47 protein-coding genes and 1 tRNA gene (2 of these 48 cut by a window edge) are annotated in these 57,671 nt (G+C 37.3%); 28 read left to right on the top strand and 20 right to left on the bottom strand.

Annotated features, from left to right (window positions below):
* On the top strand, positions 1–472 hold the 3' portion of the coding sequence (locus tag NDQ75_RS04170; protein WP_202028122.1) for a DUF3078 domain-containing protein. It extends 455 nt beyond the left edge of the window; only the last 472 of its 927 coding nucleotides appear in the window; its start codon lies off the left edge, out of view; the stop codon is at positions 470–472.
* 63 nt (positions 473–535) lie between these two features.
* Here NDQ75_RS04170 and hflX read toward each other — a convergent pair whose 3' ends face one another.
* Positions 536–1,747 carry a GTPase HflX gene (hflX, locus tag NDQ75_RS04165; RefSeq protein WP_202028120.1) on the bottom strand — a complete coding sequence of 404 codons (1,212 nt, stop codon included), beginning with the start codon at positions 1,745–1,747 and terminating at the stop codon, positions 536–538.
* A gap of 155 nt (positions 1,748–1,902) precedes the next feature.
* On the opposite strand from hflX, the gene NDQ75_RS04160 reads away from it, so the two are divergent.
* A complete protein-coding gene (locus NDQ75_RS04160) occupies positions 1,903–2,853 on the top strand; it encodes an endonuclease/exonuclease/phosphatase family protein (protein WP_202028118.1) in 951 nt (316 codons plus the stop codon).
* Positions 2,854–3,106: 253 nt separating this feature from the next.
* A complete protein-coding gene (locus NDQ75_RS04155) occupies positions 3,107–6,094 on the top strand; it encodes a S8 family serine peptidase (protein ID WP_202028117.1) in 2,988 nt (995 codons plus the stop codon).
* A 205-nt stretch (positions 6,095–6,299) separates the two neighbouring features.
* On the opposite strand, the gene NDQ75_RS04150 is transcribed toward NDQ75_RS04155, so the two are convergent.
* On the bottom strand, positions 6,300–6,944 hold the full coding sequence (locus tag NDQ75_RS04150; RefSeq protein ID WP_202028115.1) for a 2OG-Fe(II) oxygenase: 645 nt from the start codon (positions 6,942–6,944) through the stop codon (positions 6,300–6,302).
* A gap of 130 nt (positions 6,945–7,074) precedes the next feature.
* Positions 7,075–7,443 (bottom strand): YegP family protein, encoded by a 369-nt coding sequence (locus NDQ75_RS04145; RefSeq protein WP_202028112.1) that lies wholly within the window; start codon positions 7,441–7,443, stop codon positions 7,075–7,077.
* 321 nt (positions 7,444–7,764) lie between these two features.
* Between NDQ75_RS04145 and NDQ75_RS04140 the strand changes: the two genes are divergently transcribed.
* Together NDQ75_RS04140 and pckA are read left to right on the top strand one after the other, a co-directional pair.
* On the top strand, positions 7,765–9,675 hold the full coding sequence (locus tag NDQ75_RS04140) for an OmpA family protein (protein ID WP_202028111.1): 1,911 nt from the start codon (positions 7,765–7,767) through the stop codon (positions 9,673–9,675).
* A gap of 201 nt (positions 9,676–9,876) precedes the next feature.
* Positions 9,877–11,484, top strand: coding sequence for a phosphoenolpyruvate carboxykinase (ATP) (gene pckA, locus NDQ75_RS04135; RefSeq protein ID WP_202028109.1), 1,608 nt, complete (start codon positions 9,877–9,879; stop codon positions 11,482–11,484).
* A gap of 99 nt (positions 11,485–11,583) precedes the next feature.
* Here the strand turns inward: pckA and NDQ75_RS04130 are convergent, their stop codons facing one another.
* From NDQ75_RS04130 to NDQ75_RS04120, 3 genes are read right to left on the bottom strand one after another with little or no spacing between them, the layout of a single operon-like run.
* Entirely contained in the window at positions 11,584–12,330 is a 747-nt protein-coding gene (locus tag NDQ75_RS04130; protein WP_202028107.1) for a uroporphyrinogen-III synthase, read from the bottom strand.
* 9 nt (positions 12,331–12,339) lie between these two features.
* Positions 12,340–13,002 carry a DUF4271 domain-containing protein gene (locus tag NDQ75_RS04125; RefSeq protein ID WP_202028106.1) on the bottom strand — a complete coding sequence of 221 codons (663 nt, stop codon included), beginning with the start codon at positions 13,000–13,002 and terminating at the stop codon, positions 12,340–12,342.
* A 2-nt stretch (positions 13,003–13,004) separates the two neighbouring features.
* Complete coding sequence (locus NDQ75_RS04120) at positions 13,005–14,684, bottom strand: ArnT family glycosyltransferase (protein WP_202028105.1); 1,680 nt, start codon at positions 14,682–14,684, stop codon at positions 13,005–13,007.
* 131 nt (positions 14,685–14,815) lie between these two features.
* Between NDQ75_RS04120 and NDQ75_RS04115 the strand changes: the two genes are divergently transcribed.
* The 3 genes from NDQ75_RS04115 to NDQ75_RS04105 are packed head-to-tail and all read left to right on the top strand — an operon-like array spanning position 14,816 to position 17,294.
* Positions 14,816–15,544 carry a polyprenol monophosphomannose synthase gene (locus NDQ75_RS04115; protein WP_202028104.1) on the top strand — a complete coding sequence of 243 codons (729 nt, stop codon included), beginning with the start codon at positions 14,816–14,818 and terminating at the stop codon, positions 15,542–15,544.
* Positions 15,545–15,566: 22 nt separating this feature from the next.
* Entirely contained in the window at positions 15,567–16,901 is a 1,335-nt protein-coding gene (locus NDQ75_RS04110) for a dihydroorotase (RefSeq protein WP_202028103.1), read from the top strand.
* Positions 16,902–16,904: 3 nt separating this feature from the next.
* Positions 16,905–17,294 (top strand): DUF4296 domain-containing protein, encoded by a 390-nt coding sequence (locus NDQ75_RS04105; RefSeq protein WP_202028102.1) that lies wholly within the window; start codon positions 16,905–16,907, stop codon positions 17,292–17,294.
* 12 nt (positions 17,295–17,306) lie between these two features.
* Here NDQ75_RS04105 and NDQ75_RS04100 read toward each other — a convergent pair whose 3' ends face one another.
* The 6 genes from NDQ75_RS04100 to NDQ75_RS04075 form a co-directional block, all read right to left on the bottom strand.
* Positions 17,307–18,299 carry an NAD-dependent epimerase/dehydratase family protein gene (locus NDQ75_RS04100; protein WP_202028101.1) on the bottom strand — a complete coding sequence of 331 codons (993 nt, stop codon included), beginning with the start codon at positions 18,297–18,299 and terminating at the stop codon, positions 17,307–17,309.
* Positions 18,300–18,356: 57 nt separating this feature from the next.
* Entirely contained in the window at positions 18,357–19,973 is a 1,617-nt protein-coding gene (locus NDQ75_RS04095) for a S41 family peptidase (RefSeq protein WP_202028100.1), read from the bottom strand.
* Between the two features lie 471 nt (positions 19,974–20,444).
* Positions 20,445–20,819, bottom strand: coding sequence for a ribonuclease P protein component (gene rnpA, locus NDQ75_RS04090; protein ID WP_202028099.1), 375 nt, complete (start codon positions 20,817–20,819; stop codon positions 20,445–20,447).
* 101 nt (positions 20,820–20,920) lie between these two features.
* Complete coding sequence (locus NDQ75_RS04085; RefSeq protein WP_202028098.1) at positions 20,921–22,804, bottom strand: M1 family metallopeptidase; 1,884 nt, start codon at positions 22,802–22,804, stop codon at positions 20,921–20,923.
* A 57-nt stretch (positions 22,805–22,861) separates the two neighbouring features.
* On the bottom strand, positions 22,862–24,493 hold the full coding sequence (locus NDQ75_RS04080) for a S8 family peptidase (RefSeq protein WP_202028097.1): 1,632 nt from the start codon (positions 24,491–24,493) through the stop codon (positions 22,862–22,864).
* A 10-nt stretch (positions 24,494–24,503) separates the two neighbouring features.
* On the bottom strand, positions 24,504–25,361 hold the full coding sequence (locus tag NDQ75_RS04075) for an MBL fold metallo-hydrolase (RefSeq protein ID WP_202028096.1): 858 nt from the start codon (positions 25,359–25,361) through the stop codon (positions 24,504–24,506).
* Between the two features lie 136 nt (positions 25,362–25,497).
* Here NDQ75_RS04075 and NDQ75_RS04070 point away from each other — a divergent pair, with 136 nt between their 5' ends.
* The 8 genes from NDQ75_RS04070 to NDQ75_RS04035 all read left to right on the top strand — a co-directional run bounded on the left by NDQ75_RS04070 (position 25,498) and on the right by NDQ75_RS04035 (position 32,424).
* A complete protein-coding gene (locus tag NDQ75_RS04070; RefSeq protein WP_202028095.1) occupies positions 25,498–27,384 on the top strand; it encodes a cation:proton antiporter in 1,887 nt (628 codons plus the stop codon).
* Positions 27,385–27,387: 3 nt separating this feature from the next.
* On the top strand, positions 27,388–27,948 hold the full coding sequence (locus NDQ75_RS04065; RefSeq protein ID WP_202028094.1) for a hypothetical protein: 561 nt from the start codon (positions 27,388–27,390) through the stop codon (positions 27,946–27,948).
* A 341-nt stretch (positions 27,949–28,289) separates the two neighbouring features.
* Positions 28,290–28,688, top strand: a complete 399-nt coding sequence (locus NDQ75_RS04060; RefSeq protein ID WP_202028093.1) for a hypothetical protein — start codon at positions 28,290–28,292, stop codon at positions 28,686–28,688.
* Positions 28,689–28,843: 155 nt separating this feature from the next.
* Positions 28,844–29,341: a GNAT family N-acetyltransferase gene (locus NDQ75_RS04055; protein ID WP_202028092.1), complete on the top strand. Its 498-nt coding sequence runs from the start codon at positions 28,844–28,846 to the stop codon at positions 29,339–29,341.
* A 458-nt stretch (positions 29,342–29,799) separates the two neighbouring features.
* Entirely contained in the window at positions 29,800–30,600 is an 801-nt protein-coding gene (locus NDQ75_RS04050; protein WP_242513654.1) for a hypothetical protein, read from the top strand.
* Positions 30,601–30,787: 187 nt separating this feature from the next.
* Positions 30,788–31,351, top strand: coding sequence for a Crp/Fnr family transcriptional regulator (locus tag NDQ75_RS04045; protein ID WP_202028090.1), 564 nt, complete (start codon positions 30,788–30,790; stop codon positions 31,349–31,351).
* 60 nt (positions 31,352–31,411) lie between these two features.
* On the top strand, positions 31,412–31,990 hold the full coding sequence (locus NDQ75_RS04040) for an NAD(P)H-dependent oxidoreductase (RefSeq protein ID WP_202028089.1): 579 nt from the start codon (positions 31,412–31,414) through the stop codon (positions 31,988–31,990).
* A 155-nt stretch (positions 31,991–32,145) separates the two neighbouring features.
* Positions 32,146–32,424: a hypothetical protein gene (locus NDQ75_RS04035; protein ID WP_202028088.1), complete on the top strand. Its 279-nt coding sequence runs from the start codon at positions 32,146–32,148 to the stop codon at positions 32,422–32,424.
* 101 nt (positions 32,425–32,525) lie between these two features.
* Here NDQ75_RS04035 and lepA read toward each other — a convergent pair whose 3' ends face one another.
* Positions 32,526–34,322, bottom strand: coding sequence for a translation elongation factor 4 (lepA, locus tag NDQ75_RS04030; RefSeq protein ID WP_202028087.1), 1,797 nt, complete (start codon positions 34,320–34,322; stop codon positions 32,526–32,528).
* 342 nt (positions 34,323–34,664) lie between these two features.
* Here lepA and NDQ75_RS04025 point away from each other — a divergent pair, with 342 nt between their 5' ends.
* Positions 34,665–35,858, top strand: coding sequence for a C40 family peptidase (locus tag NDQ75_RS04025; RefSeq protein WP_202028086.1), 1,194 nt, complete (start codon positions 34,665–34,667; stop codon positions 35,856–35,858).
* Positions 35,859–35,993: 135 nt separating this feature from the next.
* On the top strand, positions 35,994–36,986 hold the full coding sequence (gene dusB, locus NDQ75_RS04020) for a tRNA dihydrouridine synthase DusB (RefSeq protein WP_202028085.1): 993 nt from the start codon (positions 35,994–35,996) through the stop codon (positions 36,984–36,986).
* A gap of 72 nt (positions 36,987–37,058) precedes the next feature.
* Here dusB and NDQ75_RS04015 read toward each other — a convergent pair whose 3' ends face one another.
* The gene (locus NDQ75_RS04015; protein ID WP_202028084.1) at positions 37,059–37,772 is read right to left on the bottom strand and encodes an SDR family oxidoreductase; all 714 of its coding nucleotides are present in this window, start codon (positions 37,770–37,772) and stop codon (positions 37,059–37,061) included.
* Between the two features lie 200 nt (positions 37,773–37,972).
* On the opposite strand from NDQ75_RS04015, the gene NDQ75_RS04010 reads away from it, so the two are divergent.
* From NDQ75_RS04010 to NDQ75_RS04000, 3 genes are all read left to right on the top strand, one after another.
* A tRNA-Ala gene (locus NDQ75_RS04010) sits at positions 37,973–38,046 on the top strand.
* A 134-nt stretch (positions 38,047–38,180) separates the two neighbouring features.
* Complete coding sequence (locus NDQ75_RS04005; protein ID WP_202028083.1) at positions 38,181–39,509, top strand: MATE family efflux transporter; 1,329 nt, start codon at positions 38,181–38,183, stop codon at positions 39,507–39,509.
* A 280-nt stretch (positions 39,510–39,789) separates the two neighbouring features.
* Positions 39,790–40,557 (top strand): enoyl-CoA hydratase/isomerase family protein, encoded by a 768-nt coding sequence (locus NDQ75_RS04000; protein ID WP_202028082.1) that lies wholly within the window; start codon positions 39,790–39,792, stop codon positions 40,555–40,557.
* Here the strand turns inward: NDQ75_RS04000 and NDQ75_RS03995 are convergent.
* Positions 40,547–40,894: a hypothetical protein gene (locus tag NDQ75_RS03995; RefSeq protein WP_202028081.1), complete on the bottom strand. Its 348-nt coding sequence runs from the start codon at positions 40,892–40,894 to the stop codon at positions 40,547–40,549. The two genes, NDQ75_RS04000 and NDQ75_RS03995, sit on opposite strands and share 11 nt — an antisense overlap.
* Positions 40,895–41,023: 129 nt before the next feature.
* Positions 41,024–42,202, bottom strand: coding sequence for an acyl-CoA dehydrogenase family protein (locus NDQ75_RS03990; RefSeq protein WP_202028080.1), 1,179 nt, complete (start codon positions 42,200–42,202; stop codon positions 41,024–41,026).
* 253 nt (positions 42,203–42,455) lie between these two features.
* On the opposite strand from NDQ75_RS03990, the gene NDQ75_RS03985 reads away from it, so the two are divergent.
* Positions 42,456–42,875: a hypothetical protein gene (locus NDQ75_RS03985; protein WP_202028079.1), complete on the top strand. Its 420-nt coding sequence runs from the start codon at positions 42,456–42,458 to the stop codon at positions 42,873–42,875.
* A 43-nt stretch (positions 42,876–42,918) separates the two neighbouring features.
* Here the strand turns inward: NDQ75_RS03985 and NDQ75_RS03980 are convergent, their stop codons facing one another.
* The 4 genes from NDQ75_RS03980 to NDQ75_RS03965 all read right to left on the bottom strand — a co-directional run bounded on the left by NDQ75_RS03980 (position 42,919) and on the right by NDQ75_RS03965 (position 47,467).
* On the bottom strand, positions 42,919–45,201 hold the full coding sequence (locus NDQ75_RS03980) for a GH92 family glycosyl hydrolase (protein WP_202028078.1): 2,283 nt from the start codon (positions 45,199–45,201) through the stop codon (positions 42,919–42,921).
* A gap of 436 nt (positions 45,202–45,637) precedes the next feature.
* Positions 45,638–46,354 carry a tRNA1(Val) (adenine(37)-N6)-methyltransferase gene (locus NDQ75_RS03975; RefSeq protein ID WP_202028077.1) on the bottom strand — a complete coding sequence of 239 codons (717 nt, stop codon included), beginning with the start codon at positions 46,352–46,354 and terminating at the stop codon, positions 45,638–45,640.
* A gap of 10 nt (positions 46,355–46,364) precedes the next feature.
* On the bottom strand, positions 46,365–46,889 hold the full coding sequence (gene rimM / locus NDQ75_RS03970) for a ribosome maturation factor RimM (RefSeq protein ID WP_202028076.1): 525 nt from the start codon (positions 46,887–46,889) through the stop codon (positions 46,365–46,367).
* 8 nt (positions 46,890–46,897) lie between these two features.
* On the bottom strand, positions 46,898–47,467 hold the full coding sequence (locus NDQ75_RS03965) for a 30S ribosomal protein S16 (RefSeq protein WP_202028075.1): 570 nt from the start codon (positions 47,465–47,467) through the stop codon (positions 46,898–46,900).
* A gap of 443 nt (positions 47,468–47,910) precedes the next feature.
* On the opposite strand from NDQ75_RS03965, the gene NDQ75_RS03960 reads away from it, so the two are divergent.
* From NDQ75_RS03960 to NDQ75_RS03935, 6 genes are all read left to right on the top strand, one after another.
* Positions 47,911–48,936 carry a ligase-associated DNA damage response exonuclease gene (locus tag NDQ75_RS03960; protein ID WP_202028683.1) on the top strand — a complete coding sequence of 342 codons (1,026 nt, stop codon included), beginning with the start codon at positions 47,911–47,913 and terminating at the stop codon, positions 48,934–48,936.
* A 161-nt stretch (positions 48,937–49,097) separates the two neighbouring features.
* Positions 49,098–50,684: an ATP-dependent DNA ligase gene (locus tag NDQ75_RS03955; protein WP_202028074.1), complete on the top strand. Its 1,587-nt coding sequence runs from the start codon at positions 49,098–49,100 to the stop codon at positions 50,682–50,684.
* Positions 50,685–50,872: 188 nt separating this feature from the next.
* A complete protein-coding gene (locus NDQ75_RS03950) occupies positions 50,873–53,344 on the top strand; it encodes a ligase-associated DNA damage response DEXH box helicase (protein WP_202028073.1) in 2,472 nt (823 codons plus the stop codon).
* Positions 53,345–53,433: 89 nt separating this feature from the next.
* The gene (locus tag NDQ75_RS03945; protein ID WP_202028072.1) at positions 53,434–53,991 is read left to right on the top strand and encodes a hypothetical protein; all 558 of its coding nucleotides are present in this window, start codon (positions 53,434–53,436) and stop codon (positions 53,989–53,991) included.
* A gap of 379 nt (positions 53,992–54,370) precedes the next feature.
* On the top strand, positions 54,371–55,756 hold the full coding sequence (locus tag NDQ75_RS03940) for an alpha/beta hydrolase (protein WP_202028071.1): 1,386 nt from the start codon (positions 54,371–54,373) through the stop codon (positions 55,754–55,756).
* Between the two features lie 62 nt (positions 55,757–55,818).
* Positions 55,819–57,671: the 5' portion of an FdhF/YdeP family oxidoreductase gene (locus NDQ75_RS03935; protein ID WP_202028070.1), read on the top strand. It continues 454 nt past the right edge of the window; the window shows 1,853 of its 2,307 coding nt (coding positions 1–1,853); the start codon lies at positions 55,819–55,821; its stop codon lies beyond the right edge, outside the window.

Raw genomic sequence — 57,671 nt, 5'->3', positions numbered from 1 at the left:
CCTAACATTCGGTCCAGGTATGGAATGGAAGAAAAGTGAAAACCTTAAATTTAATATCGCGCCAGCTACTTCAAAAATGACTTTCATCAGTGACGATGTTTATATCTATGATGAAAGCGATGCTGATGGAGATGGAAATCCGTTTATTAGACACAACAATCCTTTAAACACAAAGCAGGCATACGGAATAGATCCAGGAGAAACGTTTCGTTATGAGTTAGGTTTTTATGCGTCTGGATATTACAAGTTCAAAGCAATGGAAAACGTAACCATTGAAAACACTTTGAATTTGTATTCAAATTATCTTGAAGATCCACAAAATGTAGATTTTGACTACACCCTAAATGCGGTAATGAAAATTAACGAGTACCTTTCTACTAATTTCACCCTGCAATTGGTATATGATGATAACGCAGTTACAGCGTTGCAGTTGCGTGAGGTATTTGGATTAGGCGTTAATTTTGGATTCTAAAAACGAATAAAACTAAATCATAAAACCCCAAAGATTTCTAAAGTCTTTGGGGTTTTATTTTAACTAAAGTCCTTCTTCGTATTCGGGATAAAGGAAGTTGTTATAAGGGAACCTGGTAATATGAATTTTCCTTACTTCTTCATAAACTTTCTTCCTGAATTCATCCAGATTTTCTTTGTTTAAAGCAGAAATAAAGAGTACATCTTCACCGGCGCGGTTCATCCAAGTTTGCTTCCATTCTTCCAAAGTAAAGTGTTTGGTCGTTTTTTCGGTTACCAAATCGTCTTCATCAATGGTTTCGTGCTCGTAATTATCAATTTTATTAAAAACCATTATGGTTGGTTTCTCTAAGCTCTTGATATCCTCCAAAATCTGATTTACCGAAGCAATGTGTTCTTCAAAATTAGGATGCGAAATATCAACCACGTGAAGCAGCAAATCGGCTTCTCGAACTTCATCTAAAGTACTTTTAAAAGATTCTACCAATTGCGTTGGGAGTTTACGTATAAAACCAACCGTATCACTCAATAAAAAGGGAAGATTACCAATAACTACCTTGCGCACTGTAGTGTCCAAAGTAGCAAAAAGTTTATTTTCAGCAAACACATCACTTTTGCTAATCACGTTCATTAAAGTAGACTTCCCCACATTGGTGTATCCAATTAAAGCAACGCGCACCAACGCACCACGATTTCCACGCTGCGTTTCCATTTGCTTGTCAATTTTCTCCAACTTTTTCTTCAGTAAGGAAATTCGGTCACGAACTATACGTCTATCCGTTTCAATCTCTGTTTCACCCGGACCACGCATTCCAATACCCCCTCTTTGACGCTCTAAGTGAGTCCATAACCCTGCCAATCGTGGTAATAGATATTGATATTGCGCCAATTCCACCTGTGTTCTCGCATAACTTGTTTGCGCACGCTGGGCAAAAATGTCTAAAATAAGACTTGTCCTATCAAGGATTTTGGCCTTTAAGAGTTTTTCAATGTTCTTTTGCTGAGCTGGTGTTAGCTCATCATCAAAAATAACCGTACCGATGTCATTTTCATTAACAAATTCACGAATCTCCTCCATCTTACCGCTACCGATAAAGGTTTTGGGATTAGGGGTATCTATTTTTTGTGTAAACCTTGCTTTAACTTCGCCACCGGCGGTATATGCCAAAAACTCCAATTCGTCTAGGTATTCCTTCGACTTTTCTTCATCTTGCTCCTGGTTAATAATACCGATAAGCACCGCTTTTTCAAAATCTAATGTTTTCTTTTCTAGCATAGAATTAAATGTAAAGCACAAAGGTACGCAATTGATTTTTTCGTTGTAAACTAACCTACCTCATTTTCTTTGGCTTAATCATTTTAAGGTTAAAGTAAGTTTAAATTCGCTTTTAGTAATTTTGATGACTATCAATAGTCAATTTAATATTTAGCATGAACCAGCGAAACGCATATACCGTTGCCTTTTATAATTTGGAGAATTTATTTGACACTGTAAATGATCCCAACATTTTGGATGATGATTTTACTGCTGAAGGTCGGTTGATGTGGACTCGTGAGCGGTACGAAAACAAAATCCATAAATTGGGAATGGCGATTTCCCAAATTGGTGAAAAGGATGCTGCTCATCCGCCAGCCTTTATAGGCGTAGCAGAAGTAGAGAACAAAGCAGTTCTTAACGACCTTGTGGCATCGGCTGACTTAAAAAAATACAACTATAAATATGTTCATTTTAATTCACCGGATGAACGAGGAATAGATACTGCTTTACTTTATTGCTCCGATCTGGTTGAGGTGCTAGAGGCCAAACCCATAACATTATTGGTGTATAACCAACCAAATATACGTGATTTCACAAGGGATATTTTGTATGTGCGGGCAGAAATGGGTGGGGAGGAAATCCATGTCTTTGTAAATCATTGGCCGTCTCGAAGGCAAGGTGCTGGTGAAACGGCCCATAAAAGAATTGCGGCGGCCAAACTGATTCATGAGCATATTGATGAAATTCGCTTAAAACATGCAAGCCCTAAATTTATAATAATGGGCGACTTCAACGATGATCCTAATTCTACGAGTATTAAAGATTATTTGGTGAAGGACAGACTTTATAATCCGATGTTAACACTTTTAAATCCTACCGAGCGAGGCAGTCTAACCCATAAAGCGGCTTGGAACCTCTTTGACCAAATTATTATTTCAACCAATTTTTTCGATGTTTCCGAAGGTAAATTAAGATTTAAGAAAGCGGATATTTTAGACGAGCGATTTTTGGAAGAATGGGACAAAAAATATGAAGGGTTTCCTTTTAGAACCTATGTTGGAAAAAAATATTTAGGTGGTTATAGCGATCATTTTCCTGTCTATCTAATTTTTAGTGCGAAGTAATATAAGGATTTATGGTTCTGAGGCAATATTTGGTGAGTTTACAGGCTAAAAAATCTTTTAAAAACAAAAAACATCGATGAAATGCACTTTTTACTACAAATAAATCGTACATTAAAAGTAATCCAATACGTACAAATTTACTGATTTTAAGCATTTCATCGAAAACCACATTGCATTTCATCGAATAAATCGTGCATTTTATCGAGTAAGCTTGGTGATTCTCCTACTTTAGTATCACCAAATCACAGATACTATGAAAACGATTTTACAACCTCAGAATTTTCTTTTTGCTATTCTTACAGCAATCTTGTTTTTCAATAGTCAGTTTGTAACAGCTCAGCACACCTTTCAAAAGGTGCAAGAGATTGAAGGGCATCATAGCAATGCTTTATTGTCGATTTCAAAAAAATTAAAATCCAAAGCCGTACTTCAAAAAAAGGAGGCGCAACAAATAGCGCTTTCAAAAGGATGGGAAGTATCTAAAAAACTTCCTAATGGAGGATATATGGAATTAGAGAAAATTGGACCAGATGGTGCCCCAATATACTTTACCACGTTCAACGACAATGTAGTATATACATCTAGGTCCAATTCTCTATACCGTACAGGTGATTTGCAATTGGATGTAGATGGTTTAGGAATGTATGTTGGTGTTTGGGACAGTGGAAATGCTTTGCTATCTCACCAAGAATTTTCAGGAAGAATAAAATCTGGAGACGATTCTAAAAGAACAAGCGGTCACGCAACCCACGTTTTGGGAACGATTATAGCTTCTGGAGTAGATGCAAAAGCAAAGGGTGTGGCTTACAATGCAGAAGGAGTTACTTTTGATTGGTCTAACGACGAAGCGGAGGTGGCTGAAGCAGCTGCTAACGGAATGTTACTTTCCAACCACTCTTACGGAATTAGCGGTAGAACAATTCCAGATTGGTACTTTGGAGCTTACATTTACCAAGCACAGGAATGGGACGAAATTATGTACAATGCGCCTTACTATTTAATGGTAACTGCCGCGGGAAACACACAACAATATCAATACAACGAAGCGCCTAACGTAGGAACAGCTGCAGATGCGTACGACCTTTTATTGGGTTATGCAGTTGCCAAAAACGGATTGACAGTTGCGGCCGCCGATAATGTGGTTTTAGATGAAAATGAGAATCTGTTAAATGCAGATATAGCTTCTTTTAGCAACTTTGGTCCTACGGATGACGGTAGAATTAAGCCAGATATTACTGGAGAAGGTGTAGATGTATATTCTGCTTACGACGATAGCAATGCAAGTTACATTGCACAGTCTGGAACATCTATGGCAGCTCCTGGTGTAACGGGGTCACTTTTGTTACTTCAGCAATACTATAAAGAAACACACAATACTTTTATGAAAGCGGCTACTTTGAAAGGTTTAGCTTTACATACCGCTGATGAAGCTGGAGATTTTCCAGGTCCAGATTATCGATTTGGATGGGGAATCATCAATACTAAAAAAGCTGCTGAAACTATTTCCAATGCCGGTTTTGAGTCGGAAATTATTGAAGAATCCCTTCAAAATGGAAACACTTTCTCTATGGAAGTAGAAGTGGAAAAAGGACAAACCTTAATGGCTTCCATTTCTTGGACTGATTTAGCCAACCCAAATAAAAATGAAGGAAACCTTAATGATGCTACGGCTGTTTTGGTAAACGATTTAGATATCGTAATTACCAAAGAAGGAGAAGACGGGGTGTTTTATCCTTGGAAATTATCGGTAAGCGATGTAAATGCTGGTGCTAAAAAAGGAGTGAACAATGTAGATCCTTTTGAAAAAATTGAAATTCCGAATGCGACTGGAACTTATAAAATCACTGTTACTCACAAAGGAAACTTGGCAACGGCCGCTCAAGATTTTTCATTGATTGTTACAGGTGTAAAAGGAAGCGATTGTGTGCTTGATACACCAAAGAATTTAATTGCTACAGAAGCTGGTGAAAACGAGGCTACTTTAGGATGGGATTTTGTACAGGATGCTATTTACGAAGTTGCGTATAGAGCACAAAGCAACAATAAATCTGCAGAAAACAACTGGAATACGGTTTTAACTTCTGAAAACACTACTGAATTAAACGAATTATCGCAAAATACCGTTTATGAGTGGAAAGTAAGAACTTTGTGTTCTGCATTGGCAGAATCTGACTACAGTGAGGTGAAAAACTTCAAAACTAAGTTTGTTGATGTTGAAGCTCCAAATATGGTTGAAAAAATTGAAGCTAGTGCAATTACACAATCTTCTTTTCAGTTAAGTTGGGATGCTGCCAAAGACAATGTGGCAACAACTTTATACAATGTTTATCTCGACGGAATTAAATTGAATAGCGTTGCTGGTACTTCGGTTGAAGTAACTTCATTACAATCAAATACATTGTACACTTTAGAAGTAGAAGCGGTTGATGCGGCTGGGAATACTTCAGAAAAAAATACATTTCAAGTAAAAACTTTATCCGAAGAAAACCTTTCAGAAGTTTTAGTAGCCAACGATTTTGAAAATGGGATCGGTAACTGGAGTGCTGCTGGAATTTGGGGAGCAAGCAAAGGAAAATACAGCTTGGATAATAGCATTGCAGCAAGCAGCCGTGAAACTGGAAATGCATCGATTGTTTCTCCAAGTATGAATTTACTTCCTTTTGAAAGAATAATAATCGATTTTCATGTATTAGCGACTTCAGATAAAAACAATGACAAAATCGTAGTTTCTATTAATAATGGAAATGGTTGGGATGCGGTTGAAAGCTATATCATCAATCAAGATATTGAAGATGGTTATTTCTATCAAGCTACATTGGCTTTCACCAACAAAGAATTAAAATTTTCTAGCAACACCAAAGTAAAAGTAGAAACGCAAATATTAAATCATACAACAAGTGTTTATTTGGATAACATTTCAGTAAGAGGGTTTACAAAAGCGGAAAGCAAGAAAAGCTCTTTGGATAGATTGGCAGCTATGGACGCTAGCGAATTGTTGGAAGCAAAGGAGGATATTAGAAGAATTAATGTGTATCCAAATCCTACTGTAAATTCTATCAAGATTAATGGACTTACAGCCACAAACGATGCATATCAAATTTACAATTCTGCGGGAACATTGGTTAACAGCGGAAACGGTTTCAATAAAATGATTGATGTTTCTAGACTTCCAGCGGGAATGTACATTGTTACTGTTCAACAAGATGGGACAATGAGTGGAACTAAGTTCGTGAAGAACTAATTTGACGCAGAAATAGTCAAACACGACATTTAGTGTTCGCGAATGGCTTGTTTTGTTTATAGTTATTTCTTAATTGGATTCGGCGTAAATGGACAAAGTGGGCAGTTGGCAGTCTATTTGGTTACTGAAAATTTCTGCAAACTGACCACTGGCCACTGTGAAAATTTCACCACCCAAAACCTAACGCCCAAGAGCTAACAAGAACTTACCTTGTTTTCAGCCAACCTGTAATGCTCAACCTTTCGGATGCCAAAACAGGTTTAACCTCATGTTCTAGCACTTGACTTTCAAAAATTACCACACGGCCGGGAAGCGGATAAAGACTTTTAACTTCTTCAACACCATTTTTTTGTTGGTAAATAGTCAATTCACCGCCGTTTTCATTTTTCCAATTGGTGTCATTTAGATAACAAACAAAAGAAAGCTTCCTTCGATCGTCGTTTTGAAAAGTGTCTAAATGCCTTTTGTAAAAAGTCCCTTTTGGGTACAAAGCGTAATGAAACTCTTTGTGTAAAATTCCCAAAAAACAAGTTTTATTTAGGTAATGCACCAAATGATTGATTTTAGAAAAGAACAGTTGCTCGGCAGGATTGGTGGATTGTTCGTCCATCCATAAAACAAAATCCCCTCGGATAGAACGTTCAATTTGTTCTTCGAATTTGTTTCCGATGGCTGCTTTTTTGAAACGGTCTTCTTCGTACTTTTCCAGTAAAGAATTTCGTAATCGCTCTACTTCTTCCGAAGAAAAAAAAGCATCAACTACACTGTATTGTTGCTCCAGTAAATCGTTGATTATAGTTTCGTAAAGTGGATTTTCAACAAAATCCAATTGATCGAATAACTCGTCCATTGCCATCCAATTAAAAAGTGGGCAAATATAACTTTAAAACGTATTCGTCAATTATTTATTTTTCTGAAGTCATATTCACTTAATTTTTACATTGTATTTAGGGATTTGGAGGGAGGTAGAAAAGAGTTCTTTATAAAGATTCTGAAGCTTCTTCTTCGGCAAAAACATCTTCATTTTCAGAAAAATCAAGGGTTTCCGCAGCAGCCACATATTTTACAATTTCATCAATACCTTTTTCAAGCATTCTCGGGGTGGAGTATTTACGGCTTGTGGCGAGTACCAAACCTCCTTTAGACAATCTAAAAAAATGCTTCCCAGAAGGCGTGCTTTTTCTAGTAAAAGTAAACATTTCGGGCTGTTGTCTGATAGCGTTTATAATTACTTTGCAATCTGATTTTTGCTGACAACCAATACTTGTAAAAATGGTTTTCCCTTTTCGGGAGGTAAATACAAATTTAAAATGCCCGTTTTTTCGTTTGCTGATAACAAACATTCCCATACCGATGTACTTATTTAAAATTGATGTGTTTTGGAAAACTGCAAAGCTAAATTTTTATAGGTAAAACGAATCTTTTTTTCCATAAGAATTGTTTTGGTTAAGCAATTGAATATGTTTAGATGAGAATTAAAATTGCATTTCAACTATGTTAAACTACGGTACATCTATAATTTTACGAATTCTTAAAATTTTGTTAAACATTTATACGATAAATTCTCAAAATAGACCGTAAAGGTTTATGAATGAATTAGGTTCCCCATAGCCTGCTTAAAAAAAATTGAATTATAGAAGTTTAGATTTCATATAATTATTGAAAAGAAAATGCTCCAAAATATTTCCCTGCAAAAAAAATCGGGTGCCAGAGCTTTCTGCTTGGTACTATTCTCATTGAGTTTCATTTCACTCTCGATTGCACAGGATAAAAAATTAAAGCGCGCAAACCGTGCTTACAATAAGTTTGATTATGTTAAAGCCATTAATATGTACGAAGGAATCGCAGATAATGGTTACCAATCTGCAGAACTTTACGAGAAATTAGGGAACGCCTACTACTTTACGGCAGAACCCGAAAAAGCTGTTGATTGGTACGGGAAATTAATGGATTCTGATGCGAGTTTAACAGCAGACGATTATTACAGGTATGCTCAATCGTTAAAGGCTAGAGGGGACTATACTAGAGCGAATAGTGTTCTCGAAAAGCTGGCAAGTGTGTTTCCTCAAGACAACAGGGCGGCTTTATTTCGCGACAATCCAAATTATCTGGAAGATATTTATAGGGATTCCGTTAAATTAGAAGTTTCTCCCGTTATATTTAATTCTCCTTATTCTGATTTTTCTCCGGTTATTAGTAATGCTAAGGTTTACTTTACTTCAGCAAGGGATACCGGTTTTTTAGCCAAAAACATGCAAAGTTGGAATCAGAAGAGGTTTACAGACATTTACGAGGTTAATCTAAAAGGAGAGAACAAAGTAAATAAGCTTTCTAAAAAAATAAATTCAAGATATAACGAGTCGACGGCTATTTTTCTTCAAAACGGCAACAAAATTTACTTTACCAGAAATAATGCGGATAATAAAAAGTTATTAAGAGGTAAAGAAGAAGTGAATAGTCTTCAAATTTATGAAGCTGAACTAAATGAAGAAGGTGTTTGGGAAAGTATAAATAAGTTGCCTTTTGGTGATTTAGAATATTCCATCGCGCACCCAGCGTTTAGTAAGGATGGAGAGACAATGGTTTTTGCTTCCGATATGCCAGGAGGTAAAGGCAAATCTGATTTATACATGGTTTCCATAAATTCCGACGGTGCTTTTTCTAATCCAGTAAGTTTGGGAGACAAAATTAATACCGAGTCCCGTGAAACTTTCCCTTATTTGTCTGAAGGAAAATTATATTTTTCCAGTGATGGACATCCTGGGTTGGGCGGTTTAGACCTTTTTGTGGCAGATTTGGATGAAAGCTTTAACGTGTTAAGTGTTAAAAACCTTGGATTCGGAATCAATTCCCCTCAAGATGATTTCAGTATAACCACCTTTCCAAAAGATACCGTAGGTTATTTTGCTTCCAACAGAGATGGAGGTAAAGGAAGTGACGATATTTACGCTTTCAGCAAAAATTGTCTTAATTCCATCAGTGGAAACATAAAAAATAAGGAAGGTGAAGCTATTTCCGATGTTGAAGTAACATTCACTTTTGAAGATGGAACGCAGCAAACTCAGCTTACCAATAGCGAAGGGGATTACGTGTTGAGCAATTATTTCCCGTGTGGTGAAAAAGTCAGCGTAAGTTTAGAAAAAGATGGGTATGTGTCTATTGAAGAAACCATTAAGGTTGAAGAAGAAGAGCAATATTCTTTTACATTGGAATTAGAAGATTTGCACGAGCACATTACCTTTAATGAAATATACTTTGCTTTTGATAAGTCATATATAAAAAGCAGTGCTAAAGAAGAATTGAACAAAGTCGCTCAATTTCTAATTGAAAATCCGAAGTACAACTTAGAGATTGCATCTTTTACCGATAGCATAGGAGACGAAAATTACAACCTTGGCCTTTCACAGCGGCGTGCGAATGCCACGGTGAAATACCTAATTTCCCAAGGGGTGGAAGAAAACAGGGTAAAAGGAATAGGAAAAGGAGAGGCACAGTTGGCAGAATGCTTCAGTGAAGAACCTTGTGATAAGTCGGAAAAAGAACTTAATAGAAGATCAGAATTTAAGTTACTGAGAAATTAACATCTACAGCATATCATGAAGAACCCTCAAGATTTTTTGAGGGTTTTTTAGTTAAAAAAGGTTATTCAAACCGAAAAGGTATCCTGGTGAATAGTAATTTGTAATTTATTCAATTTCAGTTTAAAAAAACGAAACTCAAACGTTGTAGTAGCATAATTTTATTACATTTGCAGTAATTAATAACATCAACTCAGCAAAAACATGATGGATAAAACACTTGTTACGCAAACGATTTCGTTAAAAAAATATGGAATAACGAAAGCAAAGGTTAATTATCAACTAAATCCTGAGGAATTACACAAAATTACCATTGAAAAAAATATGGGAAAAGAAACCACCTCAGGTGCTTTGGCCATAAATACAGGTGAATTTACAGGAAGATCTCCCAAAGACCGTTTTATTGTAAAGGACGAAATAACCAAAGATAAAGTTTGGTGGGGGGATATCAATTTGCCTTTCGCAGAAGACAAGTTTGATGGTCTTTACGACAAAATGGTAGATTACTTATCCGAAAAGGAATTGTATGTAAGGGATTGTTACGCGTGTGCGGATAAAAATTATAAGCTAAACATCCGTGTTGTTAATGAATATCCGTGGAGTAATTTATTTGCTTATAATATGTTCCTACGCCCATCGGAAGATGCTTTACAGAACTTCGAGGAAGATTGGTTGGTGTTGAACGCGCCGGGGTTTAAAGCAGATCCATCGGTTGATGGTACACGGCAGCATAATTTTGCCATTTTAAATTTCAGCAAGAAAATTGTTCTCATTGGAGGAACGGGTTACACAGGAGAGATTAAAAAGGGGATTTTTTCTGCTTTAAACTTTCTTTTGCCGGTGTATGCCAATACTTTACCTATGCATTGTAGCGCAAATGTTGGAGAGAAAGATGATACCTCTATTTTCTTCGGATTATCTGGGACTGGGAAAACCACGTTGTCTGCAGATCCTAACCGCAAACTGATTGGAGATGACGAGCATGGCTGGACAAAAGAGGACACAGTTTTTAATTTTGAAGGTGGATGTTACGCTAAAGTGATTAATCTTTCTAAGGAGAATGAGCCAGATATATTTGGTGCTATTAAAGAAGGTGCCTTGTTGGAAAACGTAGTGCTTGATGACAAAGGAAATGTAGATTTCAGTGATATTTCGATTACTCAAAACACAAGAGTGAGTTATCCTATTTATCACATTAAAAACATTCAACAGCCTTCCATAGGATATACGCCAAAAAATATATTCTTTTTAACAGCAGACGCCTTTGGTGTTTTGCCTCCAGTATCTAAGTTGACTCCGGGGCAGGCTGCATATCATTTTATTTCTGGGTATACAGCAAAGGTTGCGGGAACAGAGGCTGGTGTAGATGAGCCCATACCTTCTTTCTCAGCTTGTTTTGGAGCTCCATTTATGCCATTGCACCCAACGAAATACGCAGAAATGCTTAGTCAAAAAATGAAGGATACCAAAGTGAATGTTTGGTTGGTTAATACGGGATGGACTGGTGGTCCTTACGGTGTTGGAAAGCGCATGGCGTTAAAATACACACGAGCAATGATTTCTGCCGCGATGAATGACGAACTGGGAGAGGTGAACCATAAAAACTATCATGTGCATTCGGTTTTCGGATTGGCACAACCTAGAAAATGCCCAGGGGTTCCAGAAGAAATACTAAATTCCAGAATGACTTGGAATAACGATGAAGCCTACTACAAGCAGGCTCATAAACTTGCCGATGCTTTCAAGGAAAACTTTAAAAAGTTTGATTCCTATGCCAGTGAAGAGACGAAAGAAGGCGGGCCTTTAGTGTGAATTAAGATAAGGGAGGGTGAAGTTTCCCGAGTTTACAAATAGTTAGTAAAAAGAAAAGCCTCTGGACTTCCAGAGGCTTTTTAATTCTATTTGAAATTTTTATTTCTTGTTCACCTGTGCAATGTACTTTTCTAAAGCCATCGTCATGGAAGGAGTTTCTGGAGTTGGTGCTTCAATATCAATTCGAAGACCAGCTTCCGTAGCCGCTTTAACTGTGGTATTACCAAATACAGCAATACGAGTGTCATTTTGCTCAAAGTCTGGGAAATTCTTCAATAAAGATTCGATTCCAGAAGGGCTAAAGAACACCAAAATATCATAATAAACATCCCTAAGGTCAGAAAGGTCACTAATTACCGTTTTGTACAAAATAGCACGCTTCCAGTCCACTTTAAGATCGTTCAATGTTTCAGGGATAAGTGGTTTTAAAACATCTGAAGAAGGTAATAAAAACTTCTCGTCTTTGTATTTTTTAATAAGAGGAGCCAATTCTTGGAAGGTTCTTTTACCAACATAGATTTTTCGCTTTCTGTACACCACATATTTTTGCAAATAATAAGCTACAGCTTCCGATTGGCAGAAATACTTCATTGAGTCTGGAACTTTAAAGCGCATTTCTTCAGCAATTCTAAAGAAATGATCCACAGCATTCCTACTCGTAAGAATGATCGCTGTAAATTGTGTTAAGTCAACTTTTTGCTGTCTTACATCTCTTGCATTTACTCCTTCAACATGAATAAAAGGTCTAAAATCCACCTTTATTTTTTGCTTTTCAACCAACCTCAAATAAGGAGAATTTTCCACCTTTGGTTCAGGCTGTGAAACTAAGATTGTCTTAACTTTCATAAATATCCGTTAGTTTGAAACCTTATCAATAAAATAAAATTTTATTACTATCAAATAAGGGGCTATTTCTAGCGCGCAAAGATACAAAATAAAATAAAATAAATATTTTCCTATTAATTTTTGATGATTCCTTAATGTTAGGATCATCGCAATAAGATTTAATGAAGCAAATGTGAAAATTAATAGATAAAATATAATTTTATGGCTTAAATTACTGTAAATGAATAAACTAATAAAAGGAAGTAAAATTATAGCAGCTAAGTTACGGTAGGTAACTTTATGAAAGTGGAAGCTTTCAGCAAACCCATTTATATCAAAAATAGTGGCGATTATTTTTTCCAAATAAAACTTGAAAAGGATGAAGAGGAACAGGAAAGGAAGAATTAAGTAAAGTTCAATGTCATGAGGCAGTTTAAAATATTCCAAAGTAATCCAAACAACCAAGGAAAATACAATCAACTGCGGCAGAAATAGGAAAAAATTAAATACACTGGTCGCCTGATTAGGCTCTTTACTATAGATTTTTAAGTACTTGTAGTTTACGAAAAGGGAAATAAAGGCATTGAATTTTTGTTCGTTCACCAATTTTGCAGCGGTCAAACTCACCAAAGAAGCGAGTAACAAAAGTGTTTCAATGGTTTGAAAATTAGTATTTCTTAAAACTTCGTTCACCTTTATTTCAATTTAATTTTTTCGCCTTGAAAACCGGGATATGTGCCATTATTAATAATTCCCATTCTAAAATAAGTAGCATCAGGAATGATAACGGTATCGGGTATTTTTACGTTAAGCGTAACCGTTTCGTTTGGTTCAATATTCACTGATTTACTTTCTACAATTAATGGGAATTTTTTCAAATGTTGTCGGTCCTCATCATATAAAAGTGCTCCAAAGTTAAGTGAATCTAAAACAATCCTTTCGGAATATGGGTTTTTTAAACGCGCGGCAAACTTAGCTGGAATAGAATTTTTAAAGTTTTCAGGGTCAATTTCTATTTTCATCCGTTTATAGGTGACCAATGAGTCTATGTAAATCCCCTTTAGTTTACGAGTCCGAAACTCTTGAATCACTGAGAAATTATATTCGGTCATATAATTTTCATCGGCAGTAAAATAAGCTACTTTTTTCCCCCTAACCTTAAATTCAGAATTATCCAATGAGAATTGATTCTGTCTATCGTGAAGGTCATTTATCGAAAAAACCGTTGCCCCTCCGGAATAGAAATGATACATGGATGCGTCCCGATACGAGTTATGAAAAACAACAGGAACGTCTCCAACTTGTGCCTGCAGTTCTTTAACCCATTTTTTGTTTCCATAGGCTTCATATTTTAAAGGTGAAATGGGTTGATAAATGAGTGCAACCCTTAAAAAAAGAATTAATATCACGGAGAAAATACTTATGCCGAAAAGCCATGTTCGATACTTTTTATTTTCGTAAGCATACCGTAAGGAGAAAAGGGTGAGCGGGATTGCCATCAAAATGACCCATTGCGCTTGAGTTTTTCTAGTAAAACTATAGTACAGAAAAAATAGAAAAACACCAACACCTAAGTATTTTAAGGCCTTATCGAATTTGCTCTTGGAAGACACCTTAAAAAAAGCATAATACATTAATGGAAATGCAAGTCCGGCAACGGCTATACAATTAAGTAAATAATGTGTTGTGAATTTTATTTTATACGAGTCGTTTGAGCGTTCAAAGAGGTGATATTCCAATGGAACAAAATCTACAGTGGATAACCACCATAAATGTGGGATATACAATAATAGTCCGAAAACGGAAGCGAGCCAAAACTTACCATTTTTCAAAAGTGGTAGATTAGAAAGAACAACAAAACCGATTAATAAAATTCCGTGATATTTACTGTACATAACAGCTGCCATGCTAAACCCGAGTAGAAAAACGGAAAGCCAATCTTTCTTATCTAAAAAACGTTTGTAAGCCCATAAAAATAGCAGACTAAAGGTAACCAATGGTGTGTCTGGGACCATCATAAAACCGTAGGCTACCAAAAGCCCTATGCTGCTTACAAAGGCAATAAATAGCCAAGTATATTTATATTTTTTGTCGTGATCTATGAGTTGCCACAGCAGCCACATATTTAAAGCGTAGAGTATGGGAGCCATAAAGCGGACACCCAATTCGCCATTAAAAAAAGTGATTCCTATTTTCACCATTAAAGCAACCATGGGAGGGTGATCGAAGTAGCCCCAATTGAGGTTTTCAGCAAAATAATTGTAATAGGCTTCATCAAATATTAATCCTGTATACGCGCTTTGTATTAAGTTTATTACAATGGTTGCGAGCAAAAATATCAGAATTAATTTTTGGGAATAGGCCTTGTTAATCATAGTTTAAGTGCTGCTAAGTAAAAATACATAAATTCTACACGGCAAAATTCCTTAAAAACTATCTAAAAAACCAGAAGATAACGTAAATACTTTTTATTTAATGTTATTTTTGTCATTTCAAGACAATCCGCATGCAATCAGACAGCTTAGTAATTATCCCTACTTACAATGAGATTGAAAATATCGAGGCTATAATTTCCGCGGTGTTTGAACTTAATAAAACCTTTCACGTACTCATTGTAGATGATAATTCTCCAGACGGAACCGCACAGAAGGTCGTTTCTTTAAAAGAACAGTACCCTGAAAGGTTGCACTTGGAAGTAAGAAAAGAAAAATCAGGATTGGGTACTGCCTATATCCATGGTTTTAAATGGGCGTTGAAACATGATTACGATTTTGTCTTTGAAATGGATGCAGATTTTTCCCACAATCCAAGGGATCTCATTCGGCTTTATAACGCTTGTGTCAACGAAGATGCTAGTGTAGCCGTTGGATCAAGATATGTAAAAGGAGTAAATGTAGTTAATTGGCCTTTACAAAGAATTTTGCTTTCTTATGGAGCTTCGGTATATGTAAAGCTGATAACAGGAATGAAAATTCACGATCCGACTGCTGGTTTTATGTGTTATCGAAGAGCGGTTATAGAAAGCATCGATTTAGATTCCATCAAATTTATAGGGTACGCTTTTCAGATAGAAATGAAGTTTAAAGCTCATTTAAAAAAATTCAAAATTATAGAAGTCCCCATTATTTTTAAAGACCGAACACTAGGAAAATCCAAAATGAATGGTAGAATTATAAATGAAGCAATTTTTGGGGTGATAAAACTGAAGTGGGAGAGTTTGTTTAGCAAAGCTTAAAAAATTAGAAAAACAGTTACGAATGGAAAGAACGATTATAAAAAATGCAACTATTGTCAATGAATTTCAAACCTTCGAAGGTGATGTGTTGATTGAAGGCGAACTGATAAAAAAAATTGGGAAAGACCTTTCCGAGGCAAACGCTACCGTAATTGACGCCAAAGGCAAGCTTTTGATGCCAGGAATTATAGACGATCAAGTTCATTTTAGGGAGCCGGGTCTTACACATAAAGGAGCCATTGCTACGGAAAGTAGAGCAGCCGTTGTCGGTGGGGTTACTTCATTTATTGAACAACCAAATACCATTCCCCAAACCGTTACTGTTGAGAAACTGGAAGAGAAAATGGAGATGGCGCGGCAGACCGCATTTGCTAATTACTCTTTTAATTTTGGTGGGACAAATGATAATATCGAGGAGCTAAAAAGGCTGGATAAAAAAGCATGTGCGGGGGTAAAATTGTTTTTGGGTTCTTCTACAGGAAATATGCTGGTGGATGATGAAAAGGTAATAGAAGAAATATTTTCCAATACCGAACTGGTTATTTCTGCTCATTGCGAAGATGAAACGACCATTAAAAACAACTTTGAAAAGTATAAGGCGCAATTTGGGGATGATATTCCCATTGCATATCACCCAATTATTAGAAGTGAAGAAGCGTGCTATCTATCTTCCTCCAAGGCTATAGAACTGGCAAAAAAAACCAATGCACGTTTGCATGTGTTTCACCTTTCTACTGCCAAGGAAACCCATTCGTTTAGGAATGATATTCCGCTTGAACAAAAAAGAATTACTTCGGAAGTTTGTACACACCACCTTTGGTTTTCAGATGAAGACTACAAAACCAAAGGAACGCTTATAAAATGGAACCCAGCGGTAAAAACAGCAGAGGACCGCGAAGGTCTTTGGGAAGCACTGCTAGACGACCGAATTGATGTTTTGGCTACAGACCACGCACCACACACTTGGGATGAAAAACAAAACGTTTATACCAAGGCGCCTTCTGGCGGACCGCTGGTACAGCATACTTTGGCGGCTCTGTTGGAAAAACAAAAACAGGGTGTTATTTCACTTGAAAAACTAATTCAGAAGATGTGTCATAACCCAGCAATCCTTTTTGATATTGAAAAGAGAGGATTTATACGGGAAGGTTATTTTGCAGATTTAGTGCTGGTAGATTTAGAACATACTTGGACGGTGGATAAAAAGAATATTGTTTACCATTGCGGATGGTCACCTTTCGAAGGATCAACCTTTTCGTCTAAAGTCACCCACACTTTTGTAAATGGCCATTTAGCGTATGAGAATGGTATAATTTCTGAAAAGAAAAACGCAAAACGACTTACTTTCAATAGATAAATTATGAGGCAGGTTTTATTATTACTGACTGTTGTATTGGTTGTATTCTCCTGCAATGAAGACATTGTGGAAAAACCGGAAAATTTAATTCCGAAGAAAACCATGGTCGATATTTATTACGATATTTCTATGTTGAATGCCACGAAGGCAACTGCTATTAATAAGTTGGAGGAATACGAAATTGACCCTCAAGAATTTTTGTTTGAAAAATACAATATAGACAGTACTCAATTATCCAAAAGCAGTATTTATTACACGTCTAACCCGGCAATTCAATTGGAAATGTTTGAAGAGGTTGAAAAACGTTTGCAAAAACTTAAAGATACCTTAGACGTAAAACTGCAAAAACAACGGGAGGAAAAGGAAACGGCGCCAAGTAAAATTGAAAAGTAGCAGGGAAGTCTATTAAGAATTTTTAGCGACAATCCGTTTAATGGTATCTTCTATTTTAGTGAAAGTTATTCCTAACGTGTCTTTCGCTTTATTGTGACTGTAAAAGGTTTGGGAAGTTAAGGAGTTGGCAGCGGTTTTGGTAAGCTTTCTTTTTCTTCCCGGAAACAAAGCCAAAAACCAATCCAACCGCCAGAGAATGGACAATTGCCAAGCAGGAAGCTTTTTAGTTGGCTTTTTTGTATTTAAAGCGTCTGCAATGCCTTCTAAAACAGATTGATAGGTTTTGTTTTCGCCTACTATTATAAATCGCTCGTTGGTAACGGGTAAATTCATGGCATTTACCATTGCTTTCACTACATCTTTAACATCTACAAAAGCTGTTCCGCCAGTTGGATAAAACGATAGTCCGTTTTTTATTTTTGAAAAGAACGCATTGCTTGGTGCGTCGTTAAAGCCTTCCCCAAAAACCACTCCGGGATTTAAAATTACGGCATCGACTCCTTCTTGAGTGCCACGCCATACTTCCATTTCTGCACCGTATTTGGTGATGGCGTAAACATTATTTTCAGCCTCAGGGTTCCAATAAACCGTTTCATCGATATCCTCATTAGTGGGTTTGGTTCCTAAGGTGGCGATGGAACTTAAATGGCATAGTTTTTTAATTTTATGCGTAATGCAGAGATTAACAATGTTCGCGGTACCTTCGATATTGGTTTGCCTCAGAATTTTATAATCAGATGGGTCGAAAGATATCAAACCGGCGCAATGATAAACATGGGTAACGCCCTCAAATACCTTTTCCAAAGCAGGGATATTGGTAACATCGGCTTCTTGCCATTCAATATTTTGAAAATAGTGAGAGTATCCTTCCGAAGAAAAAAAATCTTTGACCAAAGCAATTTTATCTTGAGTTCGATATGTTGCTTTCATCGCACGCTCTTCTTTTGCCAAATGTAGCAGCAAATGAGCGCCAATAAGACCTGTTCCCCCTGTGACTAATATCATGGAGCTAAAATACGATTCTCATTTTAATTGAAAGGAAACTTTTAGTAAAGCAAAGCACTACTTTAAAATACTCGAATACTTTGATGGATTATTTAAAATCTCGCTAGCCGTTTTAATAGCATCATCATTTTGTAAATAGTAATCGTAAAGTCCGTCTCTGTAAAAGTAACGCACAATCAACTCGTCTTCGATGTTTTTCATAATGCTTTGTTGATAAGCATCTAATGAGGCGAGTTTACTTTGGTTAATATCCGTTAACAATTTTTCGTAATCTTTTTTCACAGATTCCCCAAATTCGTCTATCTCTTCACTTTTCATCACCTTTTTTAAGGCCTGTTCCGTTTTAGTTTCGTAGGTAAAGCCACTTTCTTTCACGTAGTTTTTAAAGTCTTGGTAGTCGCTTGATGTGAAATTAAATTGAGACATGTCATTTATAGGGTGCTTGTAGTAATATTCCGTAGCATAATCAAAAAGAACATTGTTCATTTGTAAAGCTTTCGTAAGACTGTTGTCTTTGAGCTTGCTAACTTCTACATCTGGTTTTACGCCGCCCCCGTCATAAACTTTTCGCCCGTTTCGGGTGGTAAACTCGTTAAAATTTTTGTTTACAACCGCTTTTCCGTCTTCGTCCCTATTCCAATAATCCATAGATTGGATGCAACGTCCGCTTGGTGTGTAATATCTTGAAATGGTAACCTTCAGTTGTGTTCCGTAGTTAAGTTTAATGGGACGCTGTACTAAACCCTTACCAAAACTTCGAGCACCCACCACAACCGCGCGGTCGAGATCCTGTAAAGCGCCACTTACAATTTCACTTGCTGAAGCACTTCGGCCGTTAATTAAAACCACTAGCGGTATTTCGGTGTCCACCGGATTTTTTCTTGTATAATATTCTTGATTGAATTTTTTTACTTTGGATTTCGTACTTACAATAAGTTCCTTTTTTGGCACAAAGAGATTGCAAACGTTTATGGCTTCCGTTAATAGGCCGCCGGGATTCCCTCTTAAATCCAACACAATTTTTTTGGCACCATTATTTTTTAACTCCTGCAAAGCATCTTCCGTTTGTTTAGAAGCCTTGCTGTTAAATTTAGAGAGCACGATATAGCCGGTTTCAGGGTCAATCATGTTAAAGTAAGGAACTGCATCAATTTCAATTTCTTCCCTCGAAACCGATGTTGTCATAGTTTTCCCTTGCCTTTTAAAAGTTATTTCAACATCGCTTCTTTTAGCTCCTTTTAAAAGTTCGGTAGCATCCTCTTTAAAATCAGAAACGTTTATATCTCCAATTTTTATTATTTCATCCCCGGCTTTAAGTCCGGCTTTGTCCGCAGGATAGCCTTCATAAGGTTCAATAATAAGTAATTTGTCATCGTAGCTTCTTACAACAGCGCCTATTCCCGAATATTCACCGGCATTGCTTATTTTAAAACCTTCCACATCCTGTTCGTTCATAAAGTTGGTGTAAGGATCTAAATCTTCTAGCATGCTTTTAATTGCCGTATCCATCAATTCTGCGGGATTGGTTTCATCCACATAATTCATGTTAAGTTCTTTAAAAAGTGTGGTGAATATCTCTACTTGTTTAGCGATTTCAAAGAAATCGTTTTTAAAACTGGTGCCAACAAATAGAACGATAATGGCAAGTGCTGGAATTATTATTTTCTTCTTCATAAGGCCTTCAAGTTATCTTTTAAATTGTATGGGGCTGATTTCGTGCGTACAAGTTACTGGATTCAGAATTATTTAGCAAGTTGATTTTTCTCTACTGAAACTGGACTCATTTAAGTTAAAATTCAATCTTCTTTTGTGAGGATAAATGATTTGGGTTTCAGATGTTCCGCAATAGAATATGTAAAAATATGTGCGATTTTAAAAGAATCAAAAATCCTTTCATTTTTGTCTTGACACAAAAACGAAACAAAAAAGTCAAGACTGATTTAAAAAGTATGAAAAAATCTACGGAAACATCCCCCACAGATAAAAAGAACTCGCTACGCTCAAACAGCTTTTTATCTTTAGGCCAACGCCGCTTCCTTGATTTTTAATACTTTTTAAATAGGTCGGCTCTTAACAACATTCATCATTTTCACTCATGATTAAGCCTTGTTAGAGTCATTTGAATTGTTATGAGAATCTATTGATTTATTTCAAAATAGATTCTTCAAATTTCTGATGAATCCTTTTTACGGAAGTTTGCAACTTTTCAAATGACGGCATTTCTTTTCCCGTGTAGAGAAACATAAAGGCGTATGATTTATTGTCAGGGACACAATCAAAAAACAAGTTTTTATTTAGACGATAGGCTTCCCGCATGAGGCGTTTAATTCTATTTCTATCCACCGCTTTTTTAAAGGACCTTTTGGAAACGGAAACCGCCGTCATAATTTTTTCTTCGCTTTCAATTTCCATGAAAACAAGGCGTAATGGATATTTGGACACCGAATTTCCTTCCGCAAACAATTTCCCAATTAATTGGGCGCTCTTAAGTTTTTCTCTTTTTGGGAAAGATTGATTCATGTATTAAATATAAATGCCCAAAAATAAGAAAAGACTTTTGTAAAAAAGCCTTTTCTAATAATGGATGTCAGTCTGAGCCTGCTCAGTTTGACTAAAATTTGTTATTCTGGTTGAAAGGTATTATTGCTTCTATCCACATCGGCCATTAATTCCGATGGGTCGATAACAATCGCTTGAATATCGCTTAATTTACCTTCAAAAGAAAAATCATAGGTTGGGAAAGCCCAAGGCCAATCTGGCAAAACGGTTCTTTCCACTTCAAACGGATTCCCTTTCTCCCCATGCATCATTCTGAGTGGTGCATAAAAATACTTCATGGAACCATCGTTGTAAAAAACCATTACATCTATAGGCATTGGCATGAGGCCAATTCGTTCCATTTCAACTTTTATAGTGCCATCTTCTTCAGTAACATTTTTAAATCCGTAATCAATCGTGTTCGTTGTTTTTGTCCAATCGGTTAAATACCAATCCAATTGCATTCCCGAAACTTTTTCAGCGGTACGCTTAAAATCGTTAGGGGTAGGGTGCTTAAATTTAAAATCCTGATAGTAGCGTTGAATAGTTTCTAGCAATTTATCCTGCCCGATTACATACCCCAATTGTGCCAAAAACACTTCTCCTTTGCTGTATGCAGAAATCCCATAAGCTTGATTATAAATATATCGGTCGGCATGTGTGGTCTGTGGTTGTTCCTTTCCGGAATTTGCCAAGTAAATGTAGTTTTTATAAGCCCCTTCAAATGGATTTGGTTTGTTTTCATCCATTATTTTATTCATGCACAAATCAGAAATAAAAGAAGTGAAACCTTCATCCATCCATTCGTGTTTCGATTCGTTGGTGGCCAACAAATGCTGAAACCAAGAGTGTGCAAACTCATGTGCGGTAACCCCCACCAGACTGCCGAATTTTCGCTCTCCAGTAATAAGGGTACACATGGCGTATTCCATACCACCGTCACCACCTTGAATCACCGAGTATTGTTTGTATGGATATTTTCCAATATACTGGTTGTAAAACGCAAGCATTTCAGCTGTTTTAGGCTGTAAATTCTTCCAGTTTTCCTTTATTTCATCGTTGTCTTTATAAAAGAAATGAAGCGTAGTTCCGCTTGGGGTTTCTAAAGTATCGTGGATAAAATCAGGGTCTGCTCCCCATGCAAAATCGTGCACTTTTGGCGCTACAAAATGCCAAGTAAGCGTTTTTCCTTTCATCTTTTTCGGTTCCTTGCCAGCTGGTAAATAGCCGTGTCCTATTTCTTCAGGGTTTTGTAAATACCCGGTTCCACCTACGACATAATCCTTATCGATGGTCAATTTTACGTCAAAATCGCCCCAAACACCTTGAAATTCACGCCCAATATATGGGTCTGGATGCCAACCTTCAAAGTCGTATTCTGCCATTTTTGGGTACCACTGCGTCATGGAAAGCGCAACACCTTCCGCATTATTTCTTCCGCTACGTCTAATTTGCTGTGGCACTTGTCCTGCAAACTCCATATCGAAGTTTACGGTTTGTCCAGGCAAAATAGGTTTGTTAAGTCTAACTTCTAAAATAGTCCCTTCTTCATTATACTGAATTGCAGTACCATCTTGCTTAAGACTATTTACTTTTAAGTAACCTATTTCTGAAGGAGATAATTTGCTGATGCGGTCGCCAACCCTTTTATCGGGGTCTGCAATCGTTCTGCTTCTTACGTCCATTTCGCTCCCCGGTTGAAAAGCGTTGAAGAACAAATGATAAAAAACGGTCTGTAAAGTATCAGGAGAATTGTTAGTGTATTTCAATTCCTGTGTTCCTGTATATTGAAAGTTTTTCACATTCATCTCCACCTCCATTTTGTAATCTACATGCTGTTGCCAGTACGTAGTTGAATTTGGAGCGGCTTCATTACCTTCTTCTGAAGAATTTCTTGGCGTAGTTGCAAATACTTGCGAAAGCATTACTACACTAAGGCCAATTGAAGTTAAAAAAGTTCGTTTCATAAGGTTTAATTTTTAGCTAAAAACCCCAAAGGTTTTCAAAACCTTTGGGGTTTTAGATTATAATTTCGCTTTACCGTTGGCAACTTTATCGGCAAGGATCATGGCGTTATATAAATTCACCATTTTACCCGATTTTGAAGCTTCCTTAAACGGTTTTTTGTAATTAGGGTTTCCACCCAAAATAACATTAGCCGATGAGGTAAGTCCAGACTGCATGATAATTTTCTTTACCTGTCCCGCTTTAAGTTTTGGGAAATAAGCTCTTATCAATGCCGCTACACCAGCTACACCAGGTGCTGCCATAGAAGTTCCTTGTAAATACTCATATTCGTTATTAGGAACGGTAGAATAAATTTTAGTTCCAGGTGCAAATACATCTACGTTATTCTTTCCGAAGTTAGAAAAAGTAGCCACCATTTCTGGTCCGTATTTATAGTTTAGAGCACCAACAGTTAAAAAGTTATCTGCTACCTCTGGGCTGTTATTTTCACTGTCGTTTGGATAAACGTTGTTTTCATCAATGTCGAAAGACTCATTTCCAGCCGCTTTAATGATAAGCACATCTTTAGAAGCTGCATATTTTATAGCTTCCCAAACCCATTCTTTGTGTGGAGAATAATATTTACCAAAACTTCCGTTGATAACTTTAGCGCCGTTGTCTACTGCGTAGCGAATAGCCAATGCCACATCTTTATCATACTCATCTCCGTTTGGTACTGTTCTTACTGCCATAATTTCAACATGGTCTGCAACACCGTCCATGCCAATTCCGTTGTTACGCTGTGCAGCGATAATTCCAGCTACGTGAGTACCGTGCTTTGCATGGTCTTTATCACCAATTACATCATTGTTTCCGTAATCTAGGTCAGTAATATCGTCTGGATTGTCACCAACAATGCTTCTTCCGTCGAAATCTTTGTTCAAGTTGTAATTAAGCTGATCTGTAAAGTGCTCAATTCCTCCTTTAAGTTCTTTTTTAAGTCCTTCAACAGAGTCTTCAAAAGTGAACATTCTAGCCATGGCAGCGGCTGCTTGCTGTACCATTGGATCTTCCGAAGAAATATTGTTTAAATCTTCCGCAGTATAAGTTTCTTTACCCAACTCTTCCTGAAGTAATTTGTCAGCCTGCGTTACATTTTGAAGTAATTGCTCGTATCTTGTTTTGTTCTGTACGGCTTCTTCATATTTTTTGTCGTATTCTGCTTTCGCTCTTTGGTACATTTCAGAACCATCGTCTCCTTTTGCTAAAATACGTACAAACTCCAATTGCTCGTTGTTAGCCTCTCCTAAGAAGTTCCAACCGTGAATATCATCAACATATCCATTTTTATCATCATCGATTCCGTTTCCAGGAATTTCATCTTCGTTTGTCCAAAGTACGTTTTTAAGATCTGGGTGTTCAATATCTATCCCCGAATCCAATACTCCAACAATAACGGTAGTAGGTTGGAGCGCATCTATTTTATTGAATATTTCAGCATAGGCTTTATCTACACTCATACCCGGGATGGTATCTTGTAGGAGGTCATCGTGTCCCCAATGTTTCAGTTGCTCATCAGTAAGTTCCTCAACTTTAAGATGTACCGTATCTATATTTTCTTCTGGTGTTAATAAGATGGCAGGAGATCCACAACCTGCAAAAAGGGTTGTTGCGATCGCGCAGGATGCAACAGATTTTCTAATGTTCATTTTTCAGTATTTAGTTATATAATTCTTTAAATTTGAGGGTTTCTTTCAATCGTGCGCCTTTTTCGGTTTGTTGAAGCGTGCATATTTCATTATGGGCGTCGTGCTCTAAAAATAGATAGTAATTATTATCAACAGCGGTATCCAAAAACTGCTTTTTCTCTTCCAAAGTTAGCAAAGGTCTGGTGTCGTATCCCATTACAAATGGCAGTGGAATGTGCCCTACCGTGGGTAGCAAATCTGCCATAAAAACCAATGTTTTGCCTTGATAGGTTATGTGCGGAATCATTTGCTTATCGGTATGGCCGTTTACAAACAGGACATCAAAACCAAGAGACGAGTCTTTTAGGAAATTGTTTTCCGGCACCGGTAAAAAATGGAGTTGACCACTTTCTTGAATAGGAAGAATATTCTCTTTTAAAAACGAAGCTTTTTCCCTAGCATTGGGTTTTGTTGCCCATTCCCAGTGATCCTCGTTGCTCCAATAGCGCGCATTTTTAAATGCGGGTTCTAAAGTTCCTTTTTGATTTATCTGAATACTTCCACCACAATGGTCAAAATGAAGGTGGGTTAAAAATACATCGGTAATATCGTCTCGATGAAAGCCGTGAGCTGTCAACGATTTATCAATATTATCGTCTCCCCATAGATAGTAATACCCGAAAAATTTATCGGATTGTTTATTGCCCATCCCAGTGTCTATAAGGATTAGCCGATCGCCATCTTCAATTAAAAGGGATCTAGCCGCAATATCAATCATATTATTTTTATCCGCCGGATTTGTTTTATTCCAAATAGATTTTGGAACCACGCCAAACATGGCTCCACCGTCTAATTTAAAATTTCCGGTTTCAATGGTGTATAACTTCATTAAAGTTCTTTAGATTATAAAGCAACGCAAATTAAGAAAAGGGAATAACAATCGAGATAAACACTTGTTTTATTAAATGTTTTTTAACATTTTTATACTTTATAGAAGTTATATTCGCTAATCATTCAAGAAATATATGTTAGAGCTTGCTGGAATTGTAATTTTGGGGATTGTTGCACAATGGGTGGCATGGAGGTTTAAAATCCCTGCAATTTTACCTTTAATTTTAATTGGGATTTTTGTTGGGCCTATTTCTACGCTTTTTACAGAAGACGGCACAAAGCTTATAGAACCTATTTGGAATCCGCAATTGGATAAAGGACTGTTCCCTGGAGAAGGACTTTTCCACTTTGTTTCTTTGGCCATTAGTGTTATTCTTTTTGAGGGCGGATTGACCCTAAAGCGAAACGAAGTACTAAATGTTGGCCCTGTAATTTTTAAGTTAATTACTGTGGGAACCATCATTACTTTTTTAGGAGCCGGACTCGCCTCACATTTCTTATTCGATCTAAGTTGGCCTGTTTCTTTCTTGTTTGCCGCTTTAATTATTGTTACCGGGCCTACCGTAATTACGCCTATTTTAAGAAATATTCCATTGAAAAAGGATGTCTCGGCAGTGCTTAAATGGGAAGGTATTCTTATTGACCCGATCGGAGCCGTAGCCGCCGTATTGGTATTTGAGTTTATTTCTGTAGGAAAAGGTTCTGAGTATACGCAACAGGCTTTTATAGAATTCGGTAAAACGGTGGTGGTTGGTTTTTCCATTGGTTTTTCTTTTGCTTATGCGCTTTATTTCGCATTAAAAAAGAAAGCCATTCCCCATTTTTTAATGAATGTGGTTTCCCTGTCTTTTGTATTGGGAGTGTATGTGCTTTCAGAACAATTTGCTCATGAATCGGGTTTACTTTCCGTAGTGGTTATGGGGATGGTGTTAGGAAATATAGATTTACCAAATATTAAAGAACTCCTTTATTTTAAGGAATCCCTAAGTGTTCTTCTCATTTCCATCCTGTTTATTCTGCTTTCAGCAAATATAAATATGCAGGATCTGTACTTAATTTATAATTGGAACACGCTTATTCTCTTCGGATGTGTTGTGTTTTTAATACGGCCACTTGGTGTTATGATGAGTACCATTCACTCCGGACTCAAATTCAATGAAAAAGCATTTATCAGTTGGGTAGGGCCGCGAGGTATTGTGGCTGCCGGTATTGCATCTCTTTTTGGTAACCGACTGGTGCTGGAAGGTGAGCCCGGTGCAGAATACATTACACCGTTGGTGTTTATGATTGTGTTGGGAACGGTGCTTTTAAACGCTACTACCGCCCGTTTGTTTGCTAAAATATCGGGTGTTTTCTTAAAAGAATCTACTGGGATTTTAATTGTAGGTGCTTCGGAAGTGTCTAGGATTATCGCTAAATATTTACAAAAAAGCGGCCGCCATGTGGCGCTTATTGATAGTAATAAGGAAAATGTAGAACGCGCCAAAGGAATGGATCTTGATGCCGAAGAGGCTAATATTTTTTCTGATGATCTTACCAATAATATCGAACTGAATGACATTGGGTACCTCATGGCATTAACGGCCAGTGAAGAGGTAAATAAACACGCGATTGAACGCTTTAAAGATCAGCTTGGGGAAAATGGCGCATTTAGGTTGATTACCCCAGAAGAAATGAAAAGCCATCAAGTAGATCGGGTAGATTTATTGTTTTCTAAGAAAGACGATTATATCAATTTAAGCGAAGTAGCGAGGGATTATCCTAAAATTAACGAGGTAGAATTACAGTCCCAAGAGCAGTTTTATCAGGATATTGAAATGCTGAACAATGAAAAAGATGCCATTCCGATTTTTATAAAAGATAATGATGGCGAACTTCATATCATTGCTTCTTATATTAAAGATATGAAGATAAAAGAAGGCAACAAGTTGGTGTATTTAGGAAAGCCGATGGACGTAATGGGAATGAACAATGGCAATGAGGAAGACGAGGAGGCAAAAGAAGAAGTTAAAACCGAATAGAACATGCTGCGAAACCTCTTTGTACAAGCTGTTTTTCTACTGATATTAATAATCGGACTTTCGGGATGCGACCAAACCCGACAGCGCAACCAAGGGAACCAACTTTTTACCAAGAATCCGCAATTAGCTTCTTATGAATATTCCCACAAAACCATTCCCGAAGGCTATGCTGAAGTAAAGACCGATTCTATTTTAGCAAACGGGTTTAGCGCTTCCACCACCTATTTTACGCATTTGCAATCCAGGGTTTACAAGATTGAAAAAGATCGCGTAAATCAATTCCATAAAACTGAGTACTACGATTTTCACTCCGATATTCTCGTTTATTTTGAAAACCAATTGGTGTTGGACACTAAAATAACCAAAGAACTTTTTCGAAATGAGAATACCGATTTTTGGAATGCCTCCTATATGCAGGATTTCCACATAGATGAAAAAGCCTCCTCCAAAAACCGTTTAGCATTTAAAGTCACTTTTTATAACCCATCCGAAGAAAAGTTTTTGGACTACCATGTTTTGGTAGATTCCAACGGGCAGTACGAAATTGAAGGGGTGAAGGCTTAAATTGAAATTTTAACAGTTTATGCAATGCACCGAGCGGGCCTTGCAGTCCGCCGAGTGGGTCTTGCAACGCACGGAGAGGATATTGCAGCCTTCGGAGCAGGCCTTGCAGTCCGCCGAGTGGATATTGCAGTCCAAGGAGCGCATATTGCAGCGGAAAGAGCGGACCTTGCAGTAAAATGAGCGGATATTGCAACACAGGAAGCGGTTATTGTTGCCTTTGGAGTGGGTGTTGTTGTGGATATAAATCGTTGTAACACATTTTGAGAAACCTATTAACTTACATATTGATATTTACTATTTGTTTCGGATGCTCTGACAAAAACTCTGAATGGAAATCTGAAATGAATGCAATAATATTCTTTGGAGCAGAACCGAAAAATGAAAAGTTTAATTTGACTTTCAAAAAAACGGAAAACACACTGAATTTTAAATACGTAAATCATATTGATACAACAAAAACGATAGCGATAAACAAAATAATTGATGCTGACACTCTTCTTTTCGGATTTGACAAGTTTGTGAAAACTAGCAAAAAGCCTTTCACAAATGATGAACTTCAAGGATTGGTGTTTGACTATTATGATACATTAGATTATGCAGATGATGCAACTGGACCGATTTTATTTAGTGAGAAATATGGACTTCTTGCAATTAACAATGTATACGGACCGACAATCATATTTCTGGATAAAAAAAATGATTATCTGACTGAACACATAATTGATAATCTAAATGAATAAAAAACGTGTTACAACAATGTATAACAGCAATTACGGCGGATTCGACTACGTCCGAATCCACTCTGAATTGCTAACGTCTGTGCTTAACCGAAAATTAACGCATATTAACCCGTAACTGGCGGTTATACTGGACCGTTGTAGCTAATTTAAGAGAAATGGAAATAGAAATTCGTAGAGCTGAAAATAGAGACATACATGAAATCCTAGAGATTGTGAATTACCAAATTCTCCATTCAACTGTGCTCTACGATTATAAAGAGAGGACTTATGATCAGCAATTCATATGGTTTGAACAAAAAAAAGCAGATGGAATGCCAGTAATCGTAGCCGAAAACAACAATAAAGTAGTTGGTTTCGGCACTTATGGAATCTTTAGACCTTGGGCGGCTTATCAGTTTAGTGTTGAGCATTCAGTTTACGTAAACAAAAACTCAAGAGGAACTGGAATTGGGAAACTAATCCTATCAAAATTGATAAAAATGGCTAAAGATGGTGGTTATCACACAATGATAGCAGGAGTAGATGGTTCAAATGATAGGAGTTTCGAATTTCATAAAAAGTTTGGGTTTAAAGAAATAGGAACTTTTAAAGAGGTAGGATATAAATTTGATAAATGGTTAGATCTAAGATTTCTTCAGCTATTTCTAGAATAAAACTGGTTGCGACAATGGCTCCTATGAAAATCACTAGCTCAGTTCAAAAAGTTAAATGTTCATCTTTTGATAGCATCATAGTGTTGTTCTTGGGTATCAAATGAATAATGATTTGCGCCCCGAAAACCCTACGTATCGAAGGGCATCAAGATACTTAATGACTGAAAATTTATTTGTTAACTATTTTTATACAAGGAAAGCCATAATGTATTTGTGACGATAACATATTCATTTTTTGCTATCTTTAATCGTATATCGCTTTATTTTCACACATTATAAAACTCATTAAGTGGGTGTAAGCGATTATCTAATAAAGTATTACATATTAATTCTACCAAAAGCAACACAACCAATTGAAATCAAAACTTGTAAACAACGCTTTCGCTGTTTTAAGATATCTAGCCATTTATTATCTCTCAATAAAAATGATATGTTTTGGAATTCCAAAATTGCTATTCATGCAATTTAGAATTCTACATTACGAATCATTTATGCCACTAGCAGAAATATCCAAATATCAACATATGTGGTCGTTTTTTGGACGATCTCTTAATTATAACATTTTTATTGGCTTAACAGAGCTATTAATTGGGATCTTGATTGTTTTTAAGCGTACTAGATTGATTGCCTTGTTGCTATCTTTTGGTGTCTGTTTAAATATTTTAATACTAAATATAGAGTTTGATATCTCCTTTGCTATTATCCACATAACTGTAGATTTCGTTCTTACTATTCTATTGTTACTGGAATACAGAAAAGATATTTATCAATTTTTTATTCTTAATGGTGGTAGGTTTAAAAAATCATTACTTTCCAAGAAAAATAAGTTCGTTAGCAAACTCCCTTTTCTGTATATAATCATTTTACCTATTGGTTATGGGATTTATGCTTACAACTTAAAATCTACGGTAGACGATACAGTAACTGGAAGCTATAAAATTAATAGTTTCAAAGTGAATAATGCAGACTTAGACATTACAAAAGGGAAATTTGGGTCGGAGCCAATGCTATTTTTCGAACATAATCATCAAACTGTAATTTCAGTAAATGACACAGTCTATTACGGAGGTTATTCAATTTATAAAAGAGAGGTTAGAATGTTTTTTAAACCACCGATGAATGAAATTAGTAATATTATTGGTCGGTTTGATAGAAAAGACTTCAGTATCAACGGTGTTGTAAACGATTCTATTCCGGTTGCGATAAAACTGGAGCGATTATCGGAAGAAAAAGACTATTTAAATAATTTGTATGATTAGTTATGCCATATTTTTGAGGATGCTCACACTTAGCTTTGAGAGCAGACAAGAGTATTCTATCCAAAAAAAGCCAACGACATCTGAACAACAAACCATTGATAATCATAATTATTTTTTGGTTATTGTAAGTTGAATAGCTAATGAAGCTATAAAAATAGAATCCTATCTCAACAGTGATCAAAAAAATATGAGAAATTTTTTGGCAGCATTTGGCTTTTTAACCGAAGATGAAATCGATGAATTTGAAAAGAAAGGAGTTGCTAAAACCCTTAAAAAAGGACACTTTTTTATAAAAGAAGGTCAAGTTTGCAACGAAGTGGGGTTTATTATCAGTGGTTTGTTTCGGTCGTTTTATCATTCCTCGTCCGAAGAAGAAGTAACTTATTGCTTTAGTTTTTCAAATTCGTTTGTAACCGCCTATTCTTCATTTATAACTGGAAACAAAACGGTTGAGAACATTCAAGCCTTAACGGATGTTGAAATAGTAACCATTTCAAAAGAAGAAATCTTAAAATTAGAGCAGTCAAGTGCCAATTGGATTAAGTTTTCTAAAGTTATCGCAGAGCAGGAGTACGTTAAAATGGAAAAAAGGATTTTCATGCTTCAAAAGGAAACAGCTGAGAACCGTTACCGTAATCTACTCACCAATCATCCTGAATATTTACAATTAATTCCCCTTAATTTTCTTTCTTCATATTTGGGCATCACCCAAAGACATTTAAGCAGAATAAGAAAATCAATTTCGTATTAGACAAATGTCCTTTTAAAAAAGTGTCATAGTCGGGTTCTTTGTAAAAACTTTAGAACTACTATGAAAAATGTACTTATAATAAATGGACATCCAGATAAAGAAAGCTTTAATTACGCTTTATCGGCGGCTTACAGAAATGGAGCAAGTAAAACAGGTGTAACACTCAGTCAAATTAACATTGCTGAATTGGATTTTGATCCTAACTTAAAATTTGGTTACCGAAAAAGAACGGAATTAGAACCTGACTTGGTTCACGCCATAGATAAAATAAAAGAAGCCGACCATATTGTATGGTTTTTTCCCATGTGGTGGTATAGCTTACCTGCTTTAATGAAAGGCTTTATCGATAGAACTTTTCTACCGGGAATAACGTATCTACCATTAGCTGATAAACCATTACCGGAAAAGCTCTTAAAAGGGAAATCTGCGCGGCTAATCATTACTGCCGATACTCCAAAATGGTACGACTTTTTAATAATGAAAAGGCCAGCGATACATCAGTTTAAAAAAGGAACTTTGCAGTTTTGTGGCATTGATCCGGTTAAAACAACTTACATAGCTCCTATTAAAAATTCAACTTCGGATTTTAGAAAGGAGTGGCTAAATAGAGTGGCTTCCTTAGGGAAAGGTATAAAATAAAGTATAGTCAGCATGAACAGTGAATTTAATTTCCTAAAACGTAATGTTTGTCATTCATAAAATTTCCATACAAAAAGCACTATTTCACAACAAAAAGAAAAGTAATTGTATTTATTTTCGGTTATTGTAGTGTAAACAACTTAAAACCAACAACCATGAAAAAAACAATCTGCTCTATGGTAAGCATGGCTATGCTAAGTGCCTCAATCGCTTGTTCTGGAGATGATGACGGCGGAAACAACTGTAGAACCTGTGACTATTTTAACGGAGAAGAAATTACGCTGTGTGACGAAGGAAACGGCACCATGTCGGTTTCAGTCGGAGGTGAAACTGAAATTGTAGATTTAGAGGGCGAAAGTTTTGAAGAAGTCGCCGAAGGAGTTTGTACTTTGGGTGATTTCGACTTTGATTTTGACTTCGGAGCGAAAAAGTAAAGCAACTATTACTAAAAAAAAAAGAGCCTATTGCAACGAATTAACCTGTTGCAATAGACTCTTTTTTAGTATCTAATCTTCAGGAGACAAACGATGCTTCCTTAATCATTCAGTTTCAATACCGCCATAAACGCTTGCTGAGGGATTTCTACATTTCCTACTTGGCGCATACGTTTTTTACCTTTTTTCTGCTTTTCCAATAGCTTTCTTTTACGCGAGATATCTCCTCCGTAACATTTTGCGGTAACGTCTTTTCGTAAGGCTTTTACAGTCTCACGGGAAATAATTTTGGCGCCAATGGCCGCTTGAATAGGAATATCAAACTGTTGCCTTGGTATCAACTCCCTTAATTTTTCTACCATTTTCTTTCCAATGGTATAAGCATTATCGGCGTGAATTAATGCTGACAGGGCATCTACGGAGTTTCCGTTAATAAGAACATCCACTTTTACCAATTTTGAAGCGCGCATACCAATAGGCGAATAGTCAAAAGAAGCATATCCTTTGGAAACGGTTTTTAATCGGTCGTAGAAATCGAATACAATTTCCGCCAAAGGCATATCAAAAGAAAGCTCCACACGCTCTGGCGTTAAATATGTTTGATTGGTAATCACACCTCTTTTTTCAATACAAAGAGACATAACCGGACCAACAAAATCGGCTTTGGTTATAATGCTCGCTTTTATAAATGGTTCTTCCACACGGTCCATACTGGACGGGTCGGGAAGATCCGATGGGTTGTTTACAATAATTTGCTCATCGGGGTTTTTCTTGGTGTACGCATGGTAACTTACGTTGGGAACGGTAGTAATTACGGTCATATCAAATTCGCGCTCTAAACGCTCCTGAATAATTTCCAAGTGAAGCATTCCCAAGAATCCACAACGGAAACCGAAACCAAGCGCTGCCGAACTTTCGGGCGCGAAAACCAGTGAAGCATCGTTCAATTGCAATTTTTCCATTGCCCCGCGTAATTCTTCATAATCTTCAGTATCTACAGGGTAAATTCCAGCAAATACCATTGGTTTTACGTTTTCAAACCCTTCAATCATATTTTTGGTTGGGTTGGCAGCATCGGTAATGGTATCTCCAACTTTCACCTCGCGGGCATCTTTAATTCCAGTAATTAAATACCCCACGTCTCCGGTTTTAACGACTTTTTTAGGGTGTTGAATCAGTTTCAATGTACCTACTTCGTCTGCATCGTATGTTTTTCCGGTTGCCAAAAATTTAATCTTCTGGTTTTTGGAAATCTCACCATTGATAACCCTAAAATAAGTCTCTACTCCTCGAAACGGATTGTAAACCGAGTCAAAAATCAACGCCTGCAAAGGCTCATCTGGATTCCCTTTTGGAGCAGGAACTCTTTCAATAATAGCCGATAAAATTTCTTCAATTCCCAATCCGGTCTTTGCACTCGCAGGAATAATATCTTCTGGTTCGCAACCAAGTAAATCTACAATATCGTCGGTTACTTCTTCTGGATTGGCACTTGGTAAATCTATTTTGTTAAGCACGGGAATGATTTCCAGATCGTTTTCCAAAGCCAAATACAAATTGGAAATGGTTTGTGCCTGAATGCTCTGTGCGGCATCCACTACAAGTAAAGCTCCCTCGCAAGCAGCGATGGAACGGGAAACTTCATAAGAAAAATCTACGTGTCCGGGAGTATCAATAAGGTTTAAAATATATTGTTCCCCTTTATATGTGTAATCCATTTGGATGGCGTGACTCTTAATGGTAATTCCACGTTCACGCTCCAAATCCATACTATCTAAAAGTTGTTCCTTTTTTTCTCGCTCGGTAACCGATCCCGTGAAATCCAACAACCTGTCCGCCAACGTGCTCTTTCCGTGGTCGATGTGAGCGATAATACAAAAGTTTCTAATGTGCTTCATAGCCGTTTATCAATGCAAATTTTCAATCAGCAAATATAACCAATTTAAAACGCTGGGATAAGTAATAAAGGAATATTAGAAAGATAAATTGTACTATTTTATCGCTTATACCATTTGTGCTTAGAATTTACTGTAAAAGAAAATACTAATTTTTTTTCTTTATAGGAATTAGAAAAATAAAGCATAGCCTTAGTTACGGTTTCTTTTTATAATGAGCTAGAAAGGAAAAAAGGGTGTTTTATTACGGTAAATTCTAATTATAAATGGTATTAAAACGGAATTTCAATAAAAATGAAGTTAATTTGTAGTTTCGATGTAGTTTATTTTTTAAATATGAATACCATGTTAGTAAGAAAATTGTTTTGCCTATTGCTGATAACCGTTTCGTTGTTTGCTTGTAATACTCCTGAAGAGAACAAAGCAGAAGCCAATGAAGTGAGTCCGATTATTTCTTCCGTAAAGGAGGAATTTGCACCTGATAAGCGCGTTGCTTTATTTGATGTGGAAGCTGAAAAGTCGGAAAACGGTTATGTTTTAAAGGGCAATTCTAATATTCCTAAAGCGGTTGAAAAACTTCAGCAAAAATTAAAGGAAGAAAACATAACATTTGTAGATAGTGTAGCCATTTTGCCTTCGGAAAACTTGGAAGGAAAAACGCAAGGGGTAATTAAAATTTCGGCCGCTAATTTAAGGGGAGCACCCAAACATTCGGCAGAATTGGTTACGCAAGGAACGTTGGGAATGCCTGTGAACGTGCTAAAAAAAGAAGGAAGTTGGTATTTAATCCAAACACCAGATAAATACATTGCTTGGGTGGATTACGGTGGCGTGGAGCCTATGGATAAAGAAACCTTTGCGGCTTGGAAGGCTTCAGAAAAAATAATTTATACCAAAACTTCTGGTAGCTCGTATGCGGAGGCGAATACAGATTCGCAAGTAATTTCAGATATCGTAGCGGGTAATATTTTGCGTCTGGAAGGCGAGGAAAACGATTTTTACAAAGTCACTTATCCCGACGGAAGAACTGCTTTTGTTAGTCAAGAAGAAGGGACTCCTTACCAAGAATGGATGGAAGCGTTACCGCATACAAAAGAAGGTTTGGTGGCTACCTCTAAAACCTTGATGGGGCTGCCGTATTTATGGGGTGGAACTTCACCAAAAGGAGTGGATTGCAGCGGTTTTACTAAAACTATTTATTTCTTAAACGGAATGGTAATCCCAAGGGATGCTTCTCAACAAATCCACGAAGGTATTTTGGTAGATGACAGTAAAGATTTTAGCAAGTTGCAACCTGGAGACCTTCTTTTCTTCGGAAAAAAGGCCACGGAGGACTCCAAAGAAAGAGTTATTCATGTAGGAATGTGGATTGGCAACAACGAGTTTATTCATTCCGCCGGAAGGGTTCATATTAGTAGTGTTGACAAGAATGCTGAGAATTTTGATGAATATAACTTGAACCGTTATTTACGTACCAAACGTATTCTAAATGAAAACACAAGCGGATTGATTTACCTCGACAAAAAGGATATTTTTTAATGTCAATACAGAAATCAAAAAGCTTCAAGTCATTCTAATTCCATATATGCTTGTATATTCTAAGGTAGGTTATTTCGAACTCACCTTAAATACTTATCTTTGCACCTGAATACGAACGCTTAAACTAATATAATTGTGGCAAAAATTGGATCGATAGATGTAGGGGACTTTCCTTTGTTATTAGCACCGATGGAAGATGTGAGTGACCCACCTTTTCGTGCATTGTGCAAAGAACAAGGGGCAGATGTGGTTTATACGGAGTTTATTTCTTCGGAAGGATTAATTCGTGATGCGGCAAAAAGTGTTCAGAAATTAGACATCTACGAGAAGGAACGACCAGTGGGAATTCAAATCTTCGGTGCGGAGCTCGACTCCATGCTGCAAGCCATTGATATTGTTGAGAAATCCAATCCAGATATTATTGATATCAACTTTGGTTGTCCCGTAAAAAAAGTTGTAAGTAAAAATGCCGGTGCCGGTATTTTAAAAGATATTCCTTTGATGGTAAAGCTTACTGAAGAAATGGTAAAGCGAACCAATCTTCCGGTAACGGTAAAAACACGTTTGGGGTGGGATTCAGAAACCATTAAAATAGTTGATGTTGCCGAAAGACTTCAAGATGTGGGGATAAAAGCGATTTCCATCCACGGCCGTACAAGGGTTCAAATGTATAAAGGGAGCGCAAACTGGGCACCTATTGCTGAAGTTAAAAATAATCCCCGAATGCATATTCCTGTTTTTGGGAACGGTGATGTAGATACTCCAGAAATGGCAATGAAAATGCGCGATGAATATGGTCTTGACGGAGCGATGATTGGAAGGGCGAGTATTGGTTACCCATGGTTTTTTAAAGAAGTAAAGCATTACTTTAAAACGGGGGAGCATTTGGCGCCTCCGACCATTGAAGAGCGTGTAAAAGCCGCCCGTCGCCATTTACAGATGTCTATCGACTGGAAAGGAGAGAAATTAGGGGTTTTTGAAACCAGAAGACACTACACTAATTATTTTAAAGGGATTCCTCATTTTAAAGAATACCGAATGAAAATGGTTACCAGCGATGACGCAGCCGATGTATTTGCTGCATTTGATGAGGTAGAAGAAAAATTTGCAGACTTTCAGTTTGCTTAGAGATAAAAATTTAAAAAAAAGAAAACCTCCGAAAGTAAAAAGTTACTTTCGGAGGTTTTTTTTAAACAAGTTCTATTTTTTATCAGGTCTAGAAGGTCTAACCTCAATTTTACTCGGTAATGTTCTTGGGTGCATATTTAATAGATCCACCACCATTTGTCCGATATCTTCCGGTTGAATCTTCCAAGCATCCTTTTCAGAAGGCGTGTTGTTATTAAAATGCGTAGCCACAGAACCTGGCATAATGGTTGAAACCTTTATGTCGTACTTTCTTAAATCGAGCATGGCAGCCTGTGTAAAACCAACTACACCAAATTTGGTGGCATTGTAACCCGCTCCATTGGCAAAGAAATTGGTTCCCGCCAAACTAGCTAAGGTCATGTAATATCCTTTTGATTGTTTTAAGGCCTCCACCGATGCTTTCAAGGTATGAAAAACACCATTGAGGTTGGTGTCTATCATTTGGTGCCATTCTTCATCAGTAAGCTCGTCTACCGGAGCATAATGCCCAAGTCCGGCATTAGCGAGAACGACATCCAATTGTCCAAATTTATCCAAAATCTTTTTTACGGCTTCTTTTTCATTTTCTAGCTTCGTAACATCCGAAGAAAGTCCCAAAACCAAACTATCATCGCTACTTAAGCTTTTAGCGGCTTTTTCGGCATCTTCCAATTTTCGACCACTAATAGCAACTTTCATACCTTGTTTTAGAAGCGCTTCTGCGACTCCGTATCCTATTCCTTTCGTTCCGCCTGTTATATAGGCAACTTTTCCTTTTAAGTCCATTTATTTCAAGTTTTTTCTAAAATTAATAGCAAATCGAGAGAGTTAAAAATGCATGGTGTTATTCTTTTCTTAAAAGGGAGGAGGGATTAGTCTTCTGTAAGTTACAAGACAATTTGTTGGATTTGTTTTTTAAGTGAATAAAAGATACTTTTTTAGTGGAGATATCAAAAAAAAATATAATTTTGACATCCCAAACAAATGGGGCATTAGCTCAGCTGGCTAGAGCGCTACACTGGCAGTGTAGAGGTCATCGGTTCGACTCCGATATGCTCCACATCAAAAACCACCGCTACATAGCGGTGGTTTTTTGTTTTTGTAGATATCCATACCGCCCACAAAGCTCAATCCAAAAAGGTTTAAGCAAAAAGGTTTCTTATTTTTGCACAAAGTTTTAATGAAACTACTCTATTGAAAACACCCAAGGTAACCTTTAAAGAAATCAATACATTGGCTATTCCTGCTATTATTGCAGGCATTGCAGAACCATTGATTTCGTTAACCGATATCGCTATCATAGGAAATGTAGAGAAAAATCCGGTCGAAGCTTTGGCGGCAGCGGGCATTGTAGGTTCTTTTCTTTCGGCTATTATTTGGATTGTAGCCCAAACCAAAACAGCTATTTCGGCAATTGTTTCACAGCATTTCGGGGGTAAACGCTTGCATGCGGTTAAAACATTGGTTCCCCAGGCGTTGTTTTTTAATCTGTTGTTAAGCGTTGTTATTTATTTGAGTACGGCTTTGATAGCTACGGAAATTTTTAGCCTTTACAATGCTGAAGGATTAATACTCCAATATACCGCCGAATATTACACCATTCGAGCGATGGGTTATCCCCTAACGTTGGTTACGTTTGCCATTTTTGGTGTTTTTCGAGGAATGCAAAATACCTTGTGGGCCATGAAATGCAGTTTAACAGGTGCAGCGGTTAATATTGTTTTAGATTATATTTTGGTGTACGGAATCGACGGACTTATTCCTGCAATGCATTTGAAAGGTGCGGGTTACGCTAGTGTTTGTGCCCAATTTACCATGTTGCTAATGGCACTTTACTTTTATATGAAGAAAACGCCATTCGGATTTAAAATTAGTCGGAAAATTAATCCGCAAATGAAAAACCTACTTCTCATGAGCGTTAATTTATTTGTTCGGACTGCCGCCTTGAACTTCGCTATTTATCTGGCGAATGCCTATGCAACCGACTATGGAAAAAACTACATCGCAGCACAAAGTATTCTAATGAATATTTGGCTGTTCTTCTCTTTTTTTATTGATGGTTATGCCAACGCGGGTAACGCTATTTCTGGAAGATTACTGGGCGCGAAAGAATATAACCGACTTTGGAATTTGAGTATCGATATTTGTAAATATGCCATTTTTATAGCCGTAATTTTAATGGTTGTTTGCGGTGTTTTCTATGATGAAATCGGATTACTTTTCAATAAGGAGGAAACAGTTCTTGCTTTGTTTTCATCCGTTTTTTGGGTGGTCTTGCTCATGCAGCCGGTAAATGCAGTAGCTTTTATGTTTGATGGAATTTTTAAAGGTCTTGGTGAGGCAAAATACCTGCGGAATGTACTGCTCGCGGCAACGTTTCTAGGATTCACCCCAGCGTTACTCATTTTTGATTACTTCGGAATGAAACTTTACGCTATTTGGATTGCCTTCTTCGTTTGGATGCTTGTCCGTTCACTAGCTTTGGTCATTAAATTCCGAAGGAAATATGTAAATGCCGCTTAGTTTCCCTACATTTGGATTGTAATTTCCTTATCCAAAGAATAATTTTCAAAAGCTCCGAGAACAGGAGCTGAGGTAGGAAGCGACGCGGAGTTTTGAAAATGGTTTTTCGACTTTATGGTCGAAAAAATTCCTCGGGATAAGGCGCCTTTTTCTTTGTTTCGTTTCTTTTGGGCGAGCAAAAGAAACCGACGAAGGAGGTTCATGAATACCTTTAAAAAAACAATTAAAGATCAATGAACTAAATGAAAGGGTTTAATGAATGAACCAAACACATAAAAACATGCCAACAAATAGAAACAACGGAAGCCTCTTTACTAAAATAGAAAACCGCATTGCTACAGTAGAATTCGGTCATCCAGCAAGTAATTCTTTTCCTTCGGAATTACTTTCGCGTTTGGCTACCGAATTCAATAAGTTATCAGCAAACGATAAGGTTTCTATAATTATTTTGAAAAGTGAAGGTGAAAAAGCTTTTTGTGCGGGTGCATCTTTTGATGAGTTATTAGCAATTACCAATGCCGAAGAAGGACAGAAATTCTTCGAAGGTTTCGGAAATGTAATTAATGCTATGCGAAAATGTAGAAAACTCATTATTGGTCGGGTGCAGGGAAAAACGGTTGGCGGCGGTGTTGGTTTGGTTGCCGCCTGTGATTATGCCATTGCCACGGAAGCTGCGGCCGTGAAACTTTCGGAATTAACCATAGGTATTGGTCCGTTTGTAATTGCCCCAGCCGTAGAAAGAAAAATGGGTGTTGCCTCTTTGGCGGAACTAACGTTAGCGGGAACGGAGTGGAAAAATGCGTATTGGGCGAAGGAAAGAGGCTTGTATGCAAAAGTATTTGAAACTATTCCTGAAATGGACAAAGAAGTGGATATTTTAAGTGCGAACTTAGCTAGCTACAATCCCGAAGCTCTTCTTGATATGAAAAGAATATTATGGGAAAACACCAACCATTGGGATTCACTACTTGTTGAAAGAGCGAAAACATCTGGTAAATTGGTACTTTCCCATGAAACTAAAAATGCATTAAAGAAATTTAGAAAGTAAGTTCTTCCGCCTCCAACGCTCTATTTACATTTGCTGTAACGGTTGGAAAGCTGCTAAAAAACTTTCTTCCATCGGTTCTTTTTAAACGTGCAATTTGTTCCCCATCGTTATTTGTAGATACTTCTGTAACCACTACTTCATTATTAAATACTGTTTTATAATCGGGAACACCGCCACGTTTAATAATGATGTTCTTTCTTGGAAGTTCAATGTGGCTGAAATCACTTTTAGAAATGCTGTTGATTGTAAAAACGTCACCTACATTTACTTCTTTTTCCTGTGCGATAGCTGAAATCATAAAAAATGAGAATATCGCAAATAATAGCCGTTTTTTCATAACTAAATCGTTTAATCGTTAATATTAACTCGTTCTATTAACAAATATACAAAAACAGCTATGGAAAAATTATCAATAGATTCTTAAAATAATCTTCGAAAACATAAGAATTTTAACAATTTGAAGCGGTTATTTAAAAGCCTGTTCCCCAGTAATATCCAATCCGGTTATTAACAGATGAATGTCGTGAGTACCTTCATAAGTAATTACACTTTCAAGATTCATCATGTGTCTCATGATGCTGTATTCACCGGTAATTCCCATGGCGCCTAAAACTTGTCTTGCCTCCCTGGCAATATTCAAGGCCATATCAACATTGTTTCTTTTTGCCATTGAAATTTGAGCAGTGGTGGCTTTCCCTTCATTTTTAAGTTGTCCTAGGCGAAATGCCAACAACTGAGCTTTGGTAATTTCAGTAATCATTTCCGCTAATTTTTTTTGCTGAAGCTGATAAGCGGCAATAGGTTTGCCAAACTGAATACGCTCTTTAGCGTAACGCAAAGCTGTATCGTAACAGTCCATCGCAGCTCCAATGGCACCCCAGGCAATGCCATAACGTGCAGAGTCCAAACAACCCAATGGTGCGCCCAAACCAGATTTGTTCGGAAGTAAGTTTTCTTTCGGTATTTTAACGTTATTAAAAATCAATTCCCCAGTCGCCGATGCCCGAAGAGACCACTTGTTATGAGTTTCTGGAGTGGAAAAACCTTCCATACCGCGCTCTACGATGAGTCCGTGAATTCTACCTTCTTCGTTTTTTGCCCAAACAATCGCAATATCTGCAAAGGGAGCGTTTGATATCCAAAGTTTAGCCCCGTTTAAAATATAATAATCCCCTTCTTCTTTAAATTTAGTTTCCATTCCGCCAGGATTAGAACCATGGTTCGGTTCTGTAAGTCCGAAGCAACCCACAAATTCTCCAGAAGCTAACTTCGGAAGAAATTTTTTGCGCTGCTCTTCCGTACCGTATTTCCAAATAGGATACATAACCAAAGACGATTGTACCGAAGCAGTAGAACGTACACCACTATCGCCGCGCTCTATTTCCTGCATAATGAGTCCGTAGCTTATTTGATCCAGACCAGCGCCACCATATTCTTGCGGAATATAGGGTCCAAAAGCACCTATTTCCGCCAAACCTCCTATGATTTGTTTTGGAAATTTTGCTTGCTGCGCATATTCTTCGATAATGGGAGAAACATCTTTTTTTACCCAATCCCGCGCCGCATTACGTACGAGTTTGTGTTCTTCTGATAAAAGGTCGTCTATCTGGTAATAATCAGGTGCGGTAAAAAGGTCTGGTTTCATATTTTTTTAATGATTTTACCCAAAGGTAACTAAAGAAATATAACAAAGCAAAGCATAAATGTTTCAAAATAAACTTTTAGATAGTGTCATTCATTAGGTTGAATTTCAGTTAAATAACTTTATCATGAAGAGCGCCTTTTTAAAATGTAATTTTTTTTCTTAATTATTTTCAGTAAGATTGTATGTTCCCAAGATTAATACACCTACTTGAACACGCATGGGGTTACTGAATAAATTCATTGAGAAATTAAAAATGAACTTTTCTAGCACTAAGAAAGATAATAATTCACTTCTAGGTACTTGGGTAGCGCTCTCTTATGCTGAAAAATTATATAAAAATGGAGTTCTCGTTAATGAGGACGAACTTTTGTATGATAAAAACCAACATTTTGAGATAAAGTTCAAAAAAAATGATGCTTTTGTTCAAACCGAACAGACCAACGAGCTTGGTAAAATAGAAGCAGGTAAAAACAAGCGCGGAGGAATGTATAAAATCACCGGACAAACAGTTACGCTTTATTACGGTTCATCTTTTGATGAGGAAAGCACCGTAGTTTTATCTTTTGAAGTTTCCCAGAATGGCCAACAATTAACTACCAAAAACGTTTACGAGCGAAAAGATGTCGATGACATTTTTAAGCACGAAAGTACACGGATTTTCAATAAAAAATAATCTTTACCAATTACTGAATATTCTTCCTTGTTTAAAGTGTGTTTTACTTTTTCAAAGAAAGCGAATATGGGACATCCTTAGAACCAGTTCCCCGTTGCTTGTTGGGGACTGAACTCATTTCAAATTCAATTTCAGCTCCCTTCATGAGCGTTTCGTGCGATAAAAAGTTTTTTTCATACTCCTTTTGGTTCACTTGCATTTGATTAATATATCGATTTTCCTCACTGTTGTTTTTTGCCGATAAAACCACTTTTTTACCATTTTCCAAATGCAAAGTAGCTTTCGGAAATAAAGGAGCGCCGAGAACGTATTCGTTCGTTGCGGGACAGACAGGGTAAAATCCTAATGCTGAAAAAACATACCATGCAGATGTTTGTCCGTTGTCCTCATCGCCGCAATATCCATCTGGAGTCGGCATGTACATCCTATCCAAGGTTTCTCGAACCCAATATTGCGTTTTCCAAGGTTCACCAGCATAATTGTAAAGGTAAATCATGTGCTGAATAGGTTGGTTTCCATGCGCATATTGACCCATATTCGCTATTTGCATTTCCCTTATTTCATGAATCACGAATCCGTAATAACTTTCATCAAACGCGGGCGGTAGACTAAAAACATTATCCAATTGATTTACAAACGCTTCTTTTCCGCCCATGAGGTCTATTAATCCTTGTATGTCGTGAAAAACGGACCATGTATAATGCCATGCATTTCCTTCCGTAAAGGCATCACCCCACTTAAAAGGATTAAAAGGTTTCATAAAACTGCCATCTTTGTTTTTTCCACGCATTAAGTTCGTTTCGGCATCAAACAGCTTTTTGTAGTTTAAACTTCGCTGTTTGTAATATGCTATTTCCTTTTTAGGTTTCTGCAGTGCTTTGGCCAACTGATAGATAGCAAAATCATCGTACGCATATTCTAAACTTCGGGCGGCACTTTCGTTAATGCCAATATCGTAAGGTACATATCCCAATTTTTTATAATCCTCGGCTCCAGCTCGTCCCACAGCGGTTAGCGGACCCGCATTATTGGCTCCATGAACTACGGCTTCGTAAAGCTTTTCAATATCGTAATCGGGTTTATCAATCTTTAAATAGGCATCTGCCACCACGGATGCTGAATTGTTTCCAACCATAACATTGCGAAGTCCCGGACTTGCCCATTCCGGTAGCCATCCGCTTTCCAAATAAGCATTTACCAATCCTGCCTGAATTTTATTATTCATTTCTGGGTACATTAAATTCAGTAAAGGAAACAAAGCCCTAAACGTATCCCAAAAACCGGTATCTGTGAACATGTAGCCAGAAAGCACTTTCCCGTTGTACGGACTGTAATGCACGGTTTCCCCTTCATTGTTTATCTCATAAAACTTTCTTGGGAAAAGTAAACTTCGGTACAGGCATGAGTAAAACGTACGGAACTGATCGGTGGTGGCGCCTTCAATTTCAATACGGCCCAAAACGTCATTCCAAGCCTTGCGTCCTTCTTCTTTTATTGCTGAAATATCCTTGTCTTCTATTTCTTTTAAATTGATTTCAGCTTGATCAAAACTGATGAATGAAGAAGCTATTTTTGCGTGTACTTGTTGTCCTTTTTTGGTTTTAAATCCGATTACTGCACCAACATGTTTCGATTCACTTTCCAAGGCATCTTGTAAAGTATTCTCCGTAAAAGTTTCGTTGCTGGAGAATGGCGTGTCAAATTCAATAACAAAATAGTTTTTAAAATTATCGGGAACGCCACCGTTATTTTTAGTGCTGTAGCCAATTATTTTATTTTCCTTCGGAAGGATTTTTATAAACGAACCTTCATCCATGGCATCGATAACCACGTAAGCACTGTCGGTTTCGGGAAAAGTAAACCGGAAAAGCGCCGCCCGTTCGGTTGGGGTGAATTCTGCAGTAACATCATGGTCGGCCAAATAAACACTGTAATAATTCGGTTTTACTACTTCGGATTTATGGGAAAACCAACTTGCTCGATCAGTTTGCGTGTAACCCTTTTTTCCTGTAATGGGCATGATGGCAAATTGGCCATAATCGTTCATCCATGGTGATGGTTGATGCGTCTGCTTAAAGCCGTTTATCTTATCGGCATCGTACTGATATGCCCAACCGTCGCCCATTACGTTGGTTTGGGGTGTCCAAAAATGCATTCCCCAAGGCCGAGCGATGGCCGGATAGACGTTTCCATTAGACATTTCCATGCGGGAATCGGTGCCCATAAGCGGATTCACATAATCGACGAAATCAGGTTTTGTGCTGGTCTGAGAGAAAAGCGCAGTAGCGGCGAAAATTATGAAAGTTAGATTCGTAAGAATTTTCATGGTATGTAATATACAGATTGTTGGTTATTGCAGAAGTATTTTAAATATGTCTAATCAATTAATTATCAATTTTACACTAAAATATTTTGTGTTCATTTTTTCCATTGATGAAAAAACGAACCAAAAAAATCTAGGCTTGCTTTAAAAATATGAGAAAATACTACGGAAACCCCAGCCACTGATAAAAATAACTCACCCTCCCTTCAGTCGGTCTCAAACAGATTTTTATCAATCATCCATGCTGCTTCCTTGATTTTCAATGTTTTTAAAGAGGCCAAAATAACTCCAAAAATGTAAAATTTTATAAACGAATATCTCTTCGCCACACTTTTACATTTTCAAAAATATTCTAAGTTATGTTCAATTGTAACGATAATACAAAATTTTATCGAGTACTTTTAAAAGGAAAACATCAAAAAGTACTTGAAAACTGTCATTACATCTTTAAATAAAAATCTTTGGTAAGGGCTATGTATTCTTCGGTGTATTCGTGACGCTCTTTTTCGATAATCAGCGTGGAGGTAAGTATTTCTTTTTGCTGAAAAGTGAGTTCGATAAGACTTCTTTTAACTTCAGATGTGGGGTTGCCTTTTACATGGGTAATGCGTGAAGGAAAGAGATTTTCCCTTTCGGCCAATTGAAGAAATTCCTTTTCCTCTTTAAAAGGAATAATGGTTGTAAACGTTCCGTTTTGATTTAAAAACTTCGCAACACCACTTATTAATTCAGAAAAAGGAAGTGAAAAGTTGCTCCTAGCCAGGTCTCTTTGCTCGTTCCCAGAAAAGACGTTCTCGCTGTAAAAAGGAGGGTTGGAAACGATGAGGTCATAAGTGTCGTCCATTTCGTCTACAAATTCATCAAATCCTGCATGATAGCAAAACAGACGATCGCCCCAAGGAGAAGCTTCGAAATTTTCGACACATTGCTCGTAAGCATCGTCGTCAATTTCAATGGCGTCTATCAATTCTGCGGTGCTTTTCTGTGCGAGCATTAACGCCACTAAGCCAGTTCCCGCACCAATATCCAAAATAGAAAAAGGATTGGATGCAACAGACGTCCAAGCACCCAACAATACGCCATCAGTGCCAATCTTCATGGCACAGCGATCTTGTTGAATAGTAAATTGTTTGAATTGAAAGGGCTTGCTGGACATTTAGATGAGATTATAGGTAAAGATCTATGAGTCCTTCCGGTGTTCTTACTACAATCTCTCGGTTTTTTCGATCTACTTTTTCAATAAACTCATCGTTCATTGGAATCAAAATTTGTTTGCCATCATTTTCCACTTCAAAAAGAGCTTGAGCGGTATTATCGTTTACGGAGACAATCGTTCCCACTTTTCCGTAGGAAACATCCGTCATGGTAAAACCGATAATTTCATGGTAATAAAATTGATTGCCAGATAATTTTGGTAGGAAAGAAAGCGGTAGGTACAGCTCACTTTTCATAATGGCATCGGCGTCGGCTTCATTGTCAACATCTTCCAATCGCATTCTTAACAATTGCGATTTATGTAACGAAGATTTTTGAATAAAAAAAGGAACCAGATTACTGCCATGGGCAATAAATACTGATTCCAAATTTTCGTAAAGTTCAGGTTCGTCGGTATCGAGCTTTGCCAATACCTCACCCTTAAAGCCGTACTTTTTTACAATTTTACCGAGATAGAAGCAATCTTCTTTTCTCATAAAAATAATTAAGCGTCAGCTTGCTTTTCTTCTTGAGCTTCGTCAGCAGCAGGCTCTTCAGCTTGTGCTTCGGCTTCACCTTCAGTTTCAGCTTGTGCAGCTTCTTCTTCAGTGTTTGCAGCAGCTTCTGCTTGTGCAGCTTCAGCCATACGCTTCTCATTGATTTCTTTTTCAGCTTCCAACGCTTTTGCTTTCGCTTCTTCTTGCGCTTTAGCTAAATCACTTTTCTTAGCGTCAACTTTGCCTTCTTTCTCTTCAACCCAAGCCTCAAATTTCTTTTGAGCATCTTCTTCGGTTAAAGCACCTTTAGCAACACCACCAAGTAAGTGATGCTTCAACATAACACCTTTGTAAGAAAGGATTCTTTTAGCTGTATCAGTTGGTTGCGCACCATTCTGAAGCCATTTTACAGAACCATCTACATCCAAATCGATTTGAGCTGGATTGGTGTTTGGATTGTAAGTTCCTAGTTTTTCTAGAAATTTACCATCTCTTTTTGCGCGAGCATCTGCCGCTACTACCCAGTAAAATGGTTTTCCTTTTTTACCGTGTCTTTGTAATCTAATTTTAACTGGCATAATCCATTAATTAGTGGAGGTTCCCGACCCCCTGTTATTAATTTAAAATTGCTCGCCCTAAGGCTAAAGCACACCTAAATTCTGCTTAGGCGGGTGCAAATATACGCTATTTCTTGTACTCTTCTATAAAAGTTGGAATTTTTTTAAATAACCTGCTGTATGTTAATGTTTTGATAAAGTATATACCAAAATATAATTTGTTGCGTTACACTTATGCACATCCCCATTTCTTCTTACGTTTTTGAATACAAAATTTGATGGATCGAAAGGTTCATCCCCCCAACTACATACATTATATATTATACGAAGTTTTAATGCGCGTAGTAATTACAAATCCCAAATAGGTCAGTAAATTTTGACTGATTTGGGATTTTTAGTATAACATTACCATAAGGGGTTATGATTTTATGCGTTCAATTTTGTATTTTCCGTACGCTATGAAATTGAAAAAACCTTTGTTGGAATTTACCGATCGTGGCATTTTTTGCGAAAAAGCCAATGTGTACCTCGATCCCTGGAAGCCTGTGGATAAGGCTTTGATAACCCATGGTCATGCTGATCATTCCCGTTGGGGGCATAAAAACTACATTACTTTTCACAACAATATTCCTATTATCAAACATCGATTAGGTGATCTAAATGTCTCCGGACGAAGCTACGGGGAGTCTTTTGTGGTTAACAATGTGAAATTTAGTTTTCATCCTGCGGGACATATTCCAGGATCTTCTCAAATAAGGGTGGAGCACAAAGGGGAAGTTTGGGTGTTTACGGGGGATTATAAACTAGCCGATGATGGCATATCTACCCCTTTTGAACCTATTAAATGTCACAGCTTCATTACGGAATGCACTTTCGGATTACCAGCTTTTAATTGGCGTCCGCAGGAAGAGGTGTTTTCAGATATTAATGAATGGTGGCTTCAGAATAAAAAAGAAAACAAAACCTCTGTGATTTTTGCTTATTCCCTCGGAAAAGCCCAACGCGTAATTAAACACTTGGATACTTCCATTGGAAAAATATATACCCACGGAGCTGTGGAGAATATGACAGAAGTTTTACGCCCTCAACTCAATTTACCACCTACAGAATTAATCACAAGAGAAACCGATAAAAAAGAAATTGAGGGAAATATTATTGTGGCACCTCCAAGTGCGCACGGAAGCGTTTGGTTGAGAAGATTCACCCCTTTTGTAACGGCCACGGCAAGCGGATGGATGGCTTTTAGAGGGGCGAGAAGAAGAAGAGCTATTGATAGAGGGTTTGTACTCTCGGACCACGCCGATTGGGAAGAATTACTAAAAGCGATTAAAGAAACGGAATGTGAAAAAGTAATTGCGACCCATGGATACACCGATATTTTTTCGCGCTATCTGCAAACCTTGGGTTACGATGCCCGTACCGAACAAACACAATACGAAGGAGAAAATTTAGAAGAAAAAGCCGAAAAGGAAGCTATTTCCCAAAATTAATCGCCGTGAAATAGGAATGAATAATGAATATCTCTTTTGAGATAGAAAATGTCAGGTCGAGCGCAGTCGAGACCTTATTTATAATACGCAAACCAAACGACCTCTCGACTGCGCTCGAGGTGACAAGAAATTACTAAAGAGGATTAATAAAACAGAAATATGTGAAAGAATTTTCTACTCTCATAAAAAAATTGGACACCACCAATAAAACCAATATCAAGGTGGATGCTTTAGCTGATTTCTTCAAAATTGCGGAGCCAAAAGATAAGTTGTGGGCCATCGCATTGCTATCGCATCGAAGGCCTAAGCGTCCTGTGAATACAACTTTGCTGCGCGAGTGGGCTTCGGAAGAAGCCAATATCCCACTTTGGTTGTTTGAAGAATCGTATCATATTGTTGGAGATTTGGCAGAAACTATTGCGTTGGTCATTCCTACGGCACAATCAAATAATGAAAAGAAATTACATGAAATTATTGCTGAAGTTATTCAGTTGAAAGATTGGGATGAGGCAGATAAGAAAAAATACCTTCAGCAAAAATGGCGAGAATTGGATTATTACGAGCGTTTTGTTTTTAATAAAATCCTTACTGGAAGTTTCCGAATTGGTATCAGTCAGAAACTCATGACACGGGCGCTCGCTAAAGCCACGGAAATTGATGAAGACGTGCTGGCGTATAAATTAATGGGGAATTGGACGCCGCAAACAATTACTTTTCAAAAATTGATTTTAGAGGAAAATGAAGAAGATTACCTTAGTAAACCGTATCCGTTTTATTTGGCGTACGCTTTGGAGGGAGAGCCAAGCGATTTAGGCAATATTGAAGAGTGGTACTTTGAACACAAATGGGATGGCATCCGCTCACAGGTAATTGTTCGAAACAACGAACTTTTTGTGTGGAGCCGCGGGGAGGAATTGGTAACCGACAAGTACCCGGAGTTTCAAGAATTCGTTACACATTTCCCTGACGGAACCGTTATTGATGGCGAGATTTTAGCCTTTACGGAAGGTTCTATTGGTACTTTCAACGAATTGCAAACGCGAATTGGGAGAAAAAACGTATCCAAAAAGTTACTGGAAAAAACGCCGGTTATTTTAAAAGCATACGATTTGCTGGAGTGGAACGGCGAAGATATTAGAAACAAGTCATTTCAAGAGCGTCGTAAGGTGCTGGACAATTTTTACAATAGTCAGAAAAAGAATAATTTACCATTCCATTTGTCGGAAATCATGCAGTTTTCTACTTGGGACCAAGCTGCCACAGAACGGGAGCAAGCAAGGGAAGTAAAAAGCGAAGGCTTGATGCTAAAACGCAAAGATTCGCCGTATCTCGTGGGAAGGAAAAAAGGTGATTGGTGGAAATGGAAAGTAGATCCGCTCACTATCGATGCCGTTCTCACTTATGCCATGCGTGGCCATGGAAGGCGAACTAATTTATTTACAGATTACACCTTTGCACTTTGGGACGATAAAGAGTTGGTAACGTTTGCGAAAGCGTACTCTGGATTGACGGATGCAGAATTTCGAAAAGTGGACAATTTTGTAAAGAAAAACACTTCCGATCGTTTTGGGCCAGTTCGGCAAGTGGTTCCCGAATTGGTTTTTGAAATCGCTTTTGAAGGAATTGCAGAAAGCAAGCGACATAAAAGTGGCGTTGCCGTTCGTTTTCCACGTATTTTACGATGGCGTAAAGACAAGAAAATTGAAGAAGCAAATACTTTGGAAGATTTAAAAGCTCTATTGCCTTAAAAAGATTAATATGGTAGTAATTAAATAAATAAGGGAATAAAGTATAAGTGTCAGGTCGAGCCTGCCTTAGTCGGCAGACAGGCGGAGTCGAGACCTCATTAAGTAAACAAACCAAATAACCTCTCGACTACGCTCGAGGTGACATTGCGTTTAAAAATTAAAGTTTTTAGGATCAAATCAACTTCAAGTTGGACAAAAACAAAAATTACAAAAAAGAACTGTTTAACATTGCAGAACACTGGTTTTTATCGCAAAACTGGAAACCTTTTCCGTTTCAGAAAAAAACTTGGCAAGCCTATTTAGAAGGTAAAAACGGATTACTAAACGCGCCTACAGGTAGCGGAAAAACTTATGCACTGTGGATTGGGATTGTCTTGAAATACATTCAGGAAAATCCTGATTATAAAACCAAAAATCCCAAAGGAGTAAAAGCAGTTTGGATTACGCCCTTAAAGGCATTATCGTTGGAAATTCAACAAGCTACACAACGATTCTGCGATGAAATAGAATTGCCTTTTACCGTGGGTATTAGAACGGGCGATACGCCACAAAAAGAACGGGCTGCCCAAAAACGAAAAATGCCCGATTTACTCATTACTACTCCAGAAAGCCTTCATTTATTACTTTCATCTAAAAATTACGATAAAACTTTTTCTACTTTAAATGCAGTAGTAGTAGACGAATGGCACGAATTGTTGGGTTCGAAAAGAGGCGTGCAAATTGAATTGGCACTTTCCCGATTAAAAACCGTCTGTTCGCCATTACAAATCTGGGGAATTTCGGCTACCATTGGAAATTTAGAGCAGGCTCGGGGAGTGTTGTTGGGACCCAATTCCGTTGCCCTAAAAAATTCAATCTTACTCCGCGCCAACCTAAAGAAAAAAATAAAAGTGCGCTCCATTCTCCCCGATACCATGGAAAAGTTCCCGTGGCGGGGCCATTTAGGACTTCATCTTCTGGAAAAAACAATTCCAATTATCGAAAAAAGTAAAACCACTTTGCTTTTCACCAATACGCGGGCACAATGCGAACTTTGGTTTCAAGCCATTTTGGCAAAGCATCCTGAATTTGCTGGGGAAATCGCTATGCACCACGGTAGTATTGGCAAAGAAACCCGACTTTGGGTAGAGGGCGCTATTCGCAATGAAAGTCTGAAAGCAGTGGTGTGTACCTCGAGTTTGGATTTGGGGGTCGATTTTGCGCCTGTAGAGACCATCATTCAAATAGGTGGACCCAAAGGAGTCGCTAGATTTATGCAACGGGCAGGACGAAGTAAGCACAGGCCCGGAGAAGAAAGTGTTATTTATTTTTTACCCACCCACGCCATCGAACTTATCGAAGCTTCAGCACTTAAAAATGCCGTAAAAACAGCGCAAGTGGAAGATCGTATTCCATATTTACTTTCTTTCGATGTTTTAATTCAGTATCTCACTACCCTAGCTGTTTCCAATGGATTTTTCCCTGATGAGATATTTAAGGAAGTAAAAACTACTTTTTGCTTTCAGGGCATGACAGAAGAAGAGTGGAATTGGGTGCTTCGTTTTATTACCGTGGGAAGTGAATCGCTGGAAAATTATGACGAATACAAAAAAGTAATGGTCAATGAGGAAGGAAAGTTTTTAGTAGAAAGTCGGCGCACCGCCATGCGACACCGATTGTCTATTGGAACTATTGTGAGTGATGCCGTACTTTCAGTAAAATATTTAAAAGGAGGCTACATTGGTACTATTGAAGAATGGTTTATATCCAAACTAAAGCCCGGCGACGTTTTTACTTTCGCTGGACGGAATTTGGAGCTCTTCAGTATAAAAAACATGAAAGTGCTGGTGAAGAAATCCAAGCAGAAAAGCAGTAAAGTTCCAAGTTGGATGGGTGGAAGAATGAGTTTTTCATCACAGATGAGTGAATTGCTTCGGAAGGAATTATACAACTATCATACGGAAACTATTTCTTCGGAATTAAAAGCTTTGGGGCCTGTTTTTGAAAGGCAAACCAAAGAATCTATCGTTCCTACTGATAAAGAATTTCTTATTGAGACTTTTAAAACCCGAGAGGGACACCATGCTATTTTCTATCCATTTGAAGGGAGGTTTGTTCATGAAGCCATGGGAAGTTTATTGGCATACCGCATTAGTCTTTTGCAGCCCATAACTTTCTCCATTGCCTTTAACGATTATGGATTTGAGTTGCTTTCCGATCAAAAAATAGATATTCAAAATGTATTGGATAACGATTTGTTTACGCCACGATTTATGCATGCCGACCTCGAGAAAAGTTTAAATGCCACGGAAATGGCCCGCAGAAAATTTAGGGATATCGCCGTTGTAGGCGGACTCGTATTTCAAGGGTTTCCTGATAAACTTTTAAAGAGCAAACACCTGCAAAGTAGTTCGCAATTGTTGTTTAATGTGTTTCGGGATTACGAACCCGAGAATTTATTGTACCTCCAATCCTATCGGGAAACTTTTGAGCATTCTTTGGAGGAAGGAAGGCTCATTCAGGCATTGGAGCGCATAGAAATCCAACAGATAGTTTGGCGGGAATGTGAAAAGCCTACGCCGTTTTCCTTTCCTATAATTACGGATAGATTGCGGGAAAAATTATCTTCAGAAAAACTCGCCGACCGAATACGTAAGATGAAATTACAACTGGAGAAATAATGGTAACTTTACGAAACATCTCCTGCAAGGTTTTGGCAACCTTGTAGGTGTTGGAAGTTAGGCAATATTGAATAAAAAAACTCTTTATTATGAATTATAATTTTAAAACGCATTTGCATAATTATGCTGTTTGGACGGCTTCAAGAGCTTCACAAAGAGGATTTACAACTACTGAAAATATAACGTTAGCAATAAATAAAACTGAATTACAAGAATTTGCTATGTTAGACAATATATTACCAGAAGAATTCAATAGCTTTCATAGGAAAACATCTAAAATAATAATTGATGAAATTGAAAAAAGAGGAATAAAAACAAGCTATGGACGAGCAGCTAAAATTATAGCTATATATCTTAAAACAGCTGTTGTAATTAAAAATTCAGGTCAAGGAAATCTTGCGAAAGTTATACATCCTCCAATTGATAATATATTACTTAAAAACATTAATCGAGCACATAAAGAATTGAAATTAGGAAATATAAAATGGACATATTTAAAAGAGAACGAATATTTTAATCTCATATACAAATTGAAGACCCTTGATTTCGAATATTTCTGGGAACTTGAAGAATATTGGAATCCGATAAATAATTCGCACAGAAATGTAGACTTAAAAAAGTTTGGAGGTAGTGCTGTTGAATACTAATAAATTATTGGATGTTGACTTAAATAAAATACCGAAAAGTAGCAGTATCGCAATTGGAAGTTCTTATTTATCAGGATTAATAACTCCGATTAGTGAATTAATTGAACAATACGGAGAGGGGATATTGTTAAAAAAAAGAAAATAAAAAACGTTTCCTAATACCTTATAACAGCAATTGTGGCTCAGTGTCCTGCGACAAAATGATTATACAGCCCAAAAAGGAGCAAATAAGCTCTCTAAAAATACATTTATTACTTAAGGTTTCATCCTGAGTTTGCCTGCCTGCCATAGCATTTCGGGTAGGTCGAAAAATTTTCTTAACTCCAAAGTCGTAAAAAGATAATGGTAAGTTTGTAGATAGATAATTATAAAACTGAAAATGAAGAACCCTTTAACAATAATCTTTTTCGTTTGCAACCTAACAATATTTGGGCAAAATGTGGACGGAATTGGATATCAGATAATCGAAAAAAAACTGAATTCCGATTATTTTCAAAATGAGAGGAAAGTAAAGATATTCCTGCCAAAGGATTATTCCGAAACAAAAAAATATCCTGTAATTTATACGCTTGATGGTTTTGAGCTTTTTCCCATAACAAGTAGCTATACAAATTTCTTAATGCAATATGATGTAATTCCTAAATCTATCGTAGTAAGCATTTTTCACAATGACAGAAATTATGAAACAAACCCTAATTATGGACAAAATGCAAACATTCCAAAAACTGAATTTTTAGAAGGCTCTGAAAAATTAAAAAATCATCTAATAAATGAAGTCAAACCATTAATTGAGAAAGAGTACTCTACTTCAAATTACAATGTTATTGTAGGACATTCGAACACTGCTACTTTTGTTAATGAAATGATATCAAAAGAATATAATCCTTTCCAAGCCTTTATTGCAATATCACCCGATTTGGCAGATGAACAAATAGATTTCTTAAAAGAATTCATATCTATTAAAGGAATTGAAAAATTTAGCTACTTCGTATCTTCTGGTTTAAAGGATGACCAATATCGTTTGGAAACAGGTAAAAGATTGGACACAATCTTTAAAATGAACAATTACAACGACTTATTTCAACATAAAATCTATAATGCAGGACATCGAGACCTAGTCCCAAAATCTTTGAATGACGCCTTAATGTTTGTCTTTTCAGATTATAGAAATTTTGATGATTTTGAAACAACATCAAGAACCACGAACTTTTCAGTGAAAGACTATTTGAAAAAAAAGGTTGAAAACACCAACAACACCTATGGGATTTCTTCCACGCTCAATGAGGATGATTATCTCTATTTAATTGAACAAATCACTAATGTGAATAATAGATTACTTCTCGACCAAATTTTGGAAGTGGGTAAAGAAAATAACTTCTATCCAGGAAACCATCTGTATTCAGATAGAGCTCAATGGTATGAACAGGCAGGATTTTATGAAGAAGCTATTAATAATTGGAAATTGCAACTCGAAAATGGATTTTATGAAAACACTTTCTATTTTGAGAGACCATTCAGATTATTTAATGAAAAATTAAACAGACCAAAGGAAGGAATTGAATTTTTAAAAACGTCAATGGATAAATATCCAGATGGAAAACTTGTTTTCAACTATTGGATTGCCAAAACCATTTTGGATAACGATTTAAAAAGAAAAGATGGAATCAAGGCAATTGACTATTGTATCAAAAATTTCAAGGAAAACAAGAAATTTAGCCTCCATGATGCGAAAAAAATACAATTGGAATTATTAAAAAATAAATGAAGTTTCCTGAAAAGATAAGAATGAAATAGAAGAATGAATGAGAACCACAAAATCTCTGAAAAATGAAAACAAACCACACTCCCAGAAAAGTATCCGCAGAAAGTGAAATAAAATTCACGGGGATAGAATTAAAAGCGCCCACCAGCTATGCGGCGGGGATGTTGGGCGTTAAAGTAGCTTTGGAACACAGTTTTAAGGAAATGGGGGTTGCCCGCTCTTTTCAAGCTTTGGGAAAAATGAATCAAAAAGAAGGATTTGATTGTCCCAGTTGTGCTTGGCCAGACCCTGAGAATCGTTCTAAACTGGGAGAGTATTGCGAAAATGGTGCAAAAGCATTGGCAGAAGAAGCTACCACCAAACGCGTAGATGCAGCATTTTTTCAAAAGTATTCCGTAGAAGAATTATCCCTTTGGAGCGACTACGAGATTGGCAAAAGCGGTCGCATTGAAGCACCCATGTTTTTAGCGGAAGGAAGCTCGCACTACCAACCCATCTCTTGGGAAAAGGCTTTTGAAATTATCGCAGAAGAACTTCATCAATTAAATAACCCTAACGAAGCCATTTTTTACACCTCTGGTCGGTCTAGCAATGAGGCGGCTTTTTTATATGGAATGTTCGCCCGTGCTTTTGGCACCAACAACTTGCCGGATTGCTCGAATATGTGCCACGAATCCAGTGGCGTAGCCCTCGGGGAAACCTTGGGAATAGGCAAAGGTTCGGTAAAGTTGGAAGATTTTTATGAGGCTGAGGTTGTTCTTATTCTGGGTCAGAATCCGGGTACCAATCACCCAAGAATGTTGTCGGCACTGGAAAAATGCAAGCAGAACGGCGGGAAGATTGTAAGTATAAATCCGTTAGAAGAAGCAGGTTTGGTTCGGTTTAAAAATCCGCAATCTGTTGGCGGCGTTCTTACTTCTGGAACCGCTATTAGCGATGTACATATCCCTATAAAAATCAACGAAGATGTGGCGCTTTTAAAGCTAATTATGAAGAAATTGGCCGTTTTAGCAGAAAAGGATGCATCCGTTTTCGACCATTCTTTTATTGAAAAGTTTACCGTTGGTTACACCTCTTTTCTTTCCCATTTAGCTTCTTTTTCAGAAGAAGAATTATTAGTACGCTGCGGAGTTTCCGAAGATGTTATCAATCAAACCGTGGCGCTATTGGCGAAGAATAAAAAAATTATTGTTTGTTGGGCCATGGGTCTTACCCAGCACAAAAATGGAGTGGAAAACATAAAAGAGTGTGTTAACTTATTATTGCTGAAGGGCAGTTTGGGCAAGCCCGGCGCCGGTACTTGTCCTGTTCGTGGGCATAGCAATGTTCAGGGCGACCGTTCTGTGGGGATTATGCATTTTGTAAATAAAGATTTAAACGAAAGAATAGCGGAAGTATTTAAATTCACACCGCCGAGTGAAGAAGGCTATGATACCGTTCGCGCCATGGAAGCCATGCATGAAGGGAATGCAAAAGTATTTGTAGGCCTTGGCGGAAATTTTGTTTCGGCAGCTTCAGATACCTATTACACCGCGGAAGCATTTCAAAATTGCAATCTTACCGTACAGATAAGCACAAAATTAAATCGTTCGCACCTTATTACAGGAAAGAAAGCACTAATCTTACCTACTTTGGGAAGGTCTGAACACGACAAAAAAGATGGCGAACTTCGTTTTCTTACCGTTGAAAATAGCATGGGAAAAGTACACAGAACCCGTGGCGTTCTCGAACCGGCTTCTGATTGGTTAAAGAGCGAACCAGAGATTATCGGGGGCATTGCCAACGCTTATTTTAAAGGCAAACATTCAGTAGATTGGTTGGGCTTAAGCAGTAATTATTCCGAAATTCGGAAAAAAATGAGTGAGGTGCTCCCTTCTTTTAAGAAAGTGGAGGAAAATAGCAAAGAAGGTGGCTTTTA

Origin of the sequence: Galbibacter mesophilus (genome assembly GCF_023721415.1) — a bacterium.
Classification (GTDB): Bacteria; Bacteroidota; Bacteroidia; order Flavobacteriales; family Flavobacteriaceae; genus Galbibacter; species Galbibacter mesophilus.
The sequence above is the reverse complement of the archived record's forward strand: the minus strand, read 5'-3'. Positions and strand labels throughout refer to the sequence as shown.

What these genes read in the sequence shown, in the direction of transcription:
- hflX (WP_202028120.1), bottom strand. Translation starts at nt 1,747, where the DNA reads ATGCTAGAAAAGAAAACATTAGATTTTGAAAAAGCGGTGCTTATCGGT.
- NDQ75_RS04160 (WP_202028118.1), top strand. Translation starts at nt 1,903, where the DNA reads ATGAACCAGCGAAACGCATATACCGTTGCCTTTTATAATTTGGAGAAT.
- NDQ75_RS04155 (WP_202028117.1), top strand. Translation starts at nt 3,107, where the DNA reads ATGAAAACGATTTTACAACCTCAGAATTTTCTTTTTGCTATTCTTACA.
- NDQ75_RS04150 (WP_202028115.1), bottom strand. Translation starts at nt 6,944, where the DNA reads ATGGACGAGTTATTCGATCAATTGGATTTTGTTGAAAATCCACTTTAC.
- NDQ75_RS04145 (WP_202028112.1), bottom strand. Translation starts at nt 7,443, where the DNA reads ATGGGAATGTTTGTTATCAGCAAACGAAAAAACGGGCATTTTAAATTT.
- NDQ75_RS04140 (WP_202028111.1), top strand. Translation starts at nt 7,765, where the DNA reads ATGCTCCAAAATATTTCCCTGCAAAAAAAATCGGGTGCCAGAGCTTTC.
- pckA (WP_202028109.1), top strand. Translation starts at nt 9,877, where the DNA reads ATGATGGATAAAACACTTGTTACGCAAACGATTTCGTTAAAAAAATAT.
- NDQ75_RS04130 (WP_202028107.1), bottom strand. Translation starts at nt 12,330, where the DNA reads ATGAAAGTTAAGACAATCTTAGTTTCACAGCCTGAACCAAAGGTGGAA.
- NDQ75_RS04120 (WP_202028105.1), bottom strand. Translation starts at nt 14,684, where the DNA reads ATGATTAACAAGGCCTATTCCCAAAAATTAATTCTGATATTTTTGCTC.
- NDQ75_RS04115 (WP_202028104.1), top strand. Translation starts at nt 14,816, where the DNA reads ATGCAATCAGACAGCTTAGTAATTATCCCTACTTACAATGAGATTGAA.
- NDQ75_RS04110 (WP_202028103.1), top strand. Translation starts at nt 15,567, where the DNA reads ATGGAAAGAACGATTATAAAAAATGCAACTATTGTCAATGAATTTCAA.
- NDQ75_RS04105 (WP_202028102.1), top strand. Translation starts at nt 16,905, where the DNA reads ATGAGGCAGGTTTTATTATTACTGACTGTTGTATTGGTTGTATTCTCC.
- NDQ75_RS04100 (WP_202028101.1), bottom strand. Translation starts at nt 18,299, where the DNA reads ATGATATTAGTCACAGGGGGAACAGGTCTTATTGGCGCTCATTTGCTG.
- NDQ75_RS04095 (WP_202028100.1), bottom strand. Translation starts at nt 19,973, where the DNA reads ATGAAGAAGAAAATAATAATTCCAGCACTTGCCATTATCGTTCTATTT.
- rnpA (WP_202028099.1), bottom strand. Translation starts at nt 20,819, where the DNA reads ATGAATCAATCTTTCCCAAAAAGAGAAAAACTTAAGAGCGCCCAATTA.
- NDQ75_RS04085 (WP_202028098.1), bottom strand. Translation starts at nt 22,804, where the DNA reads ATGAAACGAACTTTTTTAACTTCAATTGGCCTTAGTGTAGTAATGCTT.
- NDQ75_RS04080 (WP_202028097.1), bottom strand. Translation starts at nt 24,493, where the DNA reads ATGAACATTAGAAAATCTGTTGCATCCTGCGCGATCGCAACAACCCTT.
- NDQ75_RS04075 (WP_202028096.1), bottom strand. Translation starts at nt 25,361, where the DNA reads ATGAAGTTATACACCATTGAAACCGGAAATTTTAAATTAGACGGTGGA.
- NDQ75_RS04070 (WP_202028095.1), top strand. Translation starts at nt 25,498, where the DNA reads ATGTTAGAGCTTGCTGGAATTGTAATTTTGGGGATTGTTGCACAATGG.
- NDQ75_RS04065 (WP_202028094.1), top strand. Translation starts at nt 27,388, where the DNA reads ATGCTGCGAAACCTCTTTGTACAAGCTGTTTTTCTACTGATATTAATA.
- NDQ75_RS04060 (WP_202028093.1), top strand. Translation starts at nt 28,290, where the DNA reads ATGAATGCAATAATATTCTTTGGAGCAGAACCGAAAAATGAAAAGTTT.
- NDQ75_RS04055 (WP_202028092.1), top strand. Translation starts at nt 28,844, where the DNA reads ATGGAAATAGAAATTCGTAGAGCTGAAAATAGAGACATACATGAAATC.
- NDQ75_RS04050 (WP_242513654.1), top strand. Translation starts at nt 29,800, where the DNA reads ATGCAATTTAGAATTCTACATTACGAATCATTTATGCCACTAGCAGAA.
- NDQ75_RS04045 (WP_202028090.1), top strand. Translation starts at nt 30,788, where the DNA reads ATGAGAAATTTTTTGGCAGCATTTGGCTTTTTAACCGAAGATGAAATC.
- NDQ75_RS04040 (WP_202028089.1), top strand. Translation starts at nt 31,412, where the DNA reads ATGAAAAATGTACTTATAATAAATGGACATCCAGATAAAGAAAGCTTT.
- NDQ75_RS04035 (WP_202028088.1), top strand. Translation starts at nt 32,146, where the DNA reads ATGAAAAAAACAATCTGCTCTATGGTAAGCATGGCTATGCTAAGTGCC.
- lepA (WP_202028087.1), bottom strand. Translation starts at nt 34,322, where the DNA reads ATGAAGCACATTAGAAACTTTTGTATTATCGCTCACATCGACCACGGA.
- NDQ75_RS04025 (WP_202028086.1), top strand. Translation starts at nt 34,665, where the DNA reads ATGTTAGTAAGAAAATTGTTTTGCCTATTGCTGATAACCGTTTCGTTG.
- NDQ75_RS04015 (WP_202028084.1), bottom strand. Translation starts at nt 37,772, where the DNA reads ATGGACTTAAAAGGAAAAGTTGCCTATATAACAGGCGGAACGAAAGGA.
- NDQ75_RS04000 (WP_202028082.1), top strand. Translation starts at nt 39,790, where the DNA reads ATGCCAACAAATAGAAACAACGGAAGCCTCTTTACTAAAATAGAAAAC.
- NDQ75_RS03995 (WP_202028081.1), bottom strand. Translation starts at nt 40,894, where the DNA reads ATGAAAAAACGGCTATTATTTGCGATATTCTCATTTTTTATGATTTCA.
- NDQ75_RS03990 (WP_202028080.1), bottom strand. Translation starts at nt 42,202, where the DNA reads ATGAAACCAGACCTTTTTACCGCACCTGATTATTACCAGATAGACGAC.
- NDQ75_RS03985 (WP_202028079.1), top strand. Translation starts at nt 42,456, where the DNA reads ATGAACTTTTCTAGCACTAAGAAAGATAATAATTCACTTCTAGGTACT.
- NDQ75_RS03980 (WP_202028078.1), bottom strand. Translation starts at nt 45,201, where the DNA reads ATGAAAATTCTTACGAATCTAACTTTCATAATTTTCGCCGCTACTGCG.
- NDQ75_RS03975 (WP_202028077.1), bottom strand. Translation starts at nt 46,354, where the DNA reads ATGTCCAGCAAGCCCTTTCAATTCAAACAATTTACTATTCAACAAGAT.
- rimM (WP_202028076.1), bottom strand. Translation starts at nt 46,889, where the DNA reads ATGAGAAAAGAAGATTGCTTCTATCTCGGTAAAATTGTAAAAAAGTAC.
- NDQ75_RS03965 (WP_202028075.1), bottom strand. Translation starts at nt 47,467, where the DNA reads ATGCCAGTTAAAATTAGATTACAAAGACACGGTAAAAAAGGAAAACCA.
- NDQ75_RS03945 (WP_202028072.1), top strand. Translation starts at nt 53,434, where the DNA reads ATGAATTATAATTTTAAAACGCATTTGCATAATTATGCTGTTTGGACG.
- NDQ75_RS03940 (WP_202028071.1), top strand. Translation starts at nt 54,371, where the DNA reads ATGAAGAACCCTTTAACAATAATCTTTTTCGTTTGCAACCTAACAATA.